The 41,840-nt window shown below is 51.7% G+C and carries 34 protein-coding genes and 1 pseudogene; 12 read left to right on the top strand and 23 right to left on the bottom strand.

All coding sequences use genetic code 11. The annotated features are described in order from the left end of the window. Positions 1–259 precede the first annotated feature (259 nt). Both VE954_RS44130 and VE954_RS44125 read right to left on the bottom strand, forming a co-directional pair. Positions 260–346, bottom strand: a pseudogene (locus VE954_RS44130) (hypothetical protein); the annotation flags it as partial. Next, positions 334–567 (bottom strand): IS66 family transposase, encoded by a 234-nt coding sequence (locus tag VE954_RS44125; RefSeq protein ID WP_414698979.1) that lies wholly within the window; start codon positions 565–567, stop codon positions 334–336. The pseudogene VE954_RS44130 and the gene VE954_RS44125, both read right to left, overlap by 13 nt. Before the next feature lie 401 nt (positions 568–968). On the opposite strand from VE954_RS44125, the gene VE954_RS07145 reads away from it, so the two are divergent. Further along, entirely contained in the window at positions 969–1,643 is a 675-nt protein-coding gene (locus VE954_RS07145; RefSeq protein ID WP_324951119.1) for a hypothetical protein, read from the top strand. Between the two features lie 237 nt (positions 1,644–1,880). Here the strand turns inward: VE954_RS07145 and VE954_RS07140 are convergent, their stop codons facing one another. Next, positions 1,881–2,510, bottom strand: a complete 630-nt coding sequence (locus VE954_RS07140) for a DUF1109 domain-containing protein (RefSeq protein ID WP_324951117.1) — start codon at positions 2,508–2,510, stop codon at positions 1,881–1,883. Beyond that, positions 2,507–3,067 carry a sigma-70 family RNA polymerase sigma factor gene (locus tag VE954_RS07135; RefSeq protein ID WP_324951115.1) on the bottom strand — a complete coding sequence of 187 codons (561 nt, stop codon included), beginning with the start codon at positions 3,065–3,067 and terminating at the stop codon, positions 2,507–2,509. The genes VE954_RS07140 and VE954_RS07135 overlap by 4 nt, the downstream gene beginning before the upstream one ends. A gap of 197 nt (positions 3,068–3,264) precedes the next feature. Between VE954_RS07135 and VE954_RS07130 the strand changes: the two genes are divergently transcribed. Continuing rightward, positions 3,265–3,846 (top strand): cytochrome P460 family protein, encoded by a 582-nt coding sequence (locus VE954_RS07130; RefSeq protein WP_324951113.1) that lies wholly within the window; start codon positions 3,265–3,267, stop codon positions 3,844–3,846. 589 nt (positions 3,847–4,435) lie between these two features. Continuing rightward, on the top strand, positions 4,436–5,338 hold the full coding sequence (locus VE954_RS07125; protein WP_324951111.1) for a hypothetical protein: 903 nt from the start codon (positions 4,436–4,438) through the stop codon (positions 5,336–5,338). Between the two features lie 80 nt (positions 5,339–5,418). Here the strand turns inward: VE954_RS07125 and VE954_RS07120 are convergent, their stop codons facing one another. The 4 genes from VE954_RS07120 to VE954_RS07105 all read right to left on the bottom strand — a co-directional run bounded on the left by VE954_RS07120 (position 5,419) and on the right by VE954_RS07105 (position 9,817). Beyond that, positions 5,419–6,372, bottom strand: coding sequence for a fibrinogen-like YCDxxxxGGGW domain-containing protein (locus tag VE954_RS07120; protein ID WP_324951109.1), 954 nt, complete (start codon positions 6,370–6,372; stop codon positions 5,419–5,421). Positions 6,373–6,609: 237 nt separating this feature from the next. Continuing rightward, the gene (locus VE954_RS07115; RefSeq protein WP_324951107.1) at positions 6,610–8,409 is read right to left on the bottom strand and encodes a hypothetical protein; all 1,800 of its coding nucleotides are present in this window, start codon (positions 8,407–8,409) and stop codon (positions 6,610–6,612) included. 170 nt (positions 8,410–8,579) lie between these two features. Beyond that, a complete protein-coding gene (locus tag VE954_RS07110) occupies positions 8,580–8,840 on the bottom strand; it encodes a hypothetical protein (RefSeq protein WP_324951105.1) in 261 nt (86 codons plus the stop codon). 359 nt (positions 8,841–9,199) lie between these two features. Then, positions 9,200–9,817 (bottom strand): DUF4360 domain-containing protein, encoded by a 618-nt coding sequence (locus VE954_RS07105; protein ID WP_324951103.1) that lies wholly within the window; start codon positions 9,815–9,817, stop codon positions 9,200–9,202. Positions 9,818–10,064: 247 nt separating this feature from the next. On the opposite strand from VE954_RS07105, the gene VE954_RS07100 reads away from it, so the two are divergent. Together VE954_RS07100 and VE954_RS07095 are read left to right on the top strand one after the other, a co-directional pair. After that, positions 10,065–10,706 carry a DUF4360 domain-containing protein gene (locus VE954_RS07100; RefSeq protein WP_324951101.1) on the top strand — a complete coding sequence of 214 codons (642 nt, stop codon included), beginning with the start codon at positions 10,065–10,067 and terminating at the stop codon, positions 10,704–10,706. Between the two features lie 130 nt (positions 10,707–10,836). Continuing rightward, positions 10,837–11,622 carry a DNA-formamidopyrimidine glycosylase family protein gene (locus tag VE954_RS07095; protein WP_324951099.1) on the top strand — a complete coding sequence of 262 codons (786 nt, stop codon included), beginning with the start codon at positions 10,837–10,839 and terminating at the stop codon, positions 11,620–11,622. 24 nt (positions 11,623–11,646) lie between these two features. Here VE954_RS07095 and VE954_RS07090 read toward each other — a convergent pair whose 3' ends face one another. The 5 genes from VE954_RS07090 to VE954_RS07070 all read right to left on the bottom strand — a co-directional run bounded on the left by VE954_RS07090 (position 11,647) and on the right by VE954_RS07070 (position 15,782). Next, the gene (locus VE954_RS07090; RefSeq protein ID WP_324951097.1) at positions 11,647–13,026 is read right to left on the bottom strand and encodes a hypothetical protein; all 1,380 of its coding nucleotides are present in this window, start codon (positions 13,024–13,026) and stop codon (positions 11,647–11,649) included. Between the two features lie 87 nt (positions 13,027–13,113). After that, positions 13,114–13,635 carry a hypothetical protein gene (locus VE954_RS07085; RefSeq protein WP_324951095.1) on the bottom strand — a complete coding sequence of 174 codons (522 nt, stop codon included), beginning with the start codon at positions 13,633–13,635 and terminating at the stop codon, positions 13,114–13,116. 108 nt (positions 13,636–13,743) lie between these two features. Then, positions 13,744–14,061 carry a hypothetical protein gene (locus tag VE954_RS07080; RefSeq protein WP_324951093.1) on the bottom strand — a complete coding sequence of 106 codons (318 nt, stop codon included), beginning with the start codon at positions 14,059–14,061 and terminating at the stop codon, positions 13,744–13,746. Positions 14,062–14,630: 569 nt separating this feature from the next. After that, positions 14,631–15,068 (bottom strand): hypothetical protein, encoded by a 438-nt coding sequence (locus tag VE954_RS07075; RefSeq protein WP_324951091.1) that lies wholly within the window; start codon positions 15,066–15,068, stop codon positions 14,631–14,633. 324 nt (positions 15,069–15,392) lie between these two features. Continuing rightward, positions 15,393–15,782, bottom strand: a complete 390-nt coding sequence (locus VE954_RS07070; RefSeq protein WP_324951089.1) for a hypothetical protein — start codon at positions 15,780–15,782, stop codon at positions 15,393–15,395. 531 nt (positions 15,783–16,313) lie between these two features. Here VE954_RS07070 and VE954_RS07065 point away from each other — a divergent pair. Beyond that, positions 16,314–16,664 carry a hypothetical protein gene (locus VE954_RS07065; protein ID WP_324951087.1) on the top strand — a complete coding sequence of 117 codons (351 nt, stop codon included), beginning with the start codon at positions 16,314–16,316 and terminating at the stop codon, positions 16,662–16,664. Positions 16,665–16,946: 282 nt separating this feature from the next. Here VE954_RS07065 and VE954_RS07060 read toward each other — a convergent pair whose 3' ends face one another. From VE954_RS07060 to VE954_RS07045, 4 genes are all read right to left on the bottom strand, one after another. Next, a complete protein-coding gene (locus VE954_RS07060; protein ID WP_324951085.1) occupies positions 16,947–17,216 on the bottom strand; it encodes a tetratricopeptide repeat protein in 270 nt (89 codons plus the stop codon). A 48-nt stretch (positions 17,217–17,264) separates the two neighbouring features. Then, positions 17,265–17,591, bottom strand: coding sequence for a hypothetical protein (locus tag VE954_RS07055; protein ID WP_324951083.1), 327 nt, complete (start codon positions 17,589–17,591; stop codon positions 17,265–17,267). A gap of 276 nt (positions 17,592–17,867) precedes the next feature. Further along, positions 17,868–19,751, bottom strand: a complete 1,884-nt coding sequence (locus tag VE954_RS07050; protein WP_324951081.1) for a 7TM diverse intracellular signaling domain-containing protein — start codon at positions 19,749–19,751, stop codon at positions 17,868–17,870. A 226-nt stretch (positions 19,752–19,977) separates the two neighbouring features. Continuing rightward, complete coding sequence (locus VE954_RS07045) at positions 19,978–21,996, bottom strand: adenylate/guanylate cyclase domain-containing protein (protein ID WP_324951079.1); 2,019 nt, start codon at positions 21,994–21,996, stop codon at positions 19,978–19,980. Positions 21,997–22,487: 491 nt separating this feature from the next. On the opposite strand from VE954_RS07045, the gene VE954_RS07040 reads away from it, so the two are divergent. Further along, positions 22,488–22,928 carry a hypothetical protein gene (locus VE954_RS07040; RefSeq protein WP_324951077.1) on the top strand — a complete coding sequence of 147 codons (441 nt, stop codon included), beginning with the start codon at positions 22,488–22,490 and terminating at the stop codon, positions 22,926–22,928. An 870-nt stretch (positions 22,929–23,798) separates the two neighbouring features. Then, positions 23,799–24,023, top strand: coding sequence for a hypothetical protein (locus VE954_RS07035; protein WP_324951075.1), 225 nt, complete (start codon positions 23,799–23,801; stop codon positions 24,021–24,023). A 64-nt stretch (positions 24,024–24,087) separates the two neighbouring features. On the opposite strand, the gene VE954_RS07030 is transcribed toward VE954_RS07035, so the two are convergent. Further along, complete coding sequence (locus VE954_RS07030) at positions 24,088–25,080, bottom strand: S1 family peptidase (RefSeq protein ID WP_324951073.1); 993 nt, start codon at positions 25,078–25,080, stop codon at positions 24,088–24,090. 277 nt (positions 25,081–25,357) lie between these two features. Beyond that, complete coding sequence (locus VE954_RS07025; protein ID WP_324951071.1) at positions 25,358–26,386, bottom strand: nicotinate-nucleotide--dimethylbenzimidazole phosphoribosyltransferase; 1,029 nt, start codon at positions 26,384–26,386, stop codon at positions 25,358–25,360. A gap of 273 nt (positions 26,387–26,659) precedes the next feature. Here VE954_RS07025 and VE954_RS07020 point away from each other — a divergent pair, with 273 nt between their 5' ends. Beyond that, on the top strand, positions 26,660–29,323 hold the full coding sequence (locus tag VE954_RS07020; protein WP_324951069.1) for a 7TM diverse intracellular signaling domain-containing protein: 2,664 nt from the start codon (positions 26,660–26,662) through the stop codon (positions 29,321–29,323). Positions 29,324–29,459: 136 nt separating this feature from the next. Further along, positions 29,460–29,912 (top strand): collagen-like protein, encoded by a 453-nt coding sequence (locus VE954_RS07015; protein ID WP_324951067.1) that lies wholly within the window; start codon positions 29,460–29,462, stop codon positions 29,910–29,912. A 62-nt stretch (positions 29,913–29,974) separates the two neighbouring features. Here the strand turns inward: VE954_RS07015 and VE954_RS07010 are convergent, their stop codons facing one another. Together VE954_RS07010 and VE954_RS07005 are read right to left on the bottom strand one after the other, a co-directional pair. Then, entirely contained in the window at positions 29,975–30,334 is a 360-nt protein-coding gene (locus VE954_RS07010; protein ID WP_324951066.1) for a hypothetical protein, read from the bottom strand. Between the two features lie 259 nt (positions 30,335–30,593). Continuing rightward, positions 30,594–32,762 carry a M3 family metallopeptidase gene (locus tag VE954_RS07005; RefSeq protein ID WP_324951064.1) on the bottom strand — a complete coding sequence of 723 codons (2,169 nt, stop codon included), beginning with the start codon at positions 32,760–32,762 and terminating at the stop codon, positions 30,594–30,596. 264 nt (positions 32,763–33,026) lie between these two features. On the opposite strand from VE954_RS07005, the gene VE954_RS07000 reads away from it, so the two are divergent. After that, on the top strand, positions 33,027–35,879 hold the full coding sequence (locus tag VE954_RS07000) for a PAS domain-containing hybrid sensor histidine kinase/response regulator (RefSeq protein WP_324951062.1): 2,853 nt from the start codon (positions 33,027–33,029) through the stop codon (positions 35,877–35,879). Positions 35,880–35,922: 43 nt separating this feature from the next. On the opposite strand, the gene VE954_RS06995 is transcribed toward VE954_RS07000, so the two are convergent. Further along, positions 35,923–37,353: a hypothetical protein gene (locus VE954_RS06995; RefSeq protein WP_324951060.1), complete on the bottom strand. Its 1,431-nt coding sequence runs from the start codon at positions 37,351–37,353 to the stop codon at positions 35,923–35,925. Between the two features lie 150 nt (positions 37,354–37,503). Between VE954_RS06995 and VE954_RS06990 the strand changes: the two genes are divergently transcribed. Then, a complete protein-coding gene (locus tag VE954_RS06990; RefSeq protein WP_324951058.1) occupies positions 37,504–41,043 on the top strand; it encodes a hypothetical protein in 3,540 nt (1,179 codons plus the stop codon). Here VE954_RS06990 and VE954_RS06985 read toward each other — a convergent pair. Next, positions 41,016–41,840 (bottom strand): sigma 54-interacting transcriptional regulator (locus VE954_RS06985; protein WP_324951056.1); only part of this gene is annotated, 825 nt, incomplete at its 5' end. The two genes, VE954_RS06990 and VE954_RS06985, sit on opposite strands and share 28 nt — an antisense overlap.

Raw genomic sequence — 41,840 nt, 5'->3', positions numbered from 1 at the left:
TTGTTGTCCGCGATGACGCAAGTGCTCGCATGCTTTACTACTACTTGATTCCCGGGGAAAGCGCCGGTCTAAGGATTCACCAGCTAAAAGAAGCTGTTTAGTGGCAGGGTCTCTTCGAGGTTTTATTCTCCAATCCAGGAGAATCTCATCGTTCACGTAGTGTACGCCAGCAGGCGGGCCACAAATAGCCGCCGTCGTATCCACATCATCTTCGTAAGCATCTGGTCATGCCCAGGGGTCGCTGGTTGACCAGACATGGTCAGTGTCTGGTCGAAAAATTCCAAGGCAGAAGAACCTCGATGTCATTTGCGGAAGTGGCCCTCGGAAGCTCAGTTAAGATATGGGTGAGGTATTCATAGGCTCAATGCCATTTGCACGAGCGGTAATGTCAAGGCTATAAAGAGCGGCGCCGGCATTGGCCTCCTTCACGGTATCAGAACAAAGCCACGCTTTCATGCCTAGGGCAAACGGCCTGATTGAATTTTCAACGGGATTTGTATTTAACTCTGGTCTTCCTTCCAGCCTGAATTCAAGGTTATCGCGATCCAGTGAAGCAGACTCACTCAAGGCTTGGATTAATTCTTAAGCATTCTTTCCGGGGCCCTGCCATCGTCCTACCGCTTCCAATCCGTCCTTCTCGATGACGCTAACGGCTTGCCTTCCAAAGGCAGGCGGAAATTCCCTTCATTGTTTCAAATGTTATCGTCAGCCAATCCTGGCGGTCACCATCGTCTCCAAAGCGCTTTAATATGGGGAAGTCTATCCCCCGCAATCAGTCTGATTAGATTGTTTTGCACAGAGTGTAATCTATTTCAGGAGAATTTTCGTATTTTTGAAACCAAATGATGCCGCGAGGCGAATCTTAGTTTGAAAGTTTCGACCTGCGGACGCATGCACTAGCATCAGTAGGTAAACCCCGCGTTGTCGTTGAAATTCGACTACGCACAATGAACCTTAGGAGTTATAAAATGAATCAAGCTTTGTTGAGAACTTCCCAATTATTGACCCTGGCTGGATCCCTTCTGGCGTTGTCTTCGATCGCTGTAGCTGCCGAAGCCCCGGCCACCACCGTGAAACCCAGTTTGGCAAACTTTACTGCAGGTTTTAAATATGGCAATACAACATATACGCTTGTGCCCGGATTAGGTGTGCCCGAGACAGGTATCGTGGTGCTTGCGCCAGAAGTTCGCTGTGTAGGTCGTGATTCCAAGACAGATGCTCTGGTCAATTATCGCTTTTGGCCGTCTTATACAGGAAATAATGGAGCCAATTCGCAGGTGTTTAACAAGGCTCCGCAGTTGGATTTTGTTCGCGGTAACTATCCTACAGACGTCCGTGAATCGTACGATGGGTCATACTCTTTTGACGATAATAATCTTCTGCGAATCGAGGGTGGCGCAGATTTCTTTGTTGACGCAGGCACCGTGAGCGTTCAGCTTTCCGGCCTATCAAATGAAGACTTTGTGAGTCCAGAAGTGCTTCCACTGAACTCGAGCTATTTCGATCGGTTCGCACCCAATCGGCAGATTCAGGGACATATCGCTGTAACTCTGGACAACCGTTTTCAAAAAGGGTCTTTCAGTGCCGAAGTTCAGTGCGTTTTAGTGCGCGCCAGGCAGGTAATCGACGGATACATTTCCTGAACGGTGTATGACTGCTCCTGATGTGGACTTTCCACATCAGGGCAATCAGCGTGCGGACTCGAAAATCCTCAATGGGTCTTCCCCAGTATATATTTAGCGCTACTCTTTATCAAAGAGCGGTGGATCCGTGTTCGAAACCGTCACCGCTCTTCATTCTGGAAAGTCGGTTCGGGTAAGGCCTGGATTAATCTTTCAGCATTTTTTCAGGAGCTCTGCTCAGCTTCCGTTCCTTGAAGATTACCAGGCAAGAACCCTGCGTCCCCATAACCAGGCTATCAGCAGACTCACTGGCAAAGCAGCAAGATGCCAGGCTATGAGATGGAGCGGGCTGTTTCCAGGACAGATAAGATGCTGTATCCCCACAGCAGCTCCAAAGCTTCCGAGTAGGGCAAAAGCCAGGGTACTACGTGGCCATGTGGGAGCTTCCCGTTTGACAAGGCGCAATCCGATCAGCGTTGGCAAGATTGCACTGACAATAATCAGTGCAAGGCAATGCCAACCTTCCCAGAAACTCATCTGTACCCCCGTGCTGGGATAATTCTTTACCACCACAAGAAGCGCAGTGAAGGACATGAGCAATGCTCCGAATGCACGGCGTGGAGGGTCGAGCATTCGTCCCGGTATTGCCGCTCTTTCTGTCATAATAACCGCAGTTAAAGTAAAAAAAGCCAGCAGAATGAGCTCCAAATGATACGTTTGATCCATCCGCAGCTGCTCTATATCAGAGCGGAAACCTATCAGACTCAACATCATGGCGCCGGAGGCAGCACTTGCCAGCAGGATCTTTGCTGGAATTCGCCAGGGTGATCGATTTGACCGGACCGCCTGCAAATCGCGCGTAAGGTCTTCAATCAATTCCTCTCTCATTGTTTCTCTCTCATAAGTTTATGTCGCAAAGCTTCATAGGCTCGATGTGCCGATACTTTGGTTGCGACCTCGGTCATACCCATTCTGATTGCGGCTTCTTTAGCACTAAGGCCTTCTATTTTCATCAGCTCCACGGCTTGTCGTTGCTTGGGGGGCAGAGAAGCCAGAGCATGAAGCAGCTCGTCGTCGAGTGTATTCGATTGCAAGCCTGTTAAAGTTTCAGAATATTGCTCCAAAGCCTTTTCATCTGGAATTTCGTGGACCTGAATACGCTTTTTGTGTCTTAAGAAGTCAATCGTCTTATAGCGGACAATTGCGTGAAACCAGGGCAAAAAAGAGCGAGTCCCGTCAAAGGTATGCCGAGCTTTATGGACGGCTATAAGAATTTCCTGAATAACGTCATCGCTATCCGGGTGTGGACCAAGCTTGTGTCGCAAGAAGTGCTGAAGGTAAAGGCTTAATTCTTTCAGCAGGAGGCGATAGGCGGCCTCATCAGCCTGCTGAGCTGCCAGCAGCAGGATGGCCCACCTGGCTCCACGATCCGAAATGATGGCCACAAGCCCTCCAAAATAATGTAACCAATCATGAAAATGCCTCGAATACTTAAGTGTCTCGAAGGCTCTGATTGGATACCTGGAACCATACCAGCCTTGGGTTCCATGTTCCAGAGCTGAGTCAGATCTCATGACGTTCGTTTTTGAGCCGTGCCGTAGGCTTTGGCCAGACGTCTCTCATAATGTCTAAAGGAGGTTATATGTGTTCCGCGTTTCGGAGTGTATGGATTGTATTCTTTTCAGGTATTTTTTTAGCTGGATGTCGTGATTCCGATGGCAGAGAAGAAGAAATGATGGCTCAAGTACCTGGGGGGGATCAAGCAACCGTAGATAAATCCGCCGGATTTTCGGAGGGTCTCTTGGGCGAATTTACAGCGTGGACACCAGTCCTGAAAGGCGACAAGGCATTTGAGAGTAGAGGACATGGCGGGGTCTTCGTACGCGTCTATCTTAATCCGACCGCCAAGGAACATATTGAAGCCAAACAGGACACCTATCCAATGGCATCGGGGACCATACTAGCCAAAGCAGTTGTAGCCACCGTGGAGACGCCTGTATCCGAGGCGAGCCGTGTTTATTTTATGATGAAAAAAGCACCGGGCTTTGATCCCCTTCATAATGACTGGAGTTACGCCGTAGCTAATAAGGTGAATGGCAAGCTCATTTTCGATGAGAGTATCAAACCGCGTGACGACCTCTGCATTTCTTGTCACAGCAGGTACTCGGCGTTTGACTATGTCCAGACTGTTGACTTCTTCAAACGTCAATCGACTGGGAGCTGATTCACACTGCTGATGCGAGAAACATAGTAAGCAATGAAATGGTCCTGCCGCATTGAAAACACGGCATCGAAACCGGATCTAACGCATGAGCCGATCTGCGGCAGCCATTCACTCCAAGGAGTCCACTTTATGAAATTCCTCCGAATCCGCGGCCACTATACGACGGTTCAAGGTGTGCGGACCCAGCGATCTGTTCTGCTCGTCAGTCAGGTCAAGCCTGTCCTTTAAGAAGAAGGGCCTATCCGAGATGCCGCCGCCTCCAATGGCTTATTCTGCCCCAGCTAGCCGGATGAGATGCGGCGGTCCCCCTCGCCTCCTAGGAGCGTGCCTTGAGCACCTCAAACAGCTGCACGCGGCTTGCGTAGAAATCAGACGGTACATCCCCTGGATCTGAGCTGGCGAAAGCGATCGGAGCGAATAGTGGGTTTTTAACAATTCCTTACCATCCTCCTCATGAAATATTATCTCCCCAAATTTTCTCCATAAAATGCTGATATGTAAGGAGAGAACGTTCAACGCCAGCCCTCTCTTATTCGCTTTTTAGTTCGTCCGATAAGGAATAACAGCACGCGCACGCCTGGGGAGATATATGAAAATAGTCGGCAGTCAAGGTTTCAGCATGGTCGGTGTTCTGATGGCTTTGGGGCTTTCCGGTTTGGTAGGGTTAATTGTAAGCAAGCAAACGGTCAACAGTCTAAAAGGCCAGAAGCTGGCTGAATATAAGGCTGATCTGAGCCTGATCAAGTCCATTGTCCTCAGCAACCTCGACTGCGAAAGCATTTTCAGCAAGAACGACCTCACTCCGGCCAACATTACTGGCAAATGCGTATCCACATCCAATATCGGAGAGCAGATAGGCCCCAATCTTCGACTTTTTCGTCGGACAATGGACGGCAAGCCTTTTGAGTTTGGTCAGCTCGATGCCGCAAGCGGAACCATCAAACTGGGTAACTGGTCTCTCAAGGCAACCTGTTCTGCCAAGGAACAGTCTCTCATTATCCGAGCGGCCATCCTGGATGCCAAAGGGAACTTTGTCAAAGATCCGCTGACGGGTCGGGCCTATGATTTTGAGCATCCGAATTCCCTCCTTATAGGCGGCGGCAAGGCCGTGCCCTTGTGCTTCAGCGATCCTGGAGCCGGACAGTTTGCCAAGAACTCTGCGCTGGAATCCTGCCTGTCACAGGCAGCCGGTCATCCTTTTACAGCCTCATCACCGTTTAGTGTCATGAATGTGAGCTCCAGCGGCAGTGGAAACAGCTCCTACGTTGACACCAACAAGACCGACAGCCCCACGCTTGTGCTGGTTCAGGGCAGCTCCTCCGGATCAGGTGGGTTGGATCTCCGGCTTGAAAACCCCAATGCTTACTATTGCCTCGATATCAAATCGTCCGGCTCGGGCGGCATTAATGTTAAGTATAATCCCTCCGCACGGGTCCTCCAGGGAAGACAGACCTCGTCCGGAAGCGGTGGCATGAATATTTCGGCCTTGTAATCACGGGTTTGACATTGTCTATGGCCAGGCTCCGATGCCTGGATTCGCGAGCAATCATGCCGCCATAGAATAGAGGGCGGCTATTGGAACCAAATGCGATGAAGTGTATCGTGCCTCGAATCATTGGAACCGAAATCGCATTCCCAGGCACCGTTTACGCCGATGTTCCAGGTGATGTCATTGACTTGTGGCAGCTCCATCCCGAAGGTGTCCTGCGTCATGGCCAGGTCGGGCTGATTGCTGCCCTTGGCAGCATTCATGGCAATAGGCAGTATTCCCGTATGTTCCGTGAGCAGTACATAAGATGTGTTGATCCCAAGGCAGTTCCCCACCCCCGTCTGGGCAGATTTGATGCAGTTTGGATCATTTGTCTTGAAATGCACAACACGATTATTCTCTGATGAACGGCAAAAAAAGCGAAGCTCATTAACCTTGAACCCTGAAAGTAGCTGCGCTCCTGCATGACCCCAGTTTTTGGCAAGCGTGGACTCATCCACGCCCATGATGTCGCCGCCTATCAAAGGCAGATCCGAGGTGCGGATACTGGCCGGCGGATTTGTGTTTCCCTTGTGGAGATAGTTGGCCACGAGGGTCCAGGCGCCGTTGCCTTCCAGCATATCACACGTCGCATCAATCTGTTTCCGTGACGGAGATGCAGCATTCAGATAGATTTTATGATTTCCACTTTTTGCATTGGGATCGAATTTCTTTATATCGGCACAGGAGTTTGGATAAAATGTCGATGCTGTGGGCGTGGGGCTGGGAACAGGCGACGGTTTCTGGCTGCCCGCGGAGGAATCCTGCTTTACATCAGTGACAACTTCACTATCTGATTTAGCTTCGATAACCACGTCCGTAGCATCAACCTTCGTAGTAGTGCCGCCGTTTGAATCAGATAAAACGTTGGCATCTGCATCGTGCCCAATAAAGCCAGGATTTTCCTGGGGTGCGCCGGGTCCAATTCGTTCCCCACAAGCGCTTGCCATACCGACCACAACGGATATGACAATTGAGGCTGGCACTTTACATGACATGATAGGACCCCCAGGTCATCACTTTGACTTTTCTTGGTCCTGGAAAGATCGGAAATTTTTCACATGGACTTGATCGCAGGTCACAATTGCTTGGACTTCTTTCCAAAGTAGGGATTTATTCCTGGCGTAAGGATGAGCGATTGCGGGGATAACATTTCTGAATCGGAATGCCAAAATCGGGTGCACTTGCATGCACCCGAAGAGAATTCTATCAAAAATTAAGATTCAAGGCGGGACTCATGTCCCTGGGCCGCTCGACTGGGGCGAAGTCGCCCAAACGTCGTCATAGCCGAGTTCATTGGCCTTGCTTTCCTGCTCTCTCAGAGCTGTCTTCATAGCATTGACCAATTCATTGGTCCGCATCACGCGGCTGAGGGCGGCGGCGTCCTGGAATTCATCCATTTTATAGGGAATGGGTTTGACAGTCGACATGTCGCCGTCAGCATAAGTCGTCAGGAGAGTGCCGTAGGCTTTCGGCATGCCGATGATACGGAACGATGCCTTGGTTTGCAGACGGGCTTCACCGATGTGACAGGTTACGCTGACCGACAACCCACTGGTTTTGGGCAAAGTCACCAAGTCATTACAATCCTCGCGTGTGGTCTTGTCAGTCGGCAGGTCCACGGCGAGATTGACCACAACCAGTCCGTCCACACCCAGTTCACGCATCAATTGAACTTCGCTCTTGTCAGGATTAACGGTTCCTGTTCCAACGCGAGGGCCGGCGAATGCTTTGAGACCGCGGAAAGAGTGGGAAATTTTCTGAGCCGTGGATTCTTCTTCAAAAGCCGTAAAATCTTTATAGGCTGAAGCCTTCAGGACATCTTCCGTTGGGATAAAGCTAATGCCATAATCCTTTTCGAAGGCAGCGGTGAATTCACCGTAGAATTTTTCCATTTCAGCGTCCCAGTGGGAGACAGGCAGCTTGGGAAACTTCCATGCGTTGTAAATATGGTGGTCCTGGCCAGCTGCATTCTTGGCCACGGCGCCGGTACCAAGGTCGTACTTGGTCGCATCGGTAATGGCTTCCAGGTTTCCATTCAGAGACATGGCGACAAGGGCGAATTTTTTGCCCTTAGCCAAAGGCTTGCCGATTGCAGACGCTGGCTTCGTGGAGAAATATTCCACACCGCCTGTACTGGTTTCCATGGTATTGGAAACGGCCACACCAGGAATGGCTTCCGCGGAACCTTTGACGGTCACAGGCATCCAGCTCCAGGCCAGACCAAAGTTTTCCACGGCTGCGGCACCTTCGGCTTTGATAGGTGTCGCTTCATAACGCTCAACAAATATATAGTTCGCGCCCGTCACAAGACTGGTGCCGGTGGACATATAAGTTGTGCGCTTGCCATTGAAGTTCGCGCCCGTGGTTTTAAACAGGGCCGGATGACGGAAGGCAACGGCCGGGATCTTGATTTTCTTGTCGAGCTTGTAAACGCCGATGTCCGAAAAGTTTCTCATGCCCATCGTATCGCTGATCAGACCAACCCGTACATATCCGGCGTCAGGGCCTACCTTGGCAAATTCGAGGGTCAGATCCTTGGTCACGTTGACCTCAGACTCACCTTTCTTGCCATTCACAGCGACAAGTTCAATAGGCTGCGTGGGCGATACCGTAAATGACGTTTTTTGCCCCGAGGTTGTGGTGATCGTGACGGTCTTGGGCTTTGTATCACCAGCCTGGACCAGCTTCGAATAGCTGCCGCCGGCGACGTATTCCATCGGTTGACCATCGAGCTGGACAGTTCCTTCAATTTCATAGAGGCTGCTGCCGCCGCCGGTACGGGCCTGGCAGGTCACCATAACGAGCCCCGCGCCTTCGGTCCAGTTGGTCGTATAGTAGGGGATTTCCAAAGTATTGGCTTCTTTCGGATACAAATTCGTAACATAGCGGGTTTGCAAAGCACAGAGCGAGAGGTCATTGGTCTTGGATGTCGCCATGCTAAGAGCCATTTTTGCCAGCATGCTCACACATCCATTGCTCAGCAACGCCAAGGACATTCCGGCCATCATTAGGCCCAGGGACTTCAATCTCACGACGACTCCTTTTATGCAGATCACGTGTTCAAGTTATAGCCACCATCGGCAGCTTCAGATTTCGCATGAGAATGTTTTTTACCCATGTTGGTAAGAAATGATGGGGACGCTGGGAATGGCAAGGGGGGGGGGGCGCCTGTGTGCAGGCGCGAGAAAGGCAGAATTGATGCTTAGAGTTCGTTCCTGCTCTCGAGAATGAGCGAGGATTGGGTTGCCAGTCGATAGATTTTGGCCAGGGAATAACCGGCAAATGCCGTACAGATGAGTCCCAGAGGCCATCCCCAAAGAAGCGTGATGAAGGCTCCCTTTCGATTGAATTTCTCACCATCCAGCGAATGAGGATTCATGAGGCTCACAATGGCAAAAAACCCGAAAAAGGCTGCGCATAGGCCTTCCTTGATGTAACTCCAACGATGTTTCCAACGGGCCATGTCCAATGCTCCAAACTTAAGACTATTCTCCTGAATTCCTAGCATGTGAGCATGTACAACGCGATAATTTCTCACTCCTGAGCGGATTAATATCGTACTCAGTGAAACGCGGCGCAATCTTCGCGCAAACCAGGTTAATTCCTAAAATGTCCACATCAGTTCGGGGTTCGGATCCAGGGTCCTGATGGTCCAGTGAATTTTACCGCATTTGGGGCAGGGCTTGGGCTGTTGGAACGCAAGGATCCTGGCCAGGTCTTTTCTGACTTTTTCGGCTGGTGGAGGGTTGATCCTGGATGGGCTGGGCATGACTTAATACTTCAAAAAATGAGAGCGGGAGGACAGGATCCTCCCGCTTTTTTTTAGTGGCAAGGAATGAATGAAAGGTTGATCTGCTGATCGTATGTTCTGTTCACGTCGATGGTGTCCAAGCCAACCCAGGTTTGGCCGGTTGGATCTTTCACGCCGCGTTTCGCTTCCAGACTGGTGTTGACGCGTAGAATCGTCTCGCCGCCGCAAGGAGCGATAGCTGCGGACAGTACAGTGTCGCGCACTGTGAACGCGGTGTCTTTATTCCACGTGGTTTTATCCCGAGCTCCTCTCATGCCGGCGAAGAAATATTCGCGGCTCAAAGTTGCAGATCCGGTTACAACTTCATTGCCCATGGCGTCTATGCTAACCGCGGGATAGGCCGCGCCGCGGAAGTCGATCGTGTCGACCTGAACGGTGATGCCAGGAGGCAATTTAAGAGCGATACCAAGGTTACAGGAAGCCCGTCCGACCCGTGCTTCAGGAGTTGTTTCTGCAAAGTAGTTGTCGAAGAAGAGAGAAACGGTTTTGAAATCTTCGGTGATCACCCAGCGTGTATCATTGACTGAACAGCCCGATCCACTCAGGTTGATGCCTGTGATGGTGCTTCCTTCGGCAAGGGCGACAGAACTTAGAACCATAGAACCCAAAATGGCGACAACTTTTTTCATTCCGAAAAATCTCCAAGGTAACTGTTTCATATGTGCACTCGAGTGCTCTGTTAGAGGCAACGAAGATGAGAAGATTTTATTGCTTAAGATTTTCAAATTTATTTTCGAACTTTGGAAAAGCTTTCATTCGATAGGATATGAAATGAAGATTTGACCACGCCGACGCGAAGGACAGGTCTTTCTTTCCACTTGCTTTAAGATCATGAACCGATGCAGATTGCGCGGGACATGAAGGAGAGATCGAGCTATGACTTCATTTAAATCCCTTTTGGCCCTTGCGCTTCTCAGTGGTTCCGCCCTTGCGTCGCCTGACAAAAAAATAGAGACGTTGACTTTTCATGGTTCGGGATGCCCGACTGCGACTGACCAGAACATTGTTGTCACGGATGACGAACGCACCATCTCGATTTTCTTTAACAGCTTTGTGGCCGAAACCACCCCGGATCAATCGCGAGTCCAAAAAAATTGTCGCATAAGTTTTCATATGAATCTGCCGGCGGCAACTATGGTACGCCTGGAGACGATGGACTACCGGGGTTTTGCCTATCCCTCTCTACGCGTCAAGCGTAAAGACAAGGTTAAGACCACAGGCAAAGCCATCCTGCGTCGTGTCTATTTCAATGATCGCGATAAGGAATTGGGTGAAACCAAAATCAGCACCTTCGATGAAGACACGACAGAGTTCAATCTGCATGATGAAATCCATAGCGTCACGTCCTCCCGTTGTGGTGGTCGCACCGTCCTCCATGCAAACGTGATTGCAATCGCCGATCGTGGTCGCGATCCCGAGGAGCAAACATCCATCGGTGTGGATACCCTGGACGTGCACCATGAACTGCAGCAGGTGCTGCGGGTCAGCTACATTCCTTGTCCTGCGCCTCGCTCCTAACGGATGCGGTCGAGGCCGAACCAAGCCATTTATACTCACCTTCTGGACTGGTGGGCTTTTTGCAATGTCACGGGATACGATCGCTTCGGCTTAGGGAGCGTCGATCCTTTCAACTTTGCCAGGAGCGCACATGGAAGGCCCATCTCTTGTCATCCTAATGGAAGATCTGGCCCCTTTTGTTGGGACGAAAGTTACGAAAACCGCAGGCAGCCTTCCTCTTGCTGCTGGGCTGATGAAGCAGACCCTGCGTTCTGTAAAATCCTGGGGGAAACATGCGCTGCTGTTGTTTGATGACAGCACCCTGCGCATCCACTTCCTCATGTTTGGCAGCTACCGGATCGACGAGGAAAAACCCGACCGCGAACCCAAACTGCAGCTCCACTTTAAAAAGGGCCGGGTGAATTTCTATACTTGTGCCATTCGCCCGTTAACCGACGCTGAAATTAAAGCTTACGACTGGTCCATCGACCTCATGGCGGACGAGTGGGACGCAGCCAAGGTTACGAAAAAAGTCAAGGCTCAAGCCGAGCGTCCGGTCTGCGATGTGCTGATGGATCAGGAGATTTTTGCGGGCCTGGGCAATATCATCAAAAACGAAGTGCTCTTCATCCTGAAGCTGCATCCGGACACGCTCATTGCTGACTTGAGCCCCACCATGATCAAGCGCCTCGTCCAGGAGTCACGTGATTATTGCTGGCAGTTTTATCATTGGAAAAAGGCTGGAGTTTTGAAAAAGAACTGGAAGGTCTTTCGGAAGAGAAAATGTCCGGAATGCAGTGGTGCTGTGATCAAGGCACCAACCGGCAAGGGGCAGCGCTTGAGTCACTTCTGTCCGGTTTGCCAGAGCCTCGGCGCTCCCAAGCCACGGGCCGCAGCAAGGACGAAACGCCAAAATTCGGCTGAGCTCAGTCCTTAGGATCCAGGACGGCTCTGCGGACAACTAGGGTTGACCGGGCTCGAACATCCACAGATCCTCGTCTCCACTCAGAAGCAGACGATTCTGGGGCAGCTGGGGCCCGGGCAAAAGATTTTTAGCCGTTGCCGGCAGATCAGCATAAACCTCCGCTCGATCGCCAGCCATCACCTGCAGGGCCAGCCCGCCTAGCAGATAAGACATGGATACCGGCCCCGCATTGATGAACTGGCTATAGCCCTCAAAAGCATTGATAGGAAATTTTCGCCAGCGGTTGGTTTTGGAATTCCACACGATCCAATCGTTCTGGTCCCCCACTGCGATCGAGCAAAGCAGCGGCGTGGGCGGTGGCGCGTGCAAGGCCATGAGGTCGCCCAGGTGCAGCACATACTCGGCTTCAGCACCAGGAAAGAAAAAGATTCCGTTGGGTTCCATACCCACTTGAACGACCAGCGGCACGAGCTGATCCGGTGTTAAACGATGCAGACCGCGGTTATCAGCAATGACAAATGCCCCTTCCACATAAAGACTGGCAAAATAATAATAACCAAAACCCCAGTTGTCCGCCCCTGATGAGAGGGCCGGCCAGGACTTAAGGACCGAAGGGTTGGCAGGATCCAAACTGTGCCACTGAATCATTTGATTTGTTTGTTGGCGCAGGACGAAGCTCAAATCCGTAGGGCTGACCAGATGAAACGCGGCCAGGTGCTGCCCTGGAAACTCATGAATCATCGTCCAATTTTGAGCGTCTTCATTCCACTGAAACAATTGGCTCACTTCGAGTTTGGCACTCATGGCAAAAATCTGGCTGCCAGTATAGGCATAACGGATTTTCAAGGCCTGTGTGATCGGAAGGGGACGCAGCTGCTTGAGACGCTGACCCTGCTCGTTCAGAATCAGAAGTTGCGCTCCTGAACGAACAAATAGTCCAGCTCCGGTATCAACCAAAGTCGGATTCGAGTACGATCCTTCCAACTTCGTCCAGCGACCCTGGCGCTGCGCGGTGACCGTCAGGGCCACACCCTGATTGGTAGCATTGAAACCCTTGCCGTCGACATCGCTTATCCCGCTTGTACAGCTATCACTGGAACCATACTGAAAGCTAGGTACAGCCTGAACGCAACCGTAGTAAGTTCCAGGCGCCGCGCGCCCAAATAAATGATGGGTGTCCTGGGTTGCAATTTGGGCCAGAGGCTTGGAGCAGTCTGGATTTTTTGCAATCCAGACCCGATAAATGCCAGCGTCCGGGGTCGACGACCAGGAGAGGCTTAGCTCACCACGGCTGCCATCCACAGAAAAATTCTGAATCGTAAATTCCTTGCGGGTTTCTTGCAGAGCCGTGGCTTTGCAGCCGCCCAGCTGAATGCTGAGAGCCAATGTCAAAAGAATCGACAACGCTTGTGCCATAGACATCATTTTGTCCTCAGCTGCCATCAATGATTCGGTATTTTTCTATGCAGTCGAGATATTGCAAGAAACGTGGGAAGAAAACGTTTAACGATCAACAGTCACAAACGGCACATTAAGAAACACAGCCAGCCGTTGGGCTTCCTTATACAGCGCGTTACGGTCCGCATGACAAATGATGAGTCGACGCGTACGATCCTTGAGGCAAAGATTCATTTGGGCTACGCGAAAGGACCTTGCGGTTCCGTAGAGCACTTGCACAGCCAGAATCTGATCCAGAGGCTTGGCCGCTTGCGCCTGCCTCCTCCCTGAATAAAAGCCTTGATGACGATCGAAAACGTGCACCTCGCTGAGCAAAAAAGCAAAAATGCCGACGATCATCAGGGCCAAACAAACACCGATGGCGGCCTTATGCTGGGCAGGCGTCCTGATGAAGTAAAGGAGGTAGGCCCCGGACAGAAGGACAACAAGCCAGCCGAAGAGAGTAGGTTGCGTCGACGGCCGGAATTCGAGTCGATGGGCATCCACCTCGGTCAAGTCGTGAGACCGATAATTGGTCGATCCTCCATAAATGAAAGTCCAGTCTAGATCCAAGGGCGGTTGCGTCATGTTCTCTTCCTCGGTGCTCCCAGGAAAGACGGTCGAACCGCCGTTTTACGGCCTGGAATATTTGGCACCTCCTAGCCAAGGAACCCAAGGGGAGAGCGGCGGTCGAACCTATGAACCGCTGATACACTCGATATTGAATTTGGCTCGTGTATTGTACCCATTGACCCAGTCAAAGCCGTCTTCATACGTGCCTTGAATTTTATCCAATTCTCCTGCGGCCAGGGCTGACATGTCGTCGCGATTGAAAAAGTAAAAGCTGTATTGGTCGCTTTGACTGAAATCAAGTTTCACCTTTTTCTCCAGATCATCGGCGCTTAGAACGTCGCTGGGATCATAGGCGTCCGCCGCAAATTGCTCAGGCTGCAAGATGACAACTGGCGTAGCAAAGTAGGTGGACGCATCGCAAAAGTTCGGATGCCCGGCCACACAATTGCCTTGTGCTACGCAAACCAGACTTGCAGGAAATTCTTTAGCTACCTGTGCGGAAGCATGCATGCTGATGAAAAATGAGAGTGACAATGTTGCTGGTGATATTTTCAGAAGGAACTCCTAGTGCTGAAAGCCTGGACCCGACAGGGTTCGCAGTTCAAACACCGGGATACAACATTTCTTGCGCCATAACAAATGGAATCCAAGGACAAGGCACGTGACCTGGCAAGCAATCCTGGCAACAGCCGGCGCTGGATCTTCCAGAAGCTTATACGCACATCAGACAATATTAGCGTTGGGGACTTACCGCCTATCCGAAAACCCTTGCACGTTATACTCAAGAAAACCAGCGACGATCGATCAAACGTCCGGCGTACTCCAGCCATAAGCTTTCCCGAGTCGACGAGGAAGCAGAAATCTTTGGCTGGAGGTCAGAGGACCTGGCTATCTCCCATCATCGGAGATTCCTTGTTTTCCTCTTGCCAAATGTCATGACGGCACTCAGAGCGCAGCCGTGGAACAACGGCCTGCTGCAGGCAGTCCTCCTCCACTAACGCAGCTGGAGCTCAAGGAATACTTGCGACGGTTCTCAGGTAAGCGATCATCGCGTCGGCGTCCTGATCAAACTTCCAAGTGACTGTCACAGCATTACCCGTTGCTGCATTGCGATAGGCGAAGTTAGCAGAGGAAAGTTGAATGGTCTGTATTCCCAGCCTTTGAATTTCCAGAAGCAGATCCTGATTTTCAGCGGATTCTTGAATGACTTTAAGGGCTGGAATACGGATTTTGTAGGGGATGTCCGTTTCCACGCCTATGGATACATTCTTTGCGGTCCAGACTTTGCTGGCTTCAATGAGGGCGTCGGTGGCAACGTCCTTAAAGGAAGCATCATCTGCGTCAGGGGCTGGCGTGCTGGAAACGGGAACAGATTCTTTTGATTCCGATTTTCCGCAATTGATGGTCAGGACGGTGAACCCCTGCGTGTTGACGCGAGCAGGATCCAAAAACCCTTAAAATCGGACATTTCGCGCGGGGTCAGGATTTTCAACAGCTTTCACAGAATAGCCAAGCCCCTTGCCAAGCTCGGGAAGCCTGGGCCTTCAACGCGCCTCGCGGCAGCCCTTTTTGCAGGAACGGGGCCACCGGCCACAGATTATCGAACAGCGTATCGAGCGATCTCCTTTTTCGAAAACGTTAGGAGGTAATGCTCGATCGTTAGAGCTTCCGTCGCCTAGTGGCGTAGCGAAAAAATTCATCGTAAATGGTCGAAAGCTTGAACGACCCGTGCTTTGCAGAAAGGACCGACCATTCGCAACTGACTGACCTGTTTAATAGGTCTGAAGAATAGCTTTTATCCGATAGTCGACTCTCGTCATACACGCATCTCCACCGCCGCCTTCCATGCACAAGTCCCATGTCGCAAGTGATCCCTCATAGTTCTGTCCGGAGCTTTGCAAATCTATGTCTCCATCAGCATTTATAGAATAATACTGACCCGTCCAGACATTCATATAAAGCCCTCTGGACCCTGGCACCAGCATAAACGAGCTTTGTACGGTCGAATTATGAATCCATTGGCCAAGTGAAGCCCATGGTCGGACTCCTCTGTGAATAGGCCCTTGGTAGATATTGAACGGCAAATTCTGCGCTTGTACGGACTCGTGAAACAGGACCGCGGCACTGACGAATGTTAAGATTTCAAAGATTTTTAGCTTCATGCGATGCATCCTTTCAAATTAAGCCATCACGTTTGACGTGAAAACATTTACTCGATCTGCGGCCTCAGACGTTAAAAATTGTATGAATTTATTCTTAAACGTAGACGCATCAAACATTCTCAAGGGATCCAGGTTTGTGCCTCCGCGTTTACCATTTTGGGAGCCTGAAGTTCAGTATCCTGTCGTCCATGGAAAAGGGTGCGGGCCCAACTACCGCCAAGACACGGAGCCAGCCTACCACTGCAAATCTTTCGAAAATTAACGGAACGCTCATTAAGGTCCTGTTTGAAAGATGAATCATCGTGCAATCGACGCTTCATCACCGAGAGCGATTTGCTTGTGTGGCGTTACGATAAAACACTCAGCAGTCAAGCCAGGGCTGTATCTTTGAGAAAAAACAAAAAGCGGTGGATCACTCTCGTCAATCCCGCCTTTAAAAGTCATCACTAGATTTCTTGCACCTTCCGCGGATGTAGTGTAGCACTTGTCTTGTCTACGGATAGTTCTACAATCCTTTCAAGGAGATCGAGCATGGTCAATAAATTTCTGACAGGGATGGCAGCCGCTTTTTTATTCGTTGGCGGCAATCACTTGTTGGCTGACACACAAGCTTACAAGTCTTCAGGAGTGGAACTTTCATACAGGATTTTCGATTTCTATAACCCATCCGTGCCTCTGAACGACCCTTACTTACAGCTCACTGCGACTTTCGAAAAGACCGGCGAGATTTTTGAACCGGACTACGTGACCGGAAGGTTCATACTGCCAGCACCTGGTAAATATCGTTTTGATGGCCAAAGTTACTTTTGCTTTGTAAAAAATGAGACGATCGAAATCACGGCTGATACGACGTCAGTCGATCTGTATGTAGGATGTGAGTGAGAGTGTTTCCAAGTTTGGGGCAGGGTTCAGAAGCCCTGCCATAGCCTGCTCGATCAGGCGCTTAGGCGTGAATCCGAATGATTATAAAAAGGGTTGAACCTCGAATCAGGCCAGCCAGAAAACAATTTGTCCAAGAATGGCTCCTTTCCACAATCCACCAAAATTGATCCAAATAGATTGGGGGTCCATTTCAACTCTGAGGGCGAGTCCAATCTCGTTGATTATGCCATGCCGTAAGTAGGGAATAGCATCGGTAAGGCCGCCGCAGGGATTCACGGTGTGCTAAAGGAGGTCGTCGAAGGACATACTGAGGCTCGTGGTGAATATGTGGTCCTCCGGTTCCGCGGTCCGCGCTTTCTCGAGGGTATCCTTGATGCGTGGATCATGTGGAGCCATTCGTTGCGCCACTTGCAGTTGACTGATGGCCTCGTCCCGATTGCCTGCTCGGAACGCCGCGGATGCAAGGTAATAGCGCGCGACCACTGACTGGGGGTTACTTGCCAGCATGCGACGAGCCTCCGCTTCAACCAATTCGTGCTTGTTTTGTCGCAATAAGCCAATGAAGGTTACTTCATCCAGCTCGGCGTCGCCGCGGGATCGTCATCGGGAAAAAACCGGTCCATGATAGCCGCGCGAAGGAACATGAGCGCCACACTCCCCCTCGAGTGCCAAGTGTCCATCGCGAAGGTCATGGCTAAGCTCAGCCGAATTTTGCAAGGCGATATCACGCCACCGAATCTCGCAAGCTTCAGGGACGAGAACCGTTTGCGGCTGGGGAATTGCGGTCGGCTTGCTCTTGCGGACAGGAGCTTCCGGAAGACTCTGATCGAGTACATCCCACACACGCTTACGTTCCCGCTTCTTCTCAGATCCTGAGCTGGTCATCTGGCCGCTCGAGGCAGCCATCTTGACCGAATCTTCCGCCATGTTTGGTTCGTCGGTCGCAGGGCGTGTCTGCCATTTGACAACGAGCGCGATTACGAGCATGAGATCCAAGCGAGAAGTTTCATGGCAACCACCTGGTAGGCAAATGTGTGGGCCCTCTGAACGAAAACGTTCAATAGCAGTGCCAGAAGGCGATCTTCCTAGGCCTTGCAGCCCATGATTGAGAAAGTCGGGAGTCCTCAAGAGCGCTCCTGTTCTAGAGAACTTTCGAACCGCATAACTGCTTCCACACTATCGGAAAACAAAAACCCTTATGGTTCATGATGCCAGCAGCTGTGCTTCGCCATCGAAAACTCTATAATAAAGGACTTCTGCAAGGTTGTCGTCGCGCACTACAACGTTAGAGCCTGCAAGTTTGAACTCCGTAAACTCGCGCTGGAGACTGATATTCAATTTCTTAAAGACACCTTCCTGGATGATCAAAATATTGACCTCGTCATGTTCTGTCAATAGAACCTTCCTCATAGCTTCGTATCGTGTCGCAAGGATAATCGCTGGACCGTAGAGGTCATACTCCTTGGTTCCTGCTTCGGGATAGAAACCCGAGATCGTTCCCATGGCAAGCCCAATCCCAGCACAGATCCGATTGGGTATTCTCATGGATTTTTGCAAGGTCTCCATTGCCTGGAAGAACTCCATGGCTAGCTCTACAGCGTCATCCGCAATTTGATTATTTGCTGACTTAAACGGGTATCCTACGGAGCAGAGGAAACCATCTCCCATTTCCTTTATCCGATAAGCATTCGCACGCAGGTCATCTCCGTCATATCCAGACACCATAATCTCGTTGCATCTTTTAAAGAGATTACGAATAAAAGATTTTGCATGAACCTCATCTATTCTCGCACTATGAATTATGTCAAAGCAGATGACGCAGGCTTCTCCCTTGTGGGTGGGCATTGTCTCTTCCAATTGGAAATTTTCTTTAATTTTTTGAATCTGATGTGGATAGAAGACCTTGGCAAGTTGATCAAAGGCATGAGATATCTGAGCGTTTGCAAGCTTTTCAGCATGTCGAAGCTTATGACTGATTGCGAAGGTAAATGCAAATATTTCAAAAAAGAAGCCATAGAGGGAGGCATAAAGGAGGACCATGCTGACTCGACCAAAAACCTTCATATCAAGCAAGGTGAGTACCAGTCCCAGCAGGAAAAAAAACCAGCCCATGAGAAGATAATAGCCAGATTTATCTTTTTTGACTGCCACCGACGCCGCACAAACAATGTTGAAGACTAAAGCAGAAGTCGACACGACATAGACGAAATCCATCGAACCTAAGAGATAGCCACACAGCATCGTGACCGCCTCGGTTCCAGCGAGGAAGACCGACACCCTGTATAACCTGGGTCGAACAGTCTTCAAGGAAAGTACATGGCTGGAGAATACGAAGAGCGACAGGATGCTAATCGACAGGATGAAATAGTAGACGGGTATAGTAAGGCTTATGACCGCATAGGAAGCCATGAGGATCAAAGCAGTGGAAGTGATGTAGAAGAAGTAGCTCAAAAAATAGGCTTTACGAAAAAAAACGAACATAATGAGACTATAGAAACCAAGGCATGACACAGAACCAAAGACGAAGAGGATAATTGATGATTCATATCCCATTACCGAAAGTGCTGTTTGGGGATCGTACACAAGAATGCTACAGATCAGAGGACTTCGCCCCGAGACCGAATAGGGTAAAATCCGCTGCGTGACGAGAATGTTCTGCCCGGGTGTGAGTTCAACAAAATAAGGCACCCCTACCGCCGACGGTTGAGGCTCCAGTTTCTTCAGCTGACCGTTCTGAAAGAGCTGGTAGGTTCTTGGTGTCTTCTCACCCTCGTGAAAAACGAGAGGTACGTTTTGATCGCTGGTATTTTCGATGAAATAGGCATGGACTGCGAAATAGCCTTTGACCAGCTCGATAGGGTCGTTCTCTTCTTTGAACTCAAAGCCGGAAGGGTCTTTGATCATCGACACAATCTCGGCTTCTGACAAAGAGTGGTCGCTGATGCGATAGTAAAGGGATCTGATACGTTGCTTGACACGGCCATCATTCAGGCCAATGCTGAAATTCGCTTGATCAAAAGATGCCCTGGCCGGCCATGCTGTTAGCAGGCAGAGCGACAGAGTGATAAGGTAAAAAATTCTCAGCAAAAGAGCCTCAGACACCAATGAAAGGATGCGATGCTCTTCGGTCGGAGGGAACGAACCAATTACTACTTTTGGGCAAGGATCAAGGGCCCAACTGCACCCTACACAATGGACTTGGTCGTCCATGGCACCAAGAGGCTGATTTTTCCCGAGGCCAGGATTCCTTTGAGGATGCAGCCACGGATAGTAAGCCTGTCAACCGCGATCGGGAAGAAAAAAGAGTAAACACTTATCCCGCCCTATTCACGGGCTTCTCGTCGGCTTCCATGGTCAGTGCAAACACCTCAACCGCCGCACTCACCCCCCTGAGCTGGCGGCTTCCGGCAGGCTGAATCAACCTGGACTGTAAATGCCTGGCCACAGTGGACGTCAGCAGAATTTGGTTGGGTTCAGCTTCCCCTTCCACACGTGACGCAATATTCACGGCACTGCCCACCACGGTATAATCCGCGCGTCGATCACCGCCAAAGGTCCCTACAATCGAGACACCTTGATTCACTCCGATCCGCATTTGAAATTCCCATTGGAAATCAACCAGCCAGCCGTGGTTGAGCCGTTCGAGTTCCTGCATCATGGATGCTGCGCAGGCTGCAGCTCTTTGGGCCTGCTCGGCTATGGAGAGATGGGTCGGAGCACCAAAAATAACCATAATACCGTCACCCATGAACTTATCGATGGTGCCCCCATACCGAAAGATAACATCCGTCATCGACGCCAGGAAATGGTTCAAGATCGTGGCGACAGTCTCGGCTCCAAGGTGTTCGGTAGCGCGCGTGAAACTGCAGAGATCGGCAAACAGAACTGTGACTTCGCATCGCTCGGCGGCATCCTGAAAACGCGAGCGACCTTCAGAAATTTCCTGAACCAGCTCGGGAGGGAGGAAACGGCTCAGAACCTGGGTGCGAATGAACGAATTGAGAGCTGCAATCTGCTGATTGACTTTCCGAATCCGTAAGTACGCCAGCACAATCCCCGCGGCGCCAAGTGTAAGGAATAGCACGGCCAGGGTTTGCCAGCGGTTCATTCGCTTCTGGCTGGCCAGTTCCTTGGCCTGGTTGCGATTCCGGTCCTCCTCCAAAGCCAGGCCCATGGTAACGGTCATCTTGCGAAATTCATTTTTTTCCCGCTCGGCCGCGAGACCTTTGTGGAGCTCGGCATGTTGCTCCAGATGCCTGAGCGCGTCTTTAATCTGACCCTTGGCCTTATAAATCTCGTAGAGATTTTCATGCAGCTGCAGCATGGGCCTTTTGTAGTCGGAATTGGAGGCATGCTCCAACGCCTGCAGAGCAAACGGCAAGGCCGCATCCCAATTTTGTCTTTTTGTTTCAATCTGGGCCGCGGCTGCTTCAGCTTCCGCCTGCCTCAAACGATCTCCCACTTCAGCAAAAATGGCGATCGCGCGTCTGGCTTTATGCAGTGCCCGATCCCATTCCTTGCTCCGCATTTCCACAAGGGCGAGACTGACAAGCGCCATGGCCTCATCCCACGGCATATGAAACTCCCGCGCCAGGCTCAGTTGCTTTTCCACATACGGTTTCGCGCGGAGGGCCGCCTCCTCCCCTTCACTGCTGCGGAGCCAGGCACGTCCCAAATTATGGAGGATAGGCAAGCGAAACCAGCGCAGATTGAGCTGTGTTGCCAACGTATCCACTTCATCCAGAAGTCGGATGGCCTTATCATTTTGGTCGAGGTGATATAAACCCAAAGCGATATAATTTTTAAGAACCAGAAGCTCATAGTCCTTTAAATCAAGCTTACCATCCAGCTCCTGGGTGAGTTCATTCATCAGGCGCGTGCCGGCGGAAACGTCACCCTTTCCTATCAGGTACAAGGCTTTGACGGCCCTCATGCGGGCATGGGAATCCGGCAAATGATGAGAGCCTGCTTCATGAACCAAGCGATCCAGGGCAGCTTCGTCCAACTTATCCTGGAGAACGAAGAGGGCATACTCAAGGTCAATGACCTCGGTCGAGAGCTGCTTCGATCGGGCCCCATCAAGGGCCTTGGAAAAAATAGGCGCGAGGTCCACACCGCGGGTTCGGTGCAGATCCACAGCTGAATCCGATACGAGCAAACTATAAACCCAGACCGCGCGGATCCAGGCGATGGAGGTATCCTGGCCTTCGCCGCGTTGCATGGTATCGAGCAGCCAGGCTTCAAGGGATTTGGGATCATCCAGCGTCTCGAGAAGCACAGCCCTCTTGTCATGAAGATCGGGCAGAGCCAGAGCGCTTTGGTTCATGACCATGCACAGCCAGAATCCAAACACAATTCTGACGAACAGAGGGTCTATCCATGGAGAAGCAAAACTATGCATCGGTTCCCTAATCAGATGGCGTTCATTGAACTATCGGCAAACACGATGTTCTTTTTAGAATTTTAAACGTAAGGGCCGTCCGAAACATAGTTTCGCGTAAAAATCCGGGACTGCCGGGCGTCTTCCAGCATGAACTGAACAATTGCCGTCAACTTTGCCATTGCATCGAGTGTCACCAAACCTGGGTTACGCTTAACTTTTCAAGCGATTCTTCCCGAGAGACCCAAATTCACGGCCATGTCCCGGTTCCTGGACTCCCTATCCAGATTCACGGACATAAGAGACGAGCATCCTCGGTCGCGGCCGCTACAGGATTCTCTGTAATCCCTTGCACGCAGACCATCCAGGACCTAGTTTCACGGATTGCAATCGGGGTATGGAACTTGCTTAAACGAAGGCGCACAAATTTTATTGGAGGATCTATGAAATCGATGATCGCCCTTGCTTTGCTGACCGCCGTTTCGACAACAGGTTTTTCTGCGCCGTTTGTGGAGGCCAATCTTTATAATTGTTCGGCTCGAGGTCTCAACGTTTCTCTCTCGACATCGAGCCTCCTCGGCACACCTCAAATGCACCTGAGTGGAAATGAGGTGTCAGGCTTTACTTTTTCTGAACCTGAACTGGCCACTACGAAAATGGGCCTCCAGGCTTCCGTTTCGGTGGCCAATATCAACGATGCAACCATTGACTACACCCTGATCGTTCCCACTGTGAATACCCAGGATTTTAAAGAGTATACGGTCAGCGGCCTGCTGATTAAAACCATGGGTGGTGGTCTCATGAGTCCTGACCGGATTCCTGGCCCCTTGCAAACCAACACTGTAACGAAATTGAAATGTGTGGCTCAGAAGGTGGACTTCTAAGGTACGGCTCATGCAACGTATCCAGCCTTACGCTAAGGCTGGATTCAATAGCTCATCCTGGGCTCGAAATTTCCATAGACTATGGCATGAATAATCCCGCCATGTTCGATAGATAAAACCCTCCCCAGCCTTTGTTCGACTTATATCCTCGGCCAGCCGATCAGAGAGTAACGCAATAAGGACATTCACGATGCCAATCGGGGTCAAGCTCACATCGAGTGCCTGCAATGTCTGGCTCCATCTTTTGGGGTTGGGATTGCTCGCTCTAGCCTGCGAATCGAAAGATTTGGCAAGGACTGATGCCTTCTCTTTGTCAGCAATGCGCTCCACGGTGATTTGCCTTTATCAACTCCGAGGCCATTTGCGCTCAGCTTGACACCTTCAGCCCCTTACAAGGTGCGTGGCGCTTACCAAGCAGACAGGACCTGACGCGCCTTCACAGGCTTCGAGCTGATCTCATCGCAGGCTTCAGTGATTGGTTCTGGTCGGGTGAAACGTTGCCAACTGATACATCTCAGGCTTATTACGAAATACTCTCCAATGGACAAATCGGAACCACTCCCAAGACGACGGGGCCATGGCGTTCTTTTGCGTCGCGGATCAGCTTCAGCAGAATTCCTTGAAAATGACGACAATGTTAAGCAGGCCGATTTACGGGCCTGCTTTTCGCGTTTAGGCTTGTTGGCATTATGAAGCTGGCTGTGTAGGCCCTCGCCTCAACTCCAATTTTTTGTGTATGTACCTGACGTAATATTCTGTTCCATCCTTCCGCAACCCTTGCCAAAAATCGAGGGCCATTGAAGAAATTATAGAATAACCGATAAATATAATGTGTATGCAATCACCCTAAAAACTGAGGCTGGAGTTTCCATGCGAAAGAAGGCCGTACGCTGGAACAAACATAAAATTATTCAGCTTATACTGGCTATAACTGTAGCCGTACTTTTTGGGGCTTTGTTGGGACGCGGCATGGTGCAGGTCGGTAAGACAGCCACCTTCAAAGAGCACCGGGCTACCTTGGTTGCCTTTATCAAGGGACAGCCCCATCCTAAACATAAACGAATGATCTCAGGCCAACGACTCAGCAGCAATTGATTCCCAGCCGCCGCAGCTGCTGCTGCGGCTGCGGCACTTGCATGCCGCAACCCGCATCAGCCGATCATTCCATATCAGTCACGTGCTTTTTAATCCAATCAAGGTAAGTATCAACACGTGTATAAACCAAACCTACCTCACAGGAAGGGGCTTTGACATTACCCGTAATTCCATCCCAAATGTCACCCAGTCCGATTTTTTTGTTAATGCGAGACGCGATACCAATCTGCAGATCCTCGGTCCCATCCATATAAATAGGTCCGCCTGAGTCGCCGTGGCAGGCGACCTGCGCGTCATCCGCTCCGGCAATGAACTCATTGGTTCCCACCTCACCCAGGTGAGCTGTCCCTTCCATCAGGGTGCCAGCACTTTGCGGGTTGGATTCGTCGGAAAGTCCGTAACCGGCAAACTGTCGTCCCAGCGAAGCGTTCGAGACCTCAGCGTTCACCTGCTCAGCTGTGGCGAGCTTTTGAATGCGGCGTCCCGTGGCTGGTTTGGCCAAATGCACAATAGCGACATCATGCCATTTGCCAGGATTTTTTTGAAAGGCTGCCCAGGGATTCTTGGTCAGGGCAAAGTCTTCATGTTCATCCACACGCGAGACCGCCAGGAGCGAAGCGGGATTTGCGGCAAGCTCGGCCAAATTACGCACGAACGCCACACGGAATTCGATCGATCCAATTATTTTCGCATTCAAGGGCTTGCCATCAGGTCCCGTGGCCCTTTCAATCGCCGTTTTAAGGATCAATTCATTGACACAGTGCGCGGCGCTCAGGATGGCAGACGGTGAAATGAGAGTCGCGGTGCAGATGCTGAGCTGGCGACGGCTGGCAGGACCACCGGCAACGGAAACATTGGCCTCCGACAGCAGCAAGGCAACCGACTCATAGCTCCCGTCCTTGGGAATGGAGCCGTTGATCACACGTTCCGTGACGGGATTCAATAATCCTGGCTCATCGGCGTGGACTGGTTTGAGATCGCTATTCAGTTTGGAATCCACCCGTTCTCCGCATCCCAAAAACATCATGGTGGCTGCTACGCATAAAGTCTTTTTCATACACGTTTTCTCCTTATTGGTAAGAGCTAATCCTTCCGTTTCATAGGTCCCGGACGTACCGATTGCCAGCTGTCGCCGATGCAAGACAGGCGCAAAACATGGAAATCCACGCAGGCATCTTGCGGTTATCGGCCATTCATATGGAAAACGTTTCTCTGGGAAATCCTTGAATTGGGACAGTTTTAACGCTCCCCAAAAGTGCTGTCAATCGGGACAAACTTTGATACGGGGATCGAGACGCTGGTTTTGAGAACGAACGAACCGGGATGTGGCGTGATCAGGTTCCCGATTGCAGGCTATAGGCGGGACTCTCATTGAGGAAACTGCACGCAGCTTGAACCATGGGAAAGTTAAGGGCGATTCCACTGCCGTCATAGACGGCTGTGTCAAATCTTGTCAATGGCTCTGTTCCCAGCTCTTTCGCTAAATACATGTCAGCGAAACTTTGCGTGTTCTGAGCGATAATAATAGAGGAGGCGGCGCCCGGAAAGAGAAGAGAGGTCAGCCAGGCGAGGCAGCTGCCGACCAAACCGTCGACCAGCACAACGCATCTTTGATGACAAGCTTGCAGAATGGCCCCAAGCGCCGTTGCCATTTCAAAGCCAGCAAAGTTCTGCATCTCGGACAGTGGATCTTTCAAAGGTCCGCAGGAGTTCAGAATCGGCCGGAGTTTTTTGAGCAGCCAGGTGAGATCCGTCTGACTGAAGGCCGGATGCTGCTGCACCAGAGTTTCCAAAGGCAACGATCGCAATCGAGCCATCAGCATGATGCAGCTCAACTCAGACGCCACCGACTGTATGCCTATGCCAACAGCATTGCTGACCTTGTTACGGCGGGTGCGAATCAAGTCTCGACCGCTTTTCACGCAACGTTCCATTTGCAAACTCGATATAGCTTGATCGTGCGCGAAATTCCGCGTTCCCTTGGCTATTTTTCGCTGGATGATTTTAGGATCACTCAAATCAAGTCCTAGTCCACAGTCCACCAGTCTCAATTCGATTCGATTCTGCCGGCTGAATATATTCAGCGCATTATTCCCAGAAACATAGGGCCGCATGACTTCAGTGCTCGTTACGCTATAGCGCTTGCAGAGCCCCGACTCGGCAATGCCGTGATCCCCAAAGAAGGTGTAGATAATAGGCTGGGTCAGAAAAGGTTTATCCCGATCCTGAACGAGAGCAATTTTCGTTCCGGCATCCCGCAGCTGCGTGGGCAGGTCGCAATGCATGAGTTTAGCCTGGATGATCTGCTGAATCTCAGCGGTCCGACTCGGATGACTGACGCTAATGATGAGGTCCTCGAGCATATTGGCCCTCTGATCTGCGGTTGAAAACCCACCTGACAATTCGCATCGTGGGACGAATGACTCGCATTAAATAACGTATTGGCCTTAAAATCAACTGTCGTTGAGCAGGGACAAATTAAGGAACAACACGATGATAAGGTTTCGCTAACTGGCAGTTTTTGCCGACACACCACGCCTGATCCCGACCCCGGACATTCTGCGGCACGTGGGGTCGACCCTTTGTGGTATACTCTTCATGATACAGATCTTTACCCCTTTTCTTGAGTGGATGACATGCTGCAATTGATGACACTCTGCATGCTCATGTTTGGAATGTCGTTTGTCCAGGCTGCCGAATCGAACCTTATGACGATACCCGTCACGGATCGCATGGAAGAACGGGGCATCGGCAGGTCCCTCTATCTCCTTCGGGAGGATGCAGGACCCCTGACCCAGGAAGAAATTTTAAAGGGGAATCATCACGAGGCTTTCGTTCCTTCGGATCGAGACTTTCCCAATCGTGGACTCCTATCTTCAGAATCGTGGGCACGCTTCACCCTCCACAATAGCAGCAGCGAAACGCGCAATTTTTTCCTCGAAAGCCGTTACGCTTTTATCGATAGCATCACGCTGTTTCAAAAAAATGAGGAGGGGGTGTTTGTCGGACTCACCATGGGTGACACGCACAGCTATCAGGAACGACCCATCGACTTCCGCCTGCCGGTTTTTGATTTACGAGTGCCCCCGGGAGATCACACCTATTACGTGCGCATCAAGACCCAGGGCACGGTGATGTTCAGCCTATTTCTTTGGGATCCCATCAGCTTTCAAAGCTATAACAAGCAGGATACGCTGATCCTGGGTCTGGCTTATGGCTGCACCCTCATTCTCCTGATATACAACGCGTTTCTAGCCGTATCTTTTCGTAGCCGCACGTACGCCTATTATTGCTGTTATCTCATCATCTATGTCTACACGCAATTCGGCCTGCAGGCGACGGGGGTTGCCTGGTTGGGCGGATCATCCGGAATCTGGGCCAACAATCAAGGCTTTCTCGCCAGCGTTGCGGCCAGCAATATCCTTTCCTGTTTATTCGCGGCGAGCTTTCTCAACGCCAAAAATTTCATGCCCCGGTGGGCGCGCGCCTTGCAAGCTGTGAGTGCCCTCAATCTCGTCATCTGCGTACTGGCCGTTGTGGGCGATTACAATACAGCCGCGAGGTTTCTGAGTTCATCGACAGTGTTAACGTCACTCGTTTTGATTAGCATGGGGGTCACGGCAGGCTTCCGTGGTTTTCGCCCGGCTATATACTACACGCTGGCCTGGACCGCCCTCCTTACGGGCAACATCCTCCTGACGCTCCTATTCAATGGTATGTTCCCTATGAATATCCTGGTGCAGTATGGGAACCTCTACGGAGGCGTGATAGAGGTGGCGTTCATTTCACTCGCTCTGGCTGATCGTGTAACGTATTTGCAGAATAAATCGGAACGCACCATCAAACACCTCAATGATGAACTGACGAGGCATGTCCAGGAAGTCGAAGCCCTGGTTGCGGATCGTACAGAAACCATTCGTACGATTGTTGATAATGTGAAGAGCGGATTTTTCACGATGACTCGCGACATGCGTATGGAAGGTGGGTTCACCCGTTCGTGTGGCAAGCTGCTCGGGTGTCATCTGGAAGCCGGTGTCATGGTCCCCGACGCGCTGAAGATGGATGTCGGCCAGGCGCAAATGTTTCGGATGGCCGTGGATCAGGTCTTCGCTGACATTATGCATGATGAGGTCGCGATTGGTCAGATTCCAAAAACCTATCGCCTGGATCAAAGAATACTCAGTCTTGAAGGATCCGTCGTTCGCGATCAAAGCGGTCAGGTTAAGCTCATCCTGTTCACTCTGATGGATATCACCCGCCTGAAACGAAAGCAAAAAGAGGCTTTTCGCAGTTCGGTCCTGCTGCGCATCATACGCAACATGGATGCCTTCCGCTCCTTTATTACATATACCCGCGATGGTCTGGAGGCTTTGCTGCAAGCTGACCTTGTCGCGGAACGAAGCCGGGTCAATTTCATCCTCCACACGATCAAGGGCAATAGTCTCGTCTTTAACTTGAGTCCCCAGGCCCGCCGGATCCATGAAGTCGAAGAGAAGGTCGAGATTTCGCACGCAGATGTCGAGCAAATCATTGCGACGTTTCGCAGTTTCCTCGAGGCTAATGCGGACGTCCTCAACATCGTCTGGGGAACCGAGAACGAGGAGCACTTTATCATTGGCCAGCGCAGTCTCGAAGCCCTGCAGAAACAGATGGAGTCCAACCTTCAGGATACGACGTCCAGGACCCATGTGCAGAATTGGATCCAGAGAGTTACGGCTAAAACAGCTGGCTCATTGATCGGGCCCTTGCATGATGATGTGAAACGCCTGTCGCAAAGACTGCAAAAGAAAGTTCGGCTGACCATCGTGGGCGGCGAAACGAAGATCGTCAATGAAGGCGAGAAAGATCTGGTCAAAAACCTGATGCATCTGGTCCGCAACGCCTTGATTCATGGCATCGAAAGCAACCGCTCGGCCGTGGCGAAGCCTCCAGTGGGTCAGATTCATCTGGAATTCATTAGTGAACCCCACCAGCTTCAAGTGATCGTTGAAGACGATGGCGCCGGCTTCCCCTTGGATGAACTTCGGGACAGCCTCCTCAAAAAAGGGGTCTTTACCCCTGAGGAAGCCCGGTCAGCCAGCGCCTCCGCAGTCATCGAAAAGCTGGCCATCGGTGGCACGAGCACGGCGCTCCACACCAGCCTCTACGCCGGTCGTGGCGTTGGACTCGCCGCGGTGTATCAGGCTATTCACCATTGCCAGGGACATATTGAATTGCAGAATCGAAGCGGGCAAGGTACTCGATTTACCATCGTGGTTCCTCGCCGGGATGGCGTTCGGACGGAGCGACTGACGGGCTAGCTTTCGCGCCCAGGGAAAGTCAATTCAGCTCATTTGGCGGTAAGTGCTATTTCTTCCCCGTCCCCTGCAATAATTCGGCATGAAACTGTTCTCGCGATTGGTCTGATGATTCACATCGCTCAATGAAGGACATTTCATGCTTCGCATTCTCATTCTAATTTCAACTTTTGCCTTTGGTTTTCCACTGTTGGCTGATCAAGATCTAACAAAGATTATTGCCGTTCAGCAAGCCGAGTTAAAACGAAACGAACAAGCCCTCAAACAAGTCACTGAAAAATTAAATAAATATATTAGCGATGATGGAGTTTGGAAGGGCCAAAACAGCGGCTTGGTGGGCCCCAAAGGCGATCAAGGCATTCAGGGCATTCCGGGACCCAAAGGCGATCAGGGCGTACCTGGGCCTCAAGGTGACAAAGGCGCGGGTAACCTTGTGAACTGGGTCATCAATGAACTCAACAGCTGCACGACTTACTGTAGTCACCGAGGCTACGCGTGCCTTTCGACGACTTTTGGCAATTGGGATACCGGGTCGCAGGCTCTATGTGCAACCATCGCGCCAGCCGTAAAGCGATGCGTCTGCGCCCAGTAATCGTCGCATCGACGTGAGAAGGCCCAAATCCTTTTGCGCCTTCTCTAACCGTAACGATTGAATCAATGCGAATTGGAATGATCGAGAGCCTTCCATTCATCAAAGGAAAGCGGATCCTCGTGCAAAAGGTCGATTTCGCCATCGTGAGCCGCGTGGATGAATTCAAGAAGGTAGGATGAGTATTCGTGGTAGGACTTTTCGTTGATCTCCTTGATCTCGAGTACCTCGGCCTCCGGGGTTTCCATATGCAGTCTGTAATGGTCGATCAAAGGGTCGGTGAGCCTGTGCCAGGCCGGTGAATCAATGTCTATGGTTTTAAGCGTCATTGTAAAGTATCGAGGCGATGGCGCATTTTTTTTAGAGCTTCCCCTTTTTTTCGTTTCGCGCTTTTTTTCCAATGGTTCTTCTTGGACTTTTTGCATGGCTTACCACCTTTTTTGATGCCCCCAGAAACGACTTCTGGTGTCACAAAAAAGATTAGCCCGTTTCGGGGCGTAGTGACTCACCCTTGAAAAGTCTATTTGATCAATTGACCGCCAAAACTTTTTAATTATAATGTCAGGCTATCGACCATAATCTATTGCACGCTCGCTTCGCCTTTCAGAACCCTCAGCGGTCCACGCGTGCAGGGGAAAGCTACAGGGCCGTCGCCCACGATCGCCCCTGCGTGGGGGAATATTCTTATTTTTTGCTAACGGGAAAGCCGCGTTTCCGCATCAGGGCATCGCTGGTGGGTGCCTTGCCACGGAACGCTCGAAAGGCCTCGCCAGGATCGACCGAATTGCCGACTGCAAGCACATGCTTCTTGAGTCGTTCGGCCACAGCTTTATCATAAGGGCCCTTGGCTTCGGTGAACGCTTCAAAGGCTGAAGCGCTCAGCGTATCAGCCCACAAATAGCTGTAGTATCCTGCGGAATATCCATCGCTGGCAAAGACATGCGCGAACTGCGGGGACCGATGTCGCATCACCAGTTCCTTCGGCATGCCGAGTTCGGTCAGGGTTTGCTTCTCAAACGCATCAGGATCGATCGTCTGCGCTCCCTTCAAATGAAATTTCATATCCACCAGCGCGCTGGAAAGATACGAGACGGTTTCATAGCCCTGGTTGAATCTTGCGGCTTTTTTAATCTTTGCTACCAAAGCTTCCGGCATGGGCTGTTTGGTTTGATAATGCAAAGCGAAACGACTCAGAACCTCGGGAGTCAAAAACCATTCCTCGAGAATTTGCGAAGGAAATTCCACATAATCACGAGGCACGGCCGTGCCGGCGAGCAGGGGATAGTTCACCTCGGACGACAGCCCATGCAGCGCATGGCCAAATTCGTGAAAGAGCGTCCTCGCATCGCTCAAGCTGATCAGCACAGGTTCGCCGGGCGCACCTTTGATAAAGTTCGAGTTGTTCGATACGATGGTGGTGACATCACCACGAAATTTTTCCTGAGTCCGGTACGCATTCATCCAGGCGCCGGAGCGCTTGCCTGGGCGAGCAAAAGGGTCGAAATACCAGAGCCCAATGGAACGTCCACTGGCCTTATCTTTGACTTCCCAAACGCGGACATCCGGATGGGCGATGGGCAGACCTTCAACCGGCGCAAAGGCAAAACCCAGCAGCTCACCAGCCACCCAGAACATGCCCTCACGCAAGGAGTCGAGCTGGAGGTATGGCTTCACTTCATTTTCAGAAAGATCATACTTCTGCTTGCGAAATTTTTCCGCATAGTACCGGTAATCCCAGGGTTCAATAGCCTTCTTGCCTTCTTCACGCCGAGCGAGAGGCAGCATATCCTGAACCTCTTCGCGCACGCGTGCGACAGCAGGCTTCCAAACTTCGAGCATCAAAGCCATGGCCGCTTCCGGCGTCTTGGCCATGGCATTCTCCAGGCGCCAGTGGGCATGCGTTTGATAGCCCAGGAGTTTGGCTCTCTCGGCCCTGAGCTGCAGGATTTCCGTAATCAATCGGTTATTATCGTGCGCGCCCCCATTATCGCCGCGGTTGACGAAGGCCCGCCAAACCTTTTCGCGAAGGTCAGCGCGACTCGAATAGGTAAGAAAAGGATCGACGGATGAGCGGGTATTGGTGATGGCCCATTTGCCCTTGGCGCTGTGGGACTCCGCATCGGCGGCCGCTGATTTGATCAGAGCCTCGGGAAGTCCGGCAAGATCCTTGTCACTTTCGAGAAGGATAAAGGTCGATTCATCAGCCAAAAGATTTTGCCGAAAGGCCGTGAAGGCGTCCGCGAGTTTTTGATTGATGGCGCTGAGACGTTCCTTATTTTTGGCATCGAGTTTGGCACCGGCACGGACCCAGTCTGTATAATATTTCCAGGTCAGCCGCTGTTGCTCAGGCGTGAGGGACTTGAGGCTGGGGGACAGGTAGACAGCTTCGAGACGCTTGAACAATTTTTCATTTTGAATGATTTCGTCTTCGAACGCTGCCAGCGGTGAGGAAAGCTCTTTTTCGATCGCTTGAAATTCGGGATTGCTCATGGTGCCGGCCCAGATTTGATAAACGGTCATCACCTGCTTCAAGGTCCGACCACTATCCTCCAGACGCGCAACCGTATTTTCAAACGTTGGCGCTTCAGCGTTGGCGGCGATCGCCTGAAGTTCGGACCTTTTCTCCGCCATAGCAAATTCCAAAGCTGGTTTAAAATCGCCGACTTTCACCTGATCAAAGGGTGGCAGTCCGCCATACGGCCCTTTCCATGGTGCCAGCAAGACATTGTTCGTCTGAGCTTTATCTTTTGAAGCAGCATCATTCATACGTTGGCTCCCTCCGTCCGGCGAGGCACAGGCACTCAGAACCAGGACCATCAAGCCAGCAATGAATCGGTTGGAAAGCAGGATCATAGGCAGCACTCCTTTCTGATTTCTGGAGGGCCAAGGTAGCCTGCGATTGGGAGAAGGGACAATCCCTATTTCGGCTGGACCTTCGTCATCATGCCCCAACCGACGCTCCCATATATTTGAGCCAAATTTTCGCTAATGGTGGTATGGTTGCTACCAACACCACACCCCCCAAATAAATGGTGAAGTGACATTCAAGAAGCTGACCGTCCAGGGCATTTAATGAGTCCATTCAACGCTTAACATGCATCGGGATCGGTGTCGGACATGCATCAGAATCACCTTTCGGATATCGCTTCAATCTTTCGGGCGACGCCCTCGCCTTATCTCGTCGTCGATCCTGACTTTTTTATAGTCACGGCTAATGATGCCTATTTGCAGGCAACAGCGACCACGCTGGACCAGCTTTCGGGTCGGCACATATTCGCTGCGTTTCCGGATAATCCCGGTGATCCGCATGCAACCGGAGTCGCCAACGTCAAGGCATCTTTGGAGCGTGTCCGTGCAACCTGCAAACCCGACAGGATGCCGACCCAGAAATATGATATTCCCGTCAGCAATTCGACTTCAGGTGAGTTTGAAGAACGCTTTTGGAGTCCTATCCATTTCCCTGTTCTCAGTGAGTCAGGTGAACTGCAATTCATTATTCAGAATGCAGAGGACGTGACGGAAAAAATACTCGCTGAAAAGCACGCCGTGGCGGCTGCCAACACAATAAGCGAAGAGATCCGAGCCAGGAAAAAAGCCGAAGACAGTGAAGCGGGTTTACGCCACAACCAACAGCATTTGAAACTAGCACTTCAGGCCAGTCGCATGGCTACATGGCATGTTGATCTCAAAACCAAGATCCTGACACGCTCGCCCGAGTGGGCGACGATTTTTGGCTTCGATGGCGCCGATGACAATGTTTTTCGAGACGTCGAGAAACTTATCCACCCCGATGACCGAGAAAGTGTCAATTCAGCATGGATAAAGGCAGCTGAAGATCGGACCCCCTTTCAAAAAGAGTACCGGATGATCCGGCCTGATGGGGACGTCAGGTGGATTGATGTTCGGGGAGAAACCAGGTTCGACGAGCTGGGGGAACCATCCCTTTTTACCGGTGTCGTGTCCGATATCACCGAACGCAAACTCAATATGATCGAGCTTGAACGGTCTCGTCATGAGCTTCATGACTTTGTCATGCAATCTCCAGCGCCGATGGCGATTATGCTTGGGCCCGAGCATCGTTTCTCCGTTGCCAATCCCGCTTATGAACGACTGGTTCGCCGCAAAGTCGTTGGCAAGACCGTACGCGAAGCCTTTATTGAAGGCGAAGTTGGTCATTTCCTCCCCCTTCTTGATGGCGTTTTCCAGTCAGGCGATCCCCACATGGGCAGAGAACTTCCGCTCAACATTCCCGATGGAAACGGTGATATCCGGAACCACTTTGTGAATATCGGGTATCACGCTTTTCGCGACCTGGAGGGGCGCATTAAAGGGATTTTGGCTGATGTCCAGGATGTGACGGAGCAGGTCATCGTCAGACAAACTGTCGAAGAGAGCGGACGGCGTTTGGCTACCAGCCAGGCTCGGCTTGAAAGCGCTCTTAAAAACGGCAGGATGGGATTATGGGAAATCCGATATCCAGAGGGTGTCCTCTATGTCGATGAGACGTTTCGCAAATTTCATCGAGTCGCCGAAGGTGAACCCATCCAGGACGCCATCCAACGCATAGTGCATCCAGATGAACAGCCGAGCATCCGCCAGGCCCTACAAAACTCCATCACCCAAGGCATCCCTTACGACTGCCAGTACCGCATTCTGGATCCCGATGGATCAGCCAGGTGGATTGCCGCGCGAGGTGAACCCAAGTTCAACGAGCGCAACGAAATCATCTCCGTTTCAGGAGTGGCCTTCGATTTTGAGGAACAAAAGCGAATCGAGTTCGCCTTGGAGAATGCGAGGCGAGAGGCCGAGCAGGCCAATGAAGCCAAATCCGCTTTCCTTGCCAACATGAGCCACGAGATCCGCTCCCCATTAGGCGCCATCATGGGTTTTACCGAACTTCTTCGGCATTCCGATCTGACAGCGATCGATCGCTCCGAATATTTGGGTGTCATCGAGAGGAATTCCAATCAACTTTTACGGGTGATCGACGATATATTGGACCTGGCCAAAGTCGAAGCCGGAAAAATGAATATCGAGCGCATTGATTTTTCGTTGACCGGACTTCTGGCTGACTTTGCTTCGATCATGGGATTTAAGGCCAGGGAAAACGGCATTGCTTTCGAACTCACAGCAGAAACGCCGTTGCCGGAAGCCGTGAATTCCGATCCTGTCAGATTACGGCAAATTCTCAATAACGTGGTTGGCAATGCGATCAAGTTCACCTCCACCGGATCAGTGAAACTCAAGGTCGACGCTCGAGGTGGGCTTCTTCATTTTGAAGTCACGGATACGGGTCGAGGCATTTCGGCCGAACAGGTTTCCCAACTTTTCAAACCCTTTACACAGGCTGACGCTTCCACCACGCGCAAGTTCGGAGGCACGGGCTTGGGTTTGGTTCTGACCCGAAGTCTTTGTACAATATTCGGCGGTGATTTCACTCTGCTTCGCAGTGAGCTTGGAGTCGGATCCACCTTCCTTGCGACTGTGAAGGTTGCGATTCCGAACAACACGAAACTGGTCCAGGCCAAGGACGTTGTCTTTAGAGCCCCACCACCGCCCAGAACCTTGGACGACCAGAAAAAACTTGCCGGCCTTCATATCCTTCTGGTGGAAGATTCGCCAGATAATCAGGTCCTGGTTAAAACCATAGCGCAGAGGCTGGGAGCAAAAATAACCATCGCATGTGATGGTGTCGAGGGTGTTGAACAGGCATTATCCAAGAATTTCGATGTCGTTCTCATGGACGTCCAGATGCCTCGTCAGGATGGTCACTCGGCAGTCCGGGAACTACGCTCGGTAGGATATGGACAACCGATCATCGCGCTGACAGCCCATGCGATGCAGGACGAGATCGACCGCACCCGAGCCTCCGGTTTTACCGACTTTATCTCGAAACCGGTTGAGCGGGAGGCCCTAACAGCGGCTATTCTTTCTCTTACAAAAGGATCGAGTCCATCCCCACATTTGTAATGTTGGGGGCCCTGACCGCCTGTCGGCAGGGCCCAACGTCTCTTTAGGGTGCTGATGGGGTATCCTGGGATGAAGGCATGGAGCGGCTCGGCAAAATATGGCCGTTGTCGAGGGACTTATCCTGGCCCGCGGCTCCGCGACGCACATTCTCAATTCTGTCACTGTCGTCGTCAATGAGGTGTTGATCATCATCATCCAGTTCCATGATGCGATCTGAACTGAGACGCGAAACATCCGTGTTGGAGACACCGCGATCGCTGATACGCTCATCGCCGATCAGACTCGTAGCGGCCGAACGGAGCGGGTCCTCATTGTATGAACGCTGTCCGACCAAGGGACTGCGATCCGCGTCGCCTGAGATGCCGTCCAGCGCACGATCGCTGGATGCCGTATGTCCGCCTGTTCCCGACACACCGCGACGATCCGAGTCACTTGGCAGGGCTGGACCACCATTGGCAGTAATACCTGTATTCAGCGAATGTCCTGCAAAGGGCATGCTGTTGGAATCGGAAGGAACTCCGACACCCGACTCATGACTGGAACCAGACGTCTGGCCTTGGTTCGACGAGCGGTCGTCAGTGCCCCCCTGGTCTGCACTGAGGAGCAGGCTGTCATCAGGGGACGCGCCGGCAAACGACCGGCCCGCTGTAGGCACTGTGACACCTGTTCCCAAATCGGGATCACGGGACGGGAAGGATCCGGTCATAAGGGAGTCATTGGCATTCGCTCCCAGCCCAAAAGATGAATCCGCGATTGGGGCCTGATCCGAGAAAGGAATACGGTCAGCCGTCCCCGAGAGTCTGGACTGGGATATACGATCGCTCACCGAAACCTGATGACCACTGGCCGAGGTTTCAGGGGATGGATGATGGGCGAAGGGCATACGATCCACATCGACACTCCCTAAACCATCTGCCGCATAATCGGGGGATGAGCGGCGGCCGCTGTCCAGAGATTCATCCGTATCAGCCCATCCTTCCGCACGATGGGTCAAGCCGTTATTGGCAGTCAGATTCGATTGGCCCGCCAGGCCTGAGGCTCCAGCTGCCATGCTTTGACCGCGTTGAGAGCCCCTTTCATTGTGATAGTGGTGGCTACCTTGATCCTCGGCCACGCCGCCCATCCGGGAGATGATGTCACGACACAGACTCACATCCGTGCAGTCTTCAATAACGATGAGATGATGCTTCTTATTGTAGGCATCCTGAAAATAGGATTCCGAATCCGAACTCAGTTTCCAGGAAGGCCGATCATCATCCATTCCAAACAGCCGAGCAAAAAAGCCTGTAATACCCCGGCTCTTATGATGCTCATCGGCGCCCTCGCGCTCGGCTGTCCCGGTAAATGTCACAGCTAGGTCATTCTCAACCAGTCTTGCCTCTGAGACTCCTTGACCATGCAGTTCATCGACGGCTCGTTTGGCTTCCGTAATATCGGAAAAAATGCCAACCACGGTTCTATTCTCACTTTGCATAATTTTGTCTCCTTATCCGCCAGGCACCTATGCCAACAAAATTCTTCATGCAATTCAGGTTCCAATTCGTGGACAGCGGCCCTTATTCCCTTGAACTCTCCCTCTTTACTATGGCAATGTGCGCCGTCGAGCTCACAGCCGAGGTGCCCCATGTCAGGACATAAATTCCGTCTCCTCTTGATCCTGATGGCTATCCTGCTGGAGGCCTGTGGTCGGGTCACCGCAAACTATGATGCAGCTCTTTTTTCATGTGGCGAACTCGATCGCAGCACCTGGGCTGGGTCCAAGGCTCTCATTCAAATTGTGGACGCTGACCACGGTGCGCAGGATGCGACGCTTGAGGCGAAATGGATAAACGGCCAGCAGGTGTCGACACTGCCAGTTTCACCGAAAGGCTGCGTGCTTGTCCCTCAAGGTGACGGTCAGCTCAAAGTGCTGACTGCGGATCACCGCCAGGGTCTTTTGATCAAGCCTCTTGAGGCCAACCCAAGCGAAGCGGTCCAGGTGTCTTTGCAGCATTTGGTGTTGCCCAGCCTAAAAATGAAGTGCGAGCGGAGCACGGTCAGCAGCCTGACCGCCCTTGGAGTGACGCTGGAATGGATGGATATTAGGCCTGAGGAAGCGTGGCAAATCGAATCCATGCATATGAATATTCTACAGGACACGCGTCTCATCGTAAAAAGCCCACTGTCGGCCCAGAATTTTTTGCAGGCCAGTTACCTCAAGCTGCCCCAGATTAAGATTGAAGACGGACGCTATGGCTTGAGCCTTGAATTGTCGACGATGGCAGGCAACCGCATCGTGGCTGAATCCAGCTGCCCTATATTTCAACTGGATCGAACCGCACCACCCTCGACCCATCTTTTGCATAACTCTCTTTCCAAAGGCACAGACCCGCTGCAGCTCAACGATTGGGACGAGACCGAGGCTGTCTACTATTGCATCAGCAAAGCCGGAGAATCCGCCTGTGAAAATTTGAACGATTATACCGTCGCCAGTAAGCTCGTGCCGGCTCCAGCAGCCGGGGCTTATACCCTCAACTCCTTTCGGCAGGATGCGGCTGGCAATCGCTCGAACCGCACGCAGGAACCTTTCTATCGGGATACCGGCGTTCCCAAGGTACAAATCAAATGGGTATCACCCTCATTGCCAACAGCAGACGCCTGGGCCCATGCACCGCATGATCTTTATCGTTTTGAAGCGGATGCCGACGATGATTCCGTCCAGGCGAATTTCGCCAGGAAAGAGGACATTCAAAAAAGCCTTCAGTGTCGCGTCAGTGTCATCGATCGTTTGGGCGCCACCCGTACGGCTGTCGAAGCCACGTGTAAGGAAGGGGCGTGCCAGGGGCTCAGCATGGGGGACTGGGTGCCATGCCCAGGTCCGGCGGCCTTTCAATTTGCAGCCGAATCAGAATACACCGTCCATGGTTCCAGAATTATGCTGGAGGTAAGGGCCAAAGATAGCGTCGATCAGCTGGGAAACAGCCAGACAGGTTTTTGGATGAACCCGACGGCGATGGGGTCCTGGAAAATCGACGAGTCGATGAATCTTTTCTCCGTGCATAACGAGCTGCTGTTCTTTAACGACCGACATGGCAACGTTATCGGTCTCACCGAATACTATTGGCACTCAGCGGGCCAGTTCCATCCAGCTTTATACGTTCGCGAGCGCGGCATGGAACAATGGTCTGCACCTGTGATCCTGTACTCTCTCAAACCGGCGAAAAGTTGGTATGAAGACCTCGGCCCTAGGCCCATCCTGGGGCTGAATACCCTCAACCCCAACGAAAACAGCGTCTGGATGCTACAGACAGTTCAGACTGGCGGTGACATCCATCTCGCCGAAATTTCCCTGCAGAATGGTTTTGCCGTCCTCCGTCACCAGATTCCTCAGACGCTATGGAATCTCATCACAGATGCAGCCCCTGAGTTGGTAGCGATGACGAGCTTTCAGGACAATCAGCAGAACGAGCATCTCGCTTTCCTTTTGCGGGCTTCGCCAACACAGTATGTGCTAGTAGGGTTCGACGGCCAAACCTTTAAAATTTTGTCGATTCTTCAGGTTCCGGAAACCAAACTCCTTCAAGCCCGGCAGATGGTGGCCGACTCTTACGGTCGACTGATCCTTGTGCTGGGACAGCAATTGGTCATATACAATGTAAACACCAGGCAGCAATGGGTCCAATCCAACCCAGGCATCCAGATTCTCAATCACAATATCCATGGACTCTTCGGCCTGACGCACGCCGGAGAACTCTTCGTCATGGACCTTGTGCCCCAGCTGGCCTCAGCCTCCATTGAAGTGCTCGCGACCCGCCCTCGGGAACTGGCATCGGACCAGGCCGCCTGGAGTCCCGTCACACATCTTGAAAGAGGAGACAAGAACACCTTCTGGTTAACAGGGCGCGCGAGCAATACCACCAGTTTCCTCATGTGGTCCTTCAGGCCGGGCCAGGATCAAGGCTGGGTCCTGCAAAATTCGCTGTGGGGGTGGCCGAAGCAGATGGAATGGATGGATGTCGCGGCCTTCGGCGCCGAGCAGCGGACAGGTCAGACCTTTGTGATCACGCCAGTCAGAAAACTGAATAATCCCGATATTCCTTATCGCGCCATGTGGAAGTCGATCAGCTGTGAGTTTGTGGATGTGACGGAACAAGGCGTTTACCGCAGCGATGTCCTTCACAACCCAACCCAAGGCGTAACGCTGGCTCAGGATCATAACGGGCGTGTCTGGCGAGGTCAGATCCTGGCCAATTCTCACTTGGCTGTTTCCCGCCTGGATGTCGCGGAACACATCAAGACAACGTCCACAGAACCTTTCTATACGTTTAGTTCGGAACTCGTGCGGGATCCGTCGGGAAACTTTTTGGTGCCGACCTACGATGGAAAAATGCTGGGCTTTGACCGACACACAGGGATGTTTCAGGAAGCATTTGCCCTGGGAGATCGTTATTGGCTTCACACCTTCTTCGATTCCGTAGGAAACTTTTGGGGAATCGATGGGACGGTTGATGGCGGGACTATCCGCGTGCGGATAGTGGACGGGTCGATGCGCACGATCCCACTCCCCGGCGGCTGGAAGGCAACGACCATCCGTCCCCTGAACTCCAACCAAGCCTGGGTGCAGGCTCAAAGCGCGGACACAAAAAGTTACCGACTTTTCGAGTTGAATCTGGTGCAGCAGACCCTGCGTGAGGACCTCCCTTTGGAACATCCTGCCATGCAGATCGGTGACATGATCAACATGGACGGCAGGCGAGTGGCTTTGGTTTTGATTCCGGATGCTTTGGTCGTGCCGATTCCGGAGGCTCCGTACTCCCGACGCTGGCACTTGAGGATTTATGAGGACCATGGCCAGGCATGGAAACCCTGGGAAACGGAACGACAGCCTCGATGGCCTGCCTGGCATCGCTATGCGGGTCACCTGGTCTTCACCAATACACCGGGCGTCGAAAAACTTTTTCATCAGGCTGATCAGAAAGCACTCTGGCTCGCGTCGCGGCTTGGTGTGGGACAGGTTGGGACGCTGGCGCGCTGGACAGCAGACAACTCATGGCAGGTGTTCAATCCTTCGCAGCATAATCTAAGCGAATACGTGCAGCAAATCCTGGTCGATGATCAGAAACGTCTGGTCCTGTCGACGAGGAATCAGATCTTTTATCATAATCCTGACTGCGCCTCCAGGTGAGCTCCGCTCGGGTTCACCTTCAATCGTTTCCGCTTGGCATGATACGTACTTCTGGGTAGGGAAATGGCTTCACAAAGGCTTTTGACATTCGGGTATCCCTCGGCAAGCTCGGCCAATAATAGATTTTCAAAATGCGCGATAAAAGACTCGTAGTGAGTCGGTTGCTCGGTATAGCGCCGCACCAGAGTTAATAAATCGTCGATCGCATCCTTGGGATAGGCAGACATTGTCTCGTGAAGAGATCCTGTCCGGTCCGTGTAAGGCTTTTCCGTCCCAAGGGAAAACGGCGGAAGCATGGTGGGATAGATTGGTAAATCAGCGGCATCCATGGGTTTACCGTCGGCAGCAGACTGGATGACCAGGATACGGAGAACACCAAACAGCTGCCGGATATTGCCCTGCCAATGAAATTCGCAACACCGTTGAATGAGTGCGTCCCGTTGCAGCGCCGATAGAACAATTTTCCGATCCGAACTGGCCACGAAGTAGTCTATAAAATCAGCCATTTGATGCAGCCGCTCGCGCAGCGGGGGAATCCTGATTTCAATTCCATAAAGCCGAAAACGCAAGTCCATCAGGATCTGACCATCCAAAGTATGCTGCTCCAGACTTTTTGGGGTCGCAATCACGAGACGGAATTGCGAGAAGCTTTCGGCGTGATCGCCAATTCTTTGATAGGAACCATCCTGCATGGTACGCAGAATCTGTTCCTGGATCGAAGGCTCGAGGCGATGGAATTCATCCAGAAACAGCATGCCTCCATCGGCCTTGCCGATGGCACCCAGGCAATTCTCGAT

Source organism: Oligoflexus sp. (assembly GCF_035638955.1).
Taxonomy (GTDB): domain Bacteria; phylum Bdellovibrionota_B; class Oligoflexia; order Oligoflexales; family Oligoflexaceae; genus Oligoflexus.
This window is presented reverse-complemented; position numbering and strand designations above follow the sequence as displayed.

Bases quoted from the DNA above. Each gene is read 5' to 3' on its own strand.
- VE954_RS07055 (WP_324951083.1), bottom strand. From the start codon at position 17,591: ATGGCGGAAGATTCGGTCAAGATGGCTGCCTCGAGCGGCCAGATGACC.
- VE954_RS07140 (WP_324951117.1), bottom strand. From the start codon at position 2,510: ATGAGAGAGGAATTGATTGAAGACCTTACGCGCGATTTGCAGGCGGTC.
- VE954_RS07095 (WP_324951099.1), top strand. From the start codon at position 10,837: ATGGAAGGCCCATCTCTTGTCATCCTAATGGAAGATCTGGCCCCTTTT.
- VE954_RS07005 (WP_324951064.1), bottom strand. From the start codon at position 32,762: ATGATCCTGCTTTCCAACCGATTCATTGCTGGCTTGATGGTCCTGGTT.
- VE954_RS07100 (WP_324951101.1), top strand. From the start codon at position 10,065: ATGACTTCATTTAAATCCCTTTTGGCCCTTGCGCTTCTCAGTGGTTCC.
- VE954_RS07035 (WP_324951075.1), top strand. From the start codon at position 23,799: ATGCGAAAGAAGGCCGTACGCTGGAACAAACATAAAATTATTCAGCTT.
- VE954_RS07090 (WP_324951097.1), bottom strand. From the start codon at position 13,026: ATGGCACAAGCGTTGTCGATTCTTTTGACATTGGCTCTCAGCATTCAG.
- VE954_RS07070 (WP_324951089.1), bottom strand. From the start codon at position 15,782: ATGAAGCTAAAAATCTTTGAAATCTTAACATTCGTCAGTGCCGCGGTC.
- VE954_RS07040 (WP_324951077.1), top strand. From the start codon at position 22,488: ATGAAATCGATGATCGCCCTTGCTTTGCTGACCGCCGTTTCGACAACA.
- VE954_RS07120 (WP_324951109.1), bottom strand. From the start codon at position 6,372: ATGTCATGTAAAGTGCCAGCCTCAATTGTCATATCCGTTGTGGTCGGT.
- VE954_RS07045 (WP_324951079.1), bottom strand. From the start codon at position 21,996: ATGGTCATGAACCAAAGCGCTCTGGCTCTGCCCGATCTTCATGACAAG.
- VE954_RS07065 (WP_324951087.1), top strand. From the start codon at position 16,314: ATGGTCAATAAATTTCTGACAGGGATGGCAGCCGCTTTTTTATTCGTT.
- VE954_RS07085 (WP_324951095.1), bottom strand. From the start codon at position 13,635: ATGACGCAACCGCCCTTGGATCTAGACTGGACTTTCATTTATGGAGGA.
- VE954_RS07030 (WP_324951073.1), bottom strand. From the start codon at position 25,080: ATGAAAAAGACTTTATGCGTAGCAGCCACCATGATGTTTTTGGGATGC.
- VE954_RS07145 (WP_324951119.1), top strand. From the start codon at position 969: ATGAATCAAGCTTTGTTGAGAACTTCCCAATTATTGACCCTGGCTGGA.
- VE954_RS06990 (WP_324951058.1), top strand. From the start codon at position 37,504: ATGTCAGGACATAAATTCCGTCTCCTCTTGATCCTGATGGCTATCCTG.
- VE954_RS07110 (WP_324951105.1), bottom strand. From the start codon at position 8,840: ATGGCCCGTTGGAAACATCGTTGGAGTTACATCAAGGAAGGCCTATGC.
- VE954_RS07130 (WP_324951113.1), top strand. From the start codon at position 3,265: ATGTGTTCCGCGTTTCGGAGTGTATGGATTGTATTCTTTTCAGGTATT.
- VE954_RS07105 (WP_324951103.1), bottom strand. From the start codon at position 9,817: ATGAAAAAAGTTGTCGCCATTTTGGGTTCTATGGTTCTAAGTTCTGTC.
- VE954_RS07000 (WP_324951062.1), top strand. From the start codon at position 33,027: ATGCATCAGAATCACCTTTCGGATATCGCTTCAATCTTTCGGGCGACG.
- VE954_RS07025 (WP_324951071.1), bottom strand. From the start codon at position 26,386: ATGCTCGAGGACCTCATCATTAGCGTCAGTCATCCGAGTCGGACCGCT.
- VE954_RS07020 (WP_324951069.1), top strand. From the start codon at position 26,660: ATGCTGCAATTGATGACACTCTGCATGCTCATGTTTGGAATGTCGTTT.
- VE954_RS07015 (WP_324951067.1), top strand. From the start codon at position 29,460: ATGCTTCGCATTCTCATTCTAATTTCAACTTTTGCCTTTGGTTTTCCA.
- VE954_RS06995 (WP_324951060.1), bottom strand. From the start codon at position 37,353: ATGCAAAGTGAGAATAGAACCGTGGTTGGCATTTTTTCCGATATTACG.
- VE954_RS07010 (WP_324951066.1), bottom strand. From the start codon at position 30,334: ATGCAAAAAGTCCAAGAAGAACCATTGGAAAAAAAGCGCGAAACGAAA.
- VE954_RS07125 (WP_324951111.1), top strand. From the start codon at position 4,436: ATGAAAATAGTCGGCAGTCAAGGTTTCAGCATGGTCGGTGTTCTGATG.